The sequence below is a fragment of the Streptomyces sp. NPDC033178 genome (assembly GCF_055577685.1).
Map to the genome: position 1 here is coordinate 573,048 of NZ_JBVIPT010000001.1, position 57,671 is coordinate 630,718.

General features: G+C 70.4%; 48 protein-coding genes (1 of these 48 only partly in view). 27 read left to right on the plus strand and 21 right to left on the minus strand.

Annotation, left to right across the window (positions count from 1 at the left end; all coding sequences use genetic code 11):
* Positions 1 to 141 precede the first annotated feature (141 nt).
* From ACZ5VQ_RS02835 to ACZ5VQ_RS02850, 4 genes are all read right to left on the minus strand, one after another.
* A complete protein-coding gene (locus tag ACZ5VQ_RS02835) occupies positions 142 to 2,943 on the minus strand; it encodes a M4 family metallopeptidase (RefSeq protein ID WP_469103349.1) in 2,802 nt (933 codons plus the stop codon).
* Between the two features lie 232 nt (positions 2,944 to 3,175).
* Entirely contained in the window at positions 3,176 to 3,934 is a 759-nt protein-coding gene (locus ACZ5VQ_RS02840) for an SDR family NAD(P)-dependent oxidoreductase (protein WP_469103350.1), read from the minus strand.
* Positions 3,935 to 4,099: 165 nt separating this feature from the next.
* Positions 4,100 to 5,005: an AraC family transcriptional regulator gene (locus ACZ5VQ_RS02845; RefSeq protein WP_469103351.1), complete on the minus strand. Its 906-nt coding sequence runs from the start codon at positions 5,003 to 5,005 to the stop codon at positions 4,100 to 4,102.
* Positions 5,006 to 5,088: 83 nt separating this feature from the next.
* A complete protein-coding gene (locus ACZ5VQ_RS02850; RefSeq protein WP_469103352.1) occupies positions 5,089 to 5,745 on the minus strand; it encodes a maleylpyruvate isomerase N-terminal domain-containing protein in 657 nt (218 codons plus the stop codon).
* Between the two features lie 153 nt (positions 5,746 to 5,898).
* Here ACZ5VQ_RS02850 and ACZ5VQ_RS02855 point away from each other — a divergent pair, with 153 nt between their 5' ends.
* Together ACZ5VQ_RS02855 and ACZ5VQ_RS02860 are read left to right on the plus strand one after the other, a co-directional pair.
* Complete coding sequence (locus tag ACZ5VQ_RS02855; protein ID WP_469103353.1) at positions 5,899 to 6,441, plus strand: AAA family ATPase; 543 nt, start codon at positions 5,899 to 5,901, stop codon at positions 6,439 to 6,441.
* A 442-nt stretch (positions 6,442 to 6,883) separates the two neighbouring features.
* The gene (locus ACZ5VQ_RS02860) at positions 6,884 to 7,459 is read left to right on the plus strand and encodes a hypothetical protein (protein ID WP_469103354.1); all 576 of its coding nucleotides are present in this window, start codon (positions 6,884 to 6,886) and stop codon (positions 7,457 to 7,459) included.
* A gap of 14 nt (positions 7,460 to 7,473) precedes the next feature.
* Here ACZ5VQ_RS02860 and ACZ5VQ_RS02865 read toward each other — a convergent pair whose 3' ends face one another.
* Complete coding sequence (locus ACZ5VQ_RS02865) at positions 7,474 to 9,039, minus strand: long-chain-fatty-acid--CoA ligase (protein WP_469103355.1); 1,566 nt, start codon at positions 9,037 to 9,039, stop codon at positions 7,474 to 7,476.
* 177 nt (positions 9,040 to 9,216) lie between these two features.
* Here ACZ5VQ_RS02865 and hemA point away from each other — a divergent pair, with 177 nt between their 5' ends.
* The gene (gene hemA / locus ACZ5VQ_RS02870) at positions 9,217 to 10,434 is read left to right on the plus strand and encodes a 5-aminolevulinate synthase (protein ID WP_469103356.1); all 1,218 of its coding nucleotides are present in this window, start codon (positions 9,217 to 9,219) and stop codon (positions 10,432 to 10,434) included.
* Positions 10,435 to 10,561: 127 nt separating this feature from the next.
* Here the strand turns inward: hemA and ACZ5VQ_RS02875 are convergent, their stop codons facing one another.
* Together ACZ5VQ_RS02875 and ACZ5VQ_RS02880 are read right to left on the minus strand one after the other, a co-directional pair.
* Positions 10,562 to 12,286: an ATP-binding cassette domain-containing protein gene (locus ACZ5VQ_RS02875; RefSeq protein ID WP_469103357.1), complete on the minus strand. Its 1,725-nt coding sequence runs from the start codon at positions 12,284 to 12,286 to the stop codon at positions 10,562 to 10,564.
* Between the two features lie 12 nt (positions 12,287 to 12,298).
* Positions 12,299 to 14,026, minus strand: coding sequence for an ABC transporter ATP-binding protein (locus ACZ5VQ_RS02880; RefSeq protein ID WP_469103358.1), 1,728 nt, complete (start codon positions 14,024 to 14,026; stop codon positions 12,299 to 12,301).
* Between the two features lie 405 nt (positions 14,027 to 14,431).
* On the opposite strand from ACZ5VQ_RS02880, the gene ACZ5VQ_RS02885 reads away from it, so the two are divergent.
* From ACZ5VQ_RS02885 to ACZ5VQ_RS02915, 7 genes are read left to right on the plus strand one after another with little or no spacing between them, the layout of a single operon-like run.
* Complete coding sequence (locus tag ACZ5VQ_RS02885) at positions 14,432 to 15,454, plus strand: NAD-dependent epimerase/dehydratase family protein (protein ID WP_469103359.1); 1,023 nt, start codon at positions 14,432 to 14,434, stop codon at positions 15,452 to 15,454.
* A 17-nt stretch (positions 15,455 to 15,471) separates the two neighbouring features.
* Positions 15,472 to 17,427 (plus strand): asparagine synthase (glutamine-hydrolyzing), encoded by a 1,956-nt coding sequence (asnB, locus tag ACZ5VQ_RS02890; RefSeq protein ID WP_469103360.1) that lies wholly within the window; start codon positions 15,472 to 15,474, stop codon positions 17,425 to 17,427.
* Positions 17,417 to 18,628 carry a glycosyltransferase family protein gene (locus ACZ5VQ_RS02895; protein WP_469103361.1) on the plus strand — a complete coding sequence of 404 codons (1,212 nt, stop codon included), beginning with the start codon at positions 17,417 to 17,419 and terminating at the stop codon, positions 18,626 to 18,628. The genes asnB and ACZ5VQ_RS02895 overlap by 11 nt, the downstream gene beginning before the upstream one ends.
* Positions 18,625 to 20,133: an asparagine synthetase B family protein gene (locus ACZ5VQ_RS02900; protein ID WP_469103362.1), complete on the plus strand. Its 1,509-nt coding sequence runs from the start codon at positions 18,625 to 18,627 to the stop codon at positions 20,131 to 20,133. Before ACZ5VQ_RS02895 ends, ACZ5VQ_RS02900 begins: the two co-directional genes overlap by 4 nt.
* A gap of 47 nt (positions 20,134 to 20,180) precedes the next feature.
* Positions 20,181 to 21,698, plus strand: coding sequence for a B12-binding domain-containing radical SAM protein (locus ACZ5VQ_RS02905; protein ID WP_362070904.1), 1,518 nt, complete (start codon positions 20,181 to 20,183; stop codon positions 21,696 to 21,698).
* Positions 21,688 to 22,953, plus strand: a complete 1,266-nt coding sequence (locus tag ACZ5VQ_RS02910) for a glycosyltransferase family protein (RefSeq protein WP_469103363.1) — start codon at positions 21,688 to 21,690, stop codon at positions 22,951 to 22,953. Before ACZ5VQ_RS02905 ends, ACZ5VQ_RS02910 begins: the two co-directional genes overlap by 11 nt.
* The gene (locus ACZ5VQ_RS02915) at positions 22,953 to 24,545 is read left to right on the plus strand and encodes a carbamoyltransferase C-terminal domain-containing protein (RefSeq protein ID WP_469103364.1); all 1,593 of its coding nucleotides are present in this window, start codon (positions 22,953 to 22,955) and stop codon (positions 24,543 to 24,545) included. Before ACZ5VQ_RS02910 ends, ACZ5VQ_RS02915 begins: the two co-directional genes overlap by 1 nt.
* A gap of 15 nt (positions 24,546 to 24,560) precedes the next feature.
* Here ACZ5VQ_RS02915 and ACZ5VQ_RS02920 read toward each other — a convergent pair whose 3' ends face one another.
* From ACZ5VQ_RS02920 to ACZ5VQ_RS02940, 5 genes are all read right to left on the minus strand, one after another.
* Positions 24,561 to 25,379 carry a Moenomycin biosynthesis protein MoeN5 gene (locus ACZ5VQ_RS02920; RefSeq protein ID WP_469103365.1) on the minus strand — a complete coding sequence of 273 codons (819 nt, stop codon included), beginning with the start codon at positions 25,377 to 25,379 and terminating at the stop codon, positions 24,561 to 24,563.
* On the minus strand, positions 25,376 to 26,191 hold the full coding sequence (locus ACZ5VQ_RS02925) for a geranylgeranylglyceryl/heptaprenylglyceryl phosphate synthase (RefSeq protein WP_469103366.1): 816 nt from the start codon (positions 26,189 to 26,191) through the stop codon (positions 25,376 to 25,378). The genes ACZ5VQ_RS02920 and ACZ5VQ_RS02925 overlap by 4 nt, the downstream gene beginning before the upstream one ends.
* A 43-nt stretch (positions 26,192 to 26,234) precedes the next feature.
* Complete coding sequence (locus ACZ5VQ_RS02930; RefSeq protein ID WP_469103367.1) at positions 26,235 to 27,128, minus strand: hypothetical protein; 894 nt, start codon at positions 27,126 to 27,128, stop codon at positions 26,235 to 26,237.
* 345 nt (positions 27,129 to 27,473) lie between these two features.
* Positions 27,474 to 28,154 (minus strand): ABC transporter permease, encoded by a 681-nt coding sequence (locus ACZ5VQ_RS02935; RefSeq protein WP_362070915.1) that lies wholly within the window; start codon positions 28,152 to 28,154, stop codon positions 27,474 to 27,476.
* Positions 28,151 to 28,825, minus strand: a complete 675-nt coding sequence (locus ACZ5VQ_RS02940; RefSeq protein ID WP_362070917.1) for an ABC transporter ATP-binding protein — start codon at positions 28,823 to 28,825, stop codon at positions 28,151 to 28,153. The genes ACZ5VQ_RS02935 and ACZ5VQ_RS02940 overlap by 4 nt, the downstream gene beginning before the upstream one ends.
* 499 nt (positions 28,826 to 29,324) lie before the next feature.
* Here ACZ5VQ_RS02940 and ACZ5VQ_RS02945 point away from each other — a divergent pair, with 499 nt between their 5' ends.
* The 6 genes from ACZ5VQ_RS02945 to ACZ5VQ_RS02970 all read left to right on the plus strand — a co-directional run bounded on the left by ACZ5VQ_RS02945 (position 29,325) and on the right by ACZ5VQ_RS02970 (position 36,714).
* Positions 29,325 to 30,452: a glycosyltransferase family 2 protein gene (locus ACZ5VQ_RS02945; protein ID WP_469103368.1), complete on the plus strand. Its 1,128-nt coding sequence runs from the start codon at positions 29,325 to 29,327 to the stop codon at positions 30,450 to 30,452.
* 90 nt (positions 30,453 to 30,542) lie between these two features.
* The gene (locus ACZ5VQ_RS02950) at positions 30,543 to 31,361 is read left to right on the plus strand and encodes a glycosyltransferase family 2 protein (protein ID WP_469103369.1); all 819 of its coding nucleotides are present in this window, start codon (positions 30,543 to 30,545) and stop codon (positions 31,359 to 31,361) included.
* Between the two features lie 3 nt (positions 31,362 to 31,364).
* Positions 31,365 to 32,822: a glycosyltransferase family 2 protein gene (locus tag ACZ5VQ_RS02955; RefSeq protein WP_469103370.1), complete on the plus strand. Its 1,458-nt coding sequence runs from the start codon at positions 31,365 to 31,367 to the stop codon at positions 32,820 to 32,822.
* 66 nt (positions 32,823 to 32,888) lie between these two features.
* Complete coding sequence (gene argG, locus ACZ5VQ_RS02960) at positions 32,889 to 34,343, plus strand: argininosuccinate synthase (RefSeq protein ID WP_469103371.1); 1,455 nt, start codon at positions 32,889 to 32,891, stop codon at positions 34,341 to 34,343.
* 297 nt (positions 34,344 to 34,640) lie between these two features.
* Positions 34,641 to 35,267, plus strand: coding sequence for a BlaI/MecI/CopY family transcriptional regulator (locus ACZ5VQ_RS02965; protein ID WP_469103372.1), 627 nt, complete (start codon positions 34,641 to 34,643; stop codon positions 35,265 to 35,267).
* Between the two features lie 502 nt (positions 35,268 to 35,769).
* A complete protein-coding gene (locus ACZ5VQ_RS02970) occupies positions 35,770 to 36,714 on the plus strand; it encodes a TauD/TfdA dioxygenase family protein (protein ID WP_469103373.1) in 945 nt (314 codons plus the stop codon).
* A gap of 75 nt (positions 36,715 to 36,789) precedes the next feature.
* Here ACZ5VQ_RS02970 and ACZ5VQ_RS02975 read toward each other — a convergent pair whose 3' ends face one another.
* Entirely contained in the window at positions 36,790 to 38,841 is a 2,052-nt protein-coding gene (locus tag ACZ5VQ_RS02975; RefSeq protein ID WP_469103374.1) for an NAD(+) synthase, read from the minus strand.
* 78 nt (positions 38,842 to 38,919) lie between these two features.
* Entirely contained in the window at positions 38,920 to 39,357 is a 438-nt protein-coding gene (locus tag ACZ5VQ_RS02980; RefSeq protein ID WP_469103568.1) for an Lrp/AsnC family transcriptional regulator, read from the minus strand.
* A gap of 131 nt (positions 39,358 to 39,488) precedes the next feature.
* Between ACZ5VQ_RS02980 and ACZ5VQ_RS02985 the strand changes: the two genes are divergently transcribed.
* Positions 39,489 to 40,406 (plus strand): SMP-30/gluconolactonase/LRE family protein, encoded by a 918-nt coding sequence (locus ACZ5VQ_RS02985; RefSeq protein WP_469103375.1) that lies wholly within the window; start codon positions 39,489 to 39,491, stop codon positions 40,404 to 40,406.
* A gap of 186 nt (positions 40,407 to 40,592) precedes the next feature.
* A complete protein-coding gene (locus tag ACZ5VQ_RS02990; RefSeq protein WP_469103376.1) occupies positions 40,593 to 41,684 on the plus strand; it encodes a hypothetical protein in 1,092 nt (363 codons plus the stop codon).
* A gap of 22 nt (positions 41,685 to 41,706) precedes the next feature.
* Here ACZ5VQ_RS02990 and ACZ5VQ_RS02995 read toward each other — a convergent pair whose 3' ends face one another.
* The 3 genes from ACZ5VQ_RS02995 to ACZ5VQ_RS03005 form a co-directional block, all read right to left on the minus strand.
* Positions 41,707 to 42,522, minus strand: coding sequence for an SAM-dependent methyltransferase (locus ACZ5VQ_RS02995; protein ID WP_469103377.1), 816 nt, complete (start codon positions 42,520 to 42,522; stop codon positions 41,707 to 41,709).
* 151 nt (positions 42,523 to 42,673) lie between these two features.
* Positions 42,674 to 43,903 (minus strand): NAD(P)/FAD-dependent oxidoreductase, encoded by a 1,230-nt coding sequence (locus tag ACZ5VQ_RS03000; RefSeq protein ID WP_469103378.1) that lies wholly within the window; start codon positions 43,901 to 43,903, stop codon positions 42,674 to 42,676.
* Between the two features lie 118 nt (positions 43,904 to 44,021).
* On the minus strand, positions 44,022 to 44,402 hold the full coding sequence (locus ACZ5VQ_RS03005) for a winged helix-turn-helix transcriptional regulator (RefSeq protein ID WP_469103379.1): 381 nt from the start codon (positions 44,400 to 44,402) through the stop codon (positions 44,022 to 44,024).
* 143 nt (positions 44,403 to 44,545) lie between these two features.
* Between ACZ5VQ_RS03005 and ACZ5VQ_RS03010 the strand changes: the two genes are divergently transcribed.
* Positions 44,546 to 44,953, plus strand: a complete 408-nt coding sequence (locus tag ACZ5VQ_RS03010; RefSeq protein ID WP_469103380.1) for a RidA family protein — start codon at positions 44,546 to 44,548, stop codon at positions 44,951 to 44,953.
* Between the two features lie 52 nt (positions 44,954 to 45,005).
* Here ACZ5VQ_RS03010 and ACZ5VQ_RS03015 read toward each other — a convergent pair whose 3' ends face one another.
* Entirely contained in the window at positions 45,006 to 45,620 is a 615-nt protein-coding gene (locus ACZ5VQ_RS03015) for an NUDIX hydrolase (RefSeq protein WP_469103381.1), read from the minus strand.
* 81 nt (positions 45,621 to 45,701) lie between these two features.
* Between ACZ5VQ_RS03015 and ACZ5VQ_RS03020 the strand changes: the two genes are divergently transcribed.
* Complete coding sequence (locus ACZ5VQ_RS03020) at positions 45,702 to 46,079, plus strand: metalloregulator ArsR/SmtB family transcription factor (RefSeq protein WP_469103382.1); 378 nt, start codon at positions 45,702 to 45,704, stop codon at positions 46,077 to 46,079.
* Positions 46,076 to 46,582, plus strand: a complete 507-nt coding sequence (locus ACZ5VQ_RS03025) for an SRPBCC family protein (protein ID WP_469103383.1) — start codon at positions 46,076 to 46,078, stop codon at positions 46,580 to 46,582. The genes ACZ5VQ_RS03020 and ACZ5VQ_RS03025 overlap by 4 nt, the downstream gene beginning before the upstream one ends.
* A gap of 57 nt (positions 46,583 to 46,639) precedes the next feature.
* On the opposite strand, the gene ACZ5VQ_RS03030 is transcribed toward ACZ5VQ_RS03025, so the two are convergent.
* Entirely contained in the window at positions 46,640 to 48,355 is a 1,716-nt protein-coding gene (locus ACZ5VQ_RS03030; protein WP_469103384.1) for a dihydroxy-acid dehydratase, read from the minus strand.
* A 47-nt stretch (positions 48,356 to 48,402) separates the two neighbouring features.
* On the opposite strand from ACZ5VQ_RS03030, the gene ACZ5VQ_RS03035 reads away from it, so the two are divergent.
* From ACZ5VQ_RS03035 to ACZ5VQ_RS03055, 5 genes are all read left to right on the plus strand, one after another.
* Positions 48,403 to 49,257, plus strand: a complete 855-nt coding sequence (locus ACZ5VQ_RS03035) for an IclR family transcriptional regulator (protein ID WP_469103385.1) — start codon at positions 48,403 to 48,405, stop codon at positions 49,255 to 49,257.
* Positions 49,258 to 49,268: 11 nt separating this feature from the next.
* Entirely contained in the window at positions 49,269 to 50,285 is a 1,017-nt protein-coding gene (locus ACZ5VQ_RS03040) for a zinc-dependent alcohol dehydrogenase (protein WP_469103386.1), read from the plus strand.
* Positions 50,286 to 50,717: 432 nt separating this feature from the next.
* On the plus strand, positions 50,718 to 52,145 hold the full coding sequence (locus ACZ5VQ_RS03045) for a family 2B encapsulin nanocompartment shell protein (protein ID WP_469103387.1): 1,428 nt from the start codon (positions 50,718 to 50,720) through the stop codon (positions 52,143 to 52,145).
* Positions 52,142 to 53,194, plus strand: coding sequence for a family 2 encapsulin nanocompartment cargo protein terpene cyclase (locus tag ACZ5VQ_RS03050; RefSeq protein WP_469103388.1), 1,053 nt, complete (start codon positions 52,142 to 52,144; stop codon positions 53,192 to 53,194). Before ACZ5VQ_RS03045 ends, ACZ5VQ_RS03050 begins: the two co-directional genes overlap by 4 nt.
* Positions 53,195 to 53,244: 50 nt before the next feature.
* Positions 53,245 to 54,123 (plus strand): geranyl diphosphate 2-C-methyltransferase, encoded by an 879-nt coding sequence (locus ACZ5VQ_RS03055; protein ID WP_469103389.1) that lies wholly within the window; start codon positions 53,245 to 53,247, stop codon positions 54,121 to 54,123.
* Positions 54,124 to 54,235: 112 nt separating this feature from the next.
* On the opposite strand, the gene ACZ5VQ_RS03060 is transcribed toward ACZ5VQ_RS03055, so the two are convergent.
* Positions 54,236 to 55,879, minus strand: a complete 1,644-nt coding sequence (locus tag ACZ5VQ_RS03060) for an ABC-F family ATP-binding cassette domain-containing protein (RefSeq protein WP_469103390.1) — start codon at positions 55,877 to 55,879, stop codon at positions 54,236 to 54,238.
* Between the two features lie 353 nt (positions 55,880 to 56,232).
* Between ACZ5VQ_RS03060 and ACZ5VQ_RS03065 the strand changes: the two genes are divergently transcribed.
* A complete protein-coding gene (locus ACZ5VQ_RS03065) occupies positions 56,233 to 56,556 on the plus strand; it encodes a hypothetical protein (RefSeq protein ID WP_469103391.1) in 324 nt (107 codons plus the stop codon).
* Positions 56,557 to 56,865: 309 nt separating this feature from the next.
* Here ACZ5VQ_RS03065 and ACZ5VQ_RS03070 read toward each other — a convergent pair whose 3' ends face one another.
* Positions 56,866 to 57,671, minus strand: the 3' portion of a protein-coding gene (locus ACZ5VQ_RS03070; RefSeq protein WP_469103392.1) for a 2-hydroxyacid dehydrogenase. 232 nt of this gene lie beyond the right edge of the window; only the last 806 of its 1,038 coding nucleotides appear in the window; its start codon lies off the right edge, out of view; its stop codon occupies positions 56,866 to 56,868.

Here is a 57,671-nt window from a genome sequence, read left to right on the forward strand (position 1 = left end):
CTTGGAGTAGTTTCTGTTAGTGGTTACGGGTCGCGCGGTAGGCGGAGGGGTGGCGGGGGGGGGCCCGTCCGGTTTCTTTCTTGTCCTCCTCTCCCCCCCCCCCCCCCCCCCCCACCGCCCGCTGTCAGTCGCTCCGTGCGGTCAGCCGCATCGGCCCGTCGGGCGGGTGCGGGTCACCAGGTCGGTGACGCCGGTCGTCGCGTCCAGCCACACCACCTGGCTGCCCGCCACCGCTGCGGCCGACGCCTGCTCGCCGCGGTTGCAGGAGACGCGGCCCTTGCGCGTGCCGGGGTCCTCGGGCGAGCCGCCCGCCGTGAACTGGTAGAGCTTGGGAACCGACTCGTTGCGGATCTCGGTGCCGGGGAGGTAGGTGCCGACCGTCACCGCGTCCTCGGACACGGTCACGTCGTACGCGTTCAGCGCGTCGGGCCCGGTCTGCGGACTGAGGTCCACCACGCCGGAACCGTCGAGCGCCGCGCGGCGCAGGGCCGTTCTGCCCTCGGCCGTGCCCTCGTCGAGAAGCCAGAAGACGTATGAGCCGTTGATGGCCGTCGGGCCGAGGCTCGTGCCGCCCGGGGCCGTCTGGATCTGCTTCCTCTCACCGGTCGCGACATCGACGACGACCGTGTTCAGCGCGTATTCGGCACGCACCCGTCGCCGCTCCTGGTAGGCGACCCTGCCGTTGCTCACCGACGAGGAGTACGCCCGGTGGTAGGTCCCTCCGCCGGTCGTCACCTTGTTCGTCGGGTCCTTCAGACTCAGATACGCCACGCCCTGACGCCCGCCGTGGTTCTGGTAGTCGAAGGCCACCACGTCACCGTCGACGTCCACCGAACTGCCCACGGCCCTGCCGTGCCACAGCACCTTCACGGGACCGCCCGCGAGGGGCCTGGCCAGGATGTCGACGCCGTCGGAGCCGTGCGCCTGCCACACCACCGTCCTGCCGTCGGTCGCCGGATTGACGTGGTAGCGGCCGTCGTTGGGGCTCATCAGCTTGAGCTGCCCCTCGCCGTCGGCGCGTCCGGCCCACACCGAGTACGGTTCCGAGCCCTCCTCGTTGGACTTGGACGACGCCCACCAGCCGCCGCCCGCACCCAGGTTCGTACGGGTGGTGTTGATCCGGTCGAGGAGGGGGTCTGAGTCCACTCCGAGGGCCAGCTCCCAGCCGGGGACGATTCCGTGGGCGGTGAAGGCGCGTTGCAGCGCCTTCTGGCCGGCCGCCGGGACGCCCAGGTCCTGGGCCGCCGCGAGCACGGCGGCCCGTCCTTCGGTGAAGCCGTCGAGCGGCGTCAGGTACTCCGTCAGTGCCTTGTAGACGATCCGGTCGGTGACCTCGGCGCCCAGGTCCTCGCGGGCGTCCCACAGCGCCCCGCCGAAGATGGTCGAGTTGAGGTGGACGCCACCGTTGTCGGTGGCGAAGCCGACTCCGAGGAAGGACTTGGCCGTGTTCCGCCCGTCGTTGAGGTCGCGCAGCGCACACTCCCGGGGGGTCTTCGTACGGCAGAGCCGTTCACCGAGGAGACCCGCGTCGGGGTCCGTCACCGGGACGTCGTACACGTCGGTCTCGATCGCGTTGCCGAAGTAGTCCGCGATCGCCTCGTTCATGGCGCCGGACTGGCCCGCGTAGACGAGGTTCGCGGAGTGCTCGATCACGCCGTGCGTCATCTCGTGGCCTACGACGTCCACGCTCGCGGAGAGCGGGCGGTACTCGGCGTCGCCGGTGCCGTACACCATCTTCCGGCCGTCCCAGAAGGCGTTGACGTACGGCTGCCCGTAGTCGGTGATGCCCACCAGGGAGTTGATGGTCATGCCGCGGCCGTCGAGGCTGTTCCGGCCGTGCTTGTCCTTGAAGTAGTCGTAGACCTGCCCGGCGGCCCAGTGCGCGTCGACGGCTCCCGATTCGGTGGCCCCGGTGCCGAACCCGGGGGTCGGCGAGCCGAACTCCTGGATCCCGTCAGGCCATTGCCCGCCCACGTCACTGGCCCACTTGCCGCGCGCGTCCCAGGTGGACAGGACGTTGTCGGCGAACTCGTCGCCGGGTATTCGGGTGCGGTCGCGCAGGACGTACTCGCCACGGTTCTCGTCGAGTTCCACGTCGAGGGCGACGGTCGTGCCGTCGAGCCGGACGCCCGATCCCTTCTCCGCGGCCCGAGCCCGCTTCGGCGCGGTGTCCGCGGCCGGCTTCCCGGCTGCCTGGCCGGGTGCGCCGAACGTCTTGATACCGCTGTACTGGAGGACCGGATATCCGGCGCGGGCGTCGATGTAGACCTCACGCTGTACGGGTTCACCGCTCGCCGGGTCGGTGCCGCGCACGGTGACCCGCTGGGTGAGGACGCCTGCCCCGGTGGGCAGGACGACGAGCCCGCGGGCGGTGCCCGTGAGCGGGGACTCGTCCTCGTCACCCTCACGCGGCAGCCGCGCGGCGAAGTGCTTCGCGTCGAGGTCGGCGAGGACGGCGTCGACGGCACGCTCGACGGCGAGTTCCTCGCCGACCTCGGGCGTCGTGGCGGTGCGCAGTTCGGTGAAGTACTTGCCCGAGGTGCCGGTGACGACCCGCTCCCCGTCCTTCTTCTCCATGCGGACGATGTACTGGCCACCCAGGACGGGCACGCCCCGGTGCCTCTGCTGGAGCCGGACCGTCTCCCGGCCGCCCGCGGCGGTGGTCCCGGCGGGTACGAGATCGCGCTGCGCGTCCGCGATGCGGTACCGGCTCCGCCTGTCGTCCAGGTAGGTGCGGGCCGCGCCCGCCGCGCTGCCGGTCGACGGCGCCTGCTCTCGGATGTCCCGTACGAGCGCCGGTGTGAGCGTCTCCTGGCCCGGTATCACCTCGCCCGGGCTCGGCGGTTGCGGTGCTGATCCCGCTGTCGCCGCGTCGGCAGGAACCGCCGGGACGACGAGCGCGGCGACACCGAACAGCGCCGCCGCACCCGATAATCCGATCAACCGTGCTCTGGAACCGCCTCTGCGTCCTCTGACATTTCTGGAGTGCTGCACGCTCCCCCAACCCCCTCGCCGGCCATGCCGGTGGCCGAGCGCCGCCCGGCAGAGGCCATCGAAGCCGCGATACGCCACCCCATCAATGGGGCAGGGGTGTCCACAGGTGACTTCCGGCCGGTGGTCGACGCGGGGTGCCGAGGAGGCTCCGTGGGCAAGGGCCGAAGCCGGTGACCGTCGGCTAGAGGTTGTAGCCGCCGGACACCTCGATGTTCTGCGCAGTGATCCAGCGGCTCTCCTCGGAGAGCAGCGAGGCGATCACCGAGCCGATGTCGTCGGGTTCGCCCACCCTGCCGAGTGCCGTCTTCGCCGCGAGGGCCGGGATCACCTCGGGGAACCGCTCGAAGGCGTCGTCGGAGATCCGGGTGCGGGTGGAACCCGGTGCGACCGCGTTGACGCGGATGCCCCGCGTGCTGAACTCCTTGGCCATGTAGCGGGTCAGTACGATCAGGCCGCCCTTCATCGACGCGTAGGCCGAGTAGCCGGGCTCCAGACCGGACGTCATCGCCGAGTTGCTGGTCGTGTTGACGACGGCCCCGCCGTCGGCCATCAACGGCAGCAGCGTCTGGGTCAGGAAGTACGGGCCCTTGAGCAGGACCCGCGTGAACCGGTCGAAGAGTTCCTCGGTGGTGTCCTCGAACATCGCCATCTGCCCGAAGCCGGCGTTGTTGACGAGATGGTCGAAGCTGTCGCGCCCCCAGGTGTCACGCAGTACGTCGGCCACGGACGTGCGGAAGGCCGGGAAGCTGCCGCTCTCGCCGACGTCCAGCGGCAGCGCGACAGCCGTACCGCCCTCCTTCTCGATCGCCGCCACGGTGTCCAGGCCTCCTTGGCGGTTGCCGCCGAAGGTCACCATCACTCCGACCCCCCGCTTGGCGATCTGTATTGCCGCGCTCTGGCCGATACCGGAACTGGCACCGGTGACAATGGCGACCTTCATGACGTGCCTCCTGCACATGAGTGGATTCACATTTGCCCGCCGGCGAATCCGTTGGACAATCCACTGGGGAATCCGACTCATTCATGGAAGCACTCCGGAACCGGGAAAAAGAACAACGATTCTCCCGCCTCCTTGCACAATCCTCTTCTGTCGAGTTGTGCCCTGTCAGGGCAGCGCGGCCGCGGGCGTGCGCACGGAGCGGCGCAGGCCGGCGGCGTCCTGGCTGGGTGGCGCGCCGAACTGGCGGCGGTATTCCCGGCTGAACTGTGACGGGTTGTCGTAGCCGACGCGCCGGCCGACGCCGGTGATGTCGTTGGGGTGGGTGGCCAGCAGCAGCCGGGCCTCCTGGAGGCGGATCTGCTTCTGGAACTGGATGGGGCTCATCGCGGTCACCGTCTGGAAGTTGCGGTGGAAGGCGGAGACGCTCATGCCGGACAGCTGAGCCACGTCCTCGACCCTGAACGGCTGCGCGTAGTGGTCCCGGATCCATCGCACCGCCCGCGCGATGTGGCTGAGGCTGCTGTCGGCCAGGCCCAACTGGCGCACGATGCCGCCTTGTTCGCCGGTGATCAGCCGCCAGAGGATCTCGCGTTTGACCAGCGGCGCGAGCACCGCTCGGTCGCGGGGCTCGTCCAGCAGGCGCAACAGCCTGACCACGGCGTCGAGCAACGGCTCGGGAGCGTCGCTGACCGCGATGCCCGGCGGCGCGCTGCCTCCCGAGCGGGGGATGCCCTCCGCCCCCGCCTGCAACAGCAGCTCGGCGACGGCGGACGGCTCCAGCGTGAGCCCGAAACCCAGCGCCGGGTGCTCCGGAGTGGCTTCGGTGAAGTGTCCGGTGACCGGCAGATCGACCGAGGTGACGAGGTACTGCCCGGCGCCGTACTCGTAGACCCGCTCACCCAGTGCGAGGCGCTTCGCGCCCTGGGCGATGACCGCGAGCACCGTGCCGGACATCGACAGGTACGGCGGATCGGAGCGGTCGACCTTCGAAATCAGTACGCCGTCGATGGCGGTGGTCCAGTCCGGCCGCGCGTGCCGGACCAACAGGGCGCGGAACTCGTCGAGGTCCATACCTCAAATCTATCGTTTCGCGGGTCACGACGATTGAATGGAATCAGGATGATTGAATGGAATTGACGGATTTCGTGGAACGGTCAGCCGAGGACGATCGGGAGTTTCGCGGCCAGTTCGCCCAGTTCGGTGTTCTCCGCGTCGGTCGGGGCACGCCGTCCGGTGCCGACCAGCAGTGCGTCCTTGTCGGAGAACGACGCGGGGAACGCGGACCCGGCGATCTCCTCCAGCATCCCGCGGGACCTTGCGAGCCCGTCCGCGGGCGGTTCCGCCACGTCCTGGAGGTGTGCGACCAGGTCGAGGTGGTGCAGCGTCCACTCGAGGACGTACGCGGAGAGGTAGTCGCCCGTGGTGAGGACCTGGTCGCGGGTGCCCACCCGCAGGCCCTGGTCGGCGAGTTCGGCGGCGCGGCCGGCGGCCGAACCGACGTCGTCCAGGTGGAACTTGAGCAGCCATGGCTCCCCGTACGCGGCGGCCAGCCGGACGGTCAGCGCGTCGAGCGGGTCCTCGCCGGTCGGCGGCGTTTCGGCGACGTCCCAGTAGGTCACCGCGTCGCGGGTCGGTTCGGCTTCGGCGGGGGTCACGAGGGTGATCAGGACGTCCTGAGCGTCGATGACCAGATGGCAGACCAGGTCCCGTACGAGCCAGCCGGTACAGCCGGACGGCCGGGCGAAGTCCTCGTCCGACAGCTCGGCGACCGCCGCGCGCAACGCCGTCCAGGAGCGTGAGAAGAGATCCACCCCGGCAAGGTAGTGCGGTATCGCGAAGACGGACAAACACATTTGGGCGGCGGCTCGCGCTCCCGGCGGAGACGTTGCCAGTACGCCGTCGCCCTGCGCCTGTACGCCCTCGCCCTGCCAGTGAGCGGGGGCGCCATCGGTAGGGTGATCGCGATGACGACCATCTCCTCCCCCGCACAACTGGTCGTGCTGCGCGGCAACAGCGCGAGCGGCAAGAGTTCGGTGGCCGCGGGCTTGCGTGAGCGATATGGGCGGGGTCTCGCCCTGGTGAGCCAGGACACCCTCCGCCGCGAGGTTCTGCGCGAGCGCGACATCCCCGGCGGCGCGAACATCGGCCTGATCGACCTGACCGTCCGGCACGCTCTGGAACACGGCTTCCACACCGTACTGGAAGGCATTCTGTACGTCGCGCACTACGGCGAGATGCTGGCCCGGCTCCTGGCCGACCACTCCCACCGCACCCACTGCTTCTACCTGGACGTCCCCTTCGAGGAGACCCTCGCCCGGCACGCCACCAAACCGATCGCCCACACGGTCGGCGAGAGCGAACTGCGGGACTGGTACCGGCCGCTGGACCTCCTGCCGGGTGACATCGAGACCGTGATTCCCGCAGGCAGTTCCCTCACCGAAACCGTGGATCAGGTCATGCACCGCTCCGGCCTGGCGGCACTGGCGGAGGCACAGGACACGCCCTGAGCGCCCGGGCGGATGCGCTCTCGGCGAGGCGCTCGCCGAGCTCGGCGCGCCCTTGAGTGCCCCAACTCACAAGGCGCCCGGCCCCCCTCACGGAACAAGCGGGGACTTCCGGCCGTTCATCCGTATGTGGCTGCGGAGGGGACAGTGTCCCCGGGCCTCACCTCAAGCCCATGGGGACGATCGTTCGGCTGAAGCCCCATGGAGCACTCCGCCGAGAGGCGACCGCCCTCCGCACGCCACGGCCTACGGCCCCGGCTGGTCTCCCCCGTCCAGTCGGGGCTTTCCCCTGCGTGCGGTGCGCCCGTCTCACGGCGGTGGCGGCGGCAGCGCGACGTTGTCGACGCAGCGACCGTGACGGCCCTGTCCACGGCCGCTGGCGGCCGGGCGGCTGCCGTGACAGGGTCGGCGTGCTCGTGAACAGGTCGTTGGTAAGGGGAAGTTCGTGGACACGCAGATCTGGGACACGCTGGTCGAGTCGATGAAGAACGCGTACACCGCGGGTCTGAGCGAAGGGGGCGTGCCCCGCCCGGTCATCATGCCGCTGGTGCGCGGCGAACTCGTCGGTCTGATCCGGGTACGCCCCACCGCCGCCGGCAGGGACGCGCAAACCGGCATCGCCCAGCTCTCGAACATCGCGGCGGCGGCCGGCGCGGACGAAGTCGTTCTCGTCTGGGAGACCCAGGACGTCGCCACGGCCTGTCAGCTGCCGGTCACCGGTCCGGCACCCTGTCTGAACATGGTGCACGCCACGAAGGACGGCGGCCACGTTCTCCACCAGCTCCCCTACACCGAACAGCCTTCACCCCCCTCTCCCGAGGGCCAGGCGGCGGCCGCGCCCCACTGGCTTCCCGCGCCCGAGCCGCAGCAGGGCGGCGACCTGGTCCCGCCGATCCGGGCCGCCGTCGACTTCTCCTTCACTCCGCTGGAGATGGATCACCCGTCCCCCTTCGGCGTCACCGTCGTCCTGATGGAAGAGGACGGCTACGACATCCGTCTGACGGACACGTTCGTGCCCTGAGGGCCACGGCACACTCATGATCCATTGCTCGGTCCCGCTCCGATCAGGGCGACGAGTTCCCGTTTGAGGACCTTCCCGCTCGGGCCCAGCGGGAGTGCGGCGGCGAACTCCACGCGGCGCGGGTACTTGTAGGAGGCGATGCGCCGACGGGTCCAGGCGATGATGCCCTCCGCGAGAGACTCGTCCGTCGCGGCGCCGGGGCGGGGGACGATCACCGCGCATATCTCCTGGCCGTAGCGCGCGTCGGGGACGCCGATCACCGCAACCTGGGCGACGGACGGGTGGCGGGACAGGATCTCCTCGACCTCGCGCGGGTACACGTTGTACCCGCCGCGCACGATCATGTCCTTCTTGCGGTCGACGATCGTCAGATAGCCCTCGGCGTCCTTCACTCCGAGGTCGCCCGAGCGGAACCAGCCGTCCACGAGCGCGGCTTCGGTGGCCGCGGGGTCGTCGAGATAGCCGCTCATGACGTTGTGGCCGCGGACCACGATCTCGCCGACCTCGCCCGGTGGAAGCAGCACGATCCTGTCCTCGGTACCGGCCCGGGCTATCTCCGCCTCCACGCCCCGGATCGGCTTGCCCACGGTGCCCGGCCGCCGGGGCCAGGCGCTCTGGTTGTAGGCGACACAGGGGGAGGTCTCGGTCAGGCCGTAGCCCTCGTGGACGGGGCAGCCGAAGGTCGTCTCGAAGTTCTGGAGCACCCGTACCGGCAGTGCCGAGCCCCCGGAGTACGCCCGTGCGAGCGGCGGACGGCGGGCGTCCCGGGCCGCGGCCTCCAGCAGCGCGATGTACATCGTCGGCACTCCCATGAGAACCGTGCATCCCTCGCGCACCATCACGTCGAGCGCCCCGTCCGGTGTGAAGCGGGACATCAGGACGAGGGTCGCGCCGACGCGGAAGCACGTCCCCATGCCGCAGACCTGGCCGAAGGTGTGGAACAGGGGCAGGCAGCCCAGGAGGACATCGCCGGAGTCCATGGCGAAGGGCGAGAGCACCGTCGTGTCGATGTTCATGACCAGGTTGAGGTGGCTGAGCATGACGCCCTTGGGGCGGCCCGTGGTGCCCGAGGTGTAGAGGATCAGCGCGATGTCGTCCGGCGCGCAGGGCACCGGGGCCTCGATCGGCACGGCCAGGGCCGCGAGCTCGTCCAGCGCCCTCCCGCTGCCGTCGTCGTCCGCCTCCACAGTCAGCAGCGGCACCTCCGCGCGCTTCGCCGCCCGCTCCCCCTCCCCGAGGAGCGATCCCGCGCACAGCACGGCCCGGGCCCCCGAGTGCCTGAGGATGTACGCGATCTCCTCCGCCTTCAGCAGTGCGTTCACCGGTACGACGGTCGCGCCGAGAGCGAGGGCACCGAAGTAGGCCGCCGGGAAGGCCGGTGTGTTGGGCAGCAGCAGCGCAACCCGGTCGCCGGGGCCGATGCCCCGGTCGCGCAGCGCCGCCGCGTACCGGCACGCGGTCAGCCAGAGGTCGCCGTAGGAGATGCGCCGATCGCCGGCCACCAGCGCCGTGTGGTCGGGCCGACGCGTCGCGGAGTCCGCGAGCACATCCGCCGCCGAGAGCGTGGCACCGCCCCTCATCGGCCCGGTCCGCGCATTCCCGAACGGCCGGAAAGAGCCTTGTGAATCCGCGGGAGAAAGATTTCAAATTCGGTCATCGATACTCCGCTTTCGTGCGAAGGCGCACTGTGCAGGGACCGCGAGGCATCCTACGATGAGGCGCGCCGGAGGGAAAGCGACAGAGAGCGAGTATGAGACATGTCCGAGTACATGGATTTCTTCGCACGCCTTGGGCAAGAGACGTCCGAGCGGAAAAGGGAGTTCCTGGAGCTCGGCCGTATCGCGGGCCGCTTCCCGGCGGCCGGTACGGCACACCATGGCGAGATCTCGATCTGGTGCAGCAACGACTACTTAGGTATGGGTCAGCACCCGGATGTTCTGGCAGCGATGAAGAGCGCCGTCGACGAATGCGGGGCCGGCTCCGGCGGTTCGCGCAACATAGGCGGGACGAACCATTATCACGTCGCGTTGGAGGCGGAACTGGCCGCGCTGCACGGAAAGGAGGACGCGGTGCTGTTCACCTCCGGATATTCGGCCAACGAGGGCGCGCTCTCCGTGCTCGCCGGGCGCATCGACGACTGTGCCGTGTTCTCCGACCAGTTGAACCACGCGTCCATCATCGACGGTTTGCGGCACAGCGGAGCCCAGAAGTTCATCTACCGGCACAACGACTGCGCGCATCTTGAGAAACTGCTGTCCGGTGTGGATCCGCAGCGGCCCAAACTCGTCGTGACGGAGTCCGTGCACTCCATGCGCGGCGATATCGCGCCACTCGCGGAGATCGCCGACATCGCCAAGCGGTACGGGGCGGTGACGTTCGTGGACGAGGTGCACGCCGTCGGCATGTACGGCCCCGAGGGTGCCGGCATCGCGGCGCAGGAGGGCCTCGCCCCCGCGTTCACCGTGGTCATGGGGACGCTGGCCAAGGGCTTCGGGATGACCGGCGGCTATGTCGCCGGGCCGGCCATCCTGATGGACGCGGTCCGGGCGTTCGCCCGCTCGTTCATCTTCACCACGGCACTGCCGCCCGCGGTGGCCGCCGGTGCGCTCGCCGCCGTAAGGCATCTGCGCGGCTCCCAGCGGGAACGAGAGCGGCTCACGGCCAACGCCACCCTGATGCACGGGCTGTTGCGGGACAGGGGCATCCCCTTCCTGTCCGATCAGACCCACATCGTGTCGGTCCTCGTCGGTGAGGACCGCCTCTGCAAGGAGATGTCGGCGCTGCTGCTTGAGCGGCACGGCGCCTATGTGCAGGCCATCAACGCGCCGAGCGTGCCGACGGGCGAGGAGATCCTCCGGATCGCCCCCTCCGCGGTTCACGAGGCGGCCGACGTCCGGTGGTTCGTCGACGCGCTGGACGGCATCTGGACCGAACTCGGCGCGTCGCGCGAAGGCGCGCCGGTGTCGGCACCCTAGGCATGCCGGACCCCGCGACGCCCGCGTGATCCGCCGGACCGGACCAGGAGTGTTGTACGGGGACGTCGGTGACGTTGTACGGGGACATCGGTGAGTTGTCCGGGGACGTCGGTGACGGTTCACACTCCTAGTCCGCCTGCGACGAGATGCGTCGCATCTCCGCGGACTCGGCCAGCACCTCCTCCCAGGTCCCCGCCGCGTCCACGCGCCCGTCCTTCAGGACCACCACGCGGGCCGCCGCGCGCAGCAGCGCGGGCCGGTGCGACACCGCGAGGACGGTGACCGAGCCGTCCAGCAGCCGGCTCCACAGGAGTTGCTCGGTCGCGGGGTCCAGGGCGCTGGACACGTCGTCCATGACCAGGAGTTCGGGGTGTCGGGCCAGCATCCGGGCGATCGCCGTCCGCTGGAGCTGGCCGCCGGACAGCCTGAGGCCCCGCGGGCCCACGACGGTGTCGGCACCGTCCTGCATCGCTGCCACGTCGGGGGCCAGGACGGCGGTGTGCGCGACGTCCTCGAAGATCCTCCCGTCGTCGTCACCGAGGCCCAGCAGGACGTTGTCCCGCAGCGATCCGCTGAACAGGCGCGGGTCCTGGGGGGTGTAGCCGCAGCGCGGAGGCACCAGGAAGTTCGCGGGGTCGACGATCGGTTCCCCGTTCCACAGCACGGTGCCCCGCTCGTGCGGCAGCAGTCCGAGGACGGCCCGTATCAGTGTCGACTTGCCCGAGCCGACGCCGCCCGTGACCACGGTGACGGAGTGGCGTACGACGGTCAGGTCGACGTCCTCGATACCGCGCTCCGAGCCGGGATACCGGGCGGTCAGCCCGCGGACGGTCAACTCCCGGAGCTCGGTTGCCCGTTCAGGCACGGGCGCCGGTTCCTCGGCCGGTGTCCGGGGCCGTCGTCCGAGGAAGTCCGCGATCCGGCCGAGCGCCACCGAGACCCGCTGTAGTCGCACCGAGAGGATCCCGATCGAGGCCAGCGCCTCGGCGAGGATCTGCAGATAGAAGGTGAACAGCGCCAGGTCGCCGACGCTGAACGTCCCGCTGTGTGCCCGGCCCGCCGTCAGCAGCAGTACGACGCCGATACCGAGGGGGGCCGCGTTGCCGATCACGGTCCGCTGCACGCCCGCGAACAGTTCCTCGCGCACCGCCGCCTTCGCCCGGGCCTCGTTCAACCGGTCGATGTGCGCCGCCACATGGTCCTCGGCTGCCGCCGCCTGCACCGCCTTCACGGCCCCGACCGCCTCCCGCAGGGCGCCCGCGACCTCGGCCGACGCGCCACGGGTGGCGCGCCGGTAGCGGAGGAAGTGGCCGTGGACCGCCGCCGTGACCAGCGCGACCAGGACCAGCAGTGCCAGCAGCGCGCTCGTGACCACCGCGTCGATCCGCATCATGACGGTTACGGAGGCGAAGACGAACAGCCAGTGCGCGAGGTTGGTGGGCGCCCAGGCCACGAAGAAGCCCGTCTCGTCGACGTCCTCGCCCACCACGCGCAGCCCCTCCCCCGAGGTGGTACGGGCCGCGGCTCCCCGACCGCGCAGGGCGGAACCCAGCAGTTCCCGCCGCATCCGGATCGTCGTGCCGTACTGGACCCGCGGCTCCAGCCGGTTGATCATGACGCCGAACTGCAGGCACAGCCGTGCCCCCTCGATCGCGGCCACCCAGGCGATGAGCAGCCAGACCCCGCCGCCGGCGCCGATCTGGTCGAACAGCCGCTGGAACAGCAGCCCCACCGCCAGGGTCCCCGCCCTCAACAGCACCCACAGCCCGGTCAGCGTCCAGTACGCGCCCGTCGAACCGCGCAGCACGGCCCCGAGCTGCCGGAACGTGCCCCGTGCGTCGATGTCGGCCACTCTCCCGTCCCGTCAGCCGGCGCGTAGCAGTTCGTGGAAGCGTGAGGTCGGGTCGGCGGCGAGCACGGTCTGCTCCCCGTCCTCGACCACCGTCCCCGCGTCGAGGACGAGAATGCGGTCCACGTGGCGCAGCGCGTGCGGCCGGTGCTGGACGACGACGGCGGTCCGCCCTTCGAGCAGCCGCTCCATCGCGGGCATGAGCAGCCGCTCGGTGTGCGGGTCCAGCCGGGCCGTCGGCTCGTCCATCAGGACCACGGCCGGGTCCCGCAGGAACACCCGGGCCAGCGCGAGCAGTTGCTCCTCCCCCGCGGACATTCCCCGCGCTCCTGTGCCCAGCACGGTGTCCAGACCGTCGGGCAGTTCGCGCCACCAGTCCGTGAGCCCGGCCTCTTCCAGCGCGGCGCACACCCGGTGATCGTCGACGGAGTGGTCGAAGAACGTGAGGTTGTCGCGGAGCGTGGCGTGGAAGACCTGCACCTCCTGGGTGACCAGGGCGACCCGGCCGCGCAGTACCCGGGTGTCGAGTCCGGCCACGTCCTGGCCGCCGACGCTGACGCCGCCGCTCACCGGGTGGTGCAGTCCGAACAGCAGCCGTACGACGGTCGACTTGCCGCTTCCGGTACGGCCGACGATGCCGAGCCGTTCCCCCGGGCGCAGCAGGAAGGAGACGTCACGCAGCACCGGTTCACCGGGGTCGTACCAGAAGGACACGCGGTCGAGCCGGGCGCCCAGGGGTCCCGCGGGCAGGTGGCGGGTGCCGGTGCGCCCGGCGTCGTCGTCCTGCCGCAGCAGTTCCTGGAGGCGCTGGACGCTGACCGCGGCCCCTTCCAGATCGTGGAAGCGGGTGGTGACGGCCAGCAGCGGGCGGCGCAGCAGCATGGCGTACGACAGGCAGGCGAAGGCTGTGCCGGTGGAGAGCTGTCCGCGGCCGTGCAGCCACACACTGACGGCCAGGGCGAGGACCACGCTGACGGTGGACAGGCCCTGGACCGTGGCGGGCCAGCGCACGGAGACCCGCGCCGCGCGGCGCGCCTTCCGGTACAGGTCGGCCTGCCGGGTCTCCAGGGCTCGCAGGGTGTGGGCGGAGGCTCCGTTGGTCCTCAGGTCCTCGGCTCCGGCGAGACGTTCCTCCAGGAAGCCCAGGAGTTCCGCGGACGCGGTCTGCCGGGCGGCGACGAAGGGCATGGCCTTCCCCACGAGCCGGCGCAGCAGCAGGAGAGTTCCCAGGGCGAACGGCGCGAAGACCAGGGCCAGTCGCCAGTCGAGCTGGAAGAGTGCGCCGAGGATTCCGACGACCAGCAGCATCTGCGCGAGGACTTCCAGGAGCAGGGCGGACATCACCGCGGCGAGTCTGGTGACGTCGCCGTCGACGCGGTCGACGAGTTCGCCGGGCGGGTACCGCTGGTAGAAGCGGGAGGGCCGGCGCAGACAGTGGGCCACCAGGTCGGCGCGCAGCCGGTTGGTGGTGCGCCAGGCGAGCCGCGCGGCCACGGCGTCGCAGCCGATGGTCACCACGAGCAGCCCGAGGGCCGCCGCCAAGTACCAGGCGGCGACCGCGAGCAACAGGTCGGAGGGGCTCCGGGACAGCGTGTGGTCTATGAACCGGCGCAGCATCTGGGGTGCCACCAACTGGAGCCCGATGCCCAGCGGAACGAGCACCGCGAGGAGGAGGACGGACGGCCGTTCCCCGCGCAGATAGCGGAACAGCACGGAGAGCTGCCGTAACGGGCTGCCTGCCAACGCGTTCCTCCCCGGGCGGCGGAAGGCCTCAGCATAAAGTCCGTTCCCGGGCGTTGGGAATGACGCGCACACCGGTGAACTCGTCATAGGGAGTCCCTGTGCCGGGGAGGGCGAATGGGCCGCCCACATGCGGAATGTGATCCGCCGTTTAATGTCGGGCTAATGCCGTCCAGGACGCCGTTGCCGCCGATTCATCTCGCTGTTAGACTCCACGGGTCTTCTGGGCAATTCGCCTTGCACGCCGTCGTGCGTACTAACCATTCTCGGCCATGTTCTGCCGGCACCCGTGTACGTCCGGGTCGGCCGAGTTCGCGCACCCGCATTTGGACCGACGCCCGGAGACAGCACCAGCACGGAGCACCGCCTTGAACGACCGGAAGTCAACGGAACCAAGGGGGATTCTCAATGTCGGCTGACGTGCACAACGGGGTCGAATCCGCAGGAAGAGCAGTGGTCACCGGTGCCGCGGGTTTCATCGGATCCCATCTCGTCGAGGCATTGCGGCGCAGCGGCACAAACGTGGTGGGCATCGACCGGAAATCGAGTTGGGCCACCGGTGAAATCCCGCCGTCCGCCGAGCTGGGATCCCTGCACGCGATCCGTGCAGACCTCGTCTCCACGGATCTGTCGGCCTGTCTGGAAAATGCCTCCACGGTCTTCCACTTAGCGGCATTGCCGGGTGTGCGCCCGTCCTGGACACAATTCCCGGAGTATCTCCACTGCAACGTATTGGCCACCCAACGCCTCATGGACGCCTGTGTCCGGGCCTCGGTGCCCCGCGTGGTCATGGCCTCGTCCTCAAGCGTCTACGGCGGCGCGGAGGGCACGATGAGCGAGGAAGACCTCCCTCGCCCGCTGTCCCCCTACGGGGTCACCAAACTCGCCGCGGAACGGCTCGCCCTCGCCTTCGCGGCCCGCCGCGACGCCGCCCTGTCGGTGAGCGCCCTGCGGTTCTTCACCGTCTACGGCCCCGGCCAGCGCCCGGACATGTTCATCGGCCGGGTCATCCGCGCCACCCTGGAGAACAAGCCGATCGAGGTGTACGGCGACGGCACCCAGATCCGCGACTTCGTCCACGTGTCGGACATCGTGCGCGCGCTGATGCTCGCCGCGACGACACCCGACAAGGGCAGCAGTGTCCTGAACATCGGCACGGGACGGGTTGCGTCGATGAACGAAGTCCTGGCTCTGACAGGCGAGTTGACCGGCAGGACGCCCGACGCGCGGTACGGTCCTGCGCGCATCGGCGACGTACGGGCCACGACGGCCGACGTCGGGCGGGCGCACCGCCGCCTCGGCTTCACCGCGCGGACGGAACTGCGCGCCGGGCTGGCCACGCAGATCGAGTGGGCCAGGCAGTCGCTCGCCCGGACCTCTCCGCACGAAACCGCCTCGTCGGCCCAGATGGCGCCCACCCACCGGTCGTAGGCGGCATGTGCGGCTTCGTGGGATTCAGCGACCTCAGCGGTGGCCAGGAGGCCGCCCGCGCCACGGCGGACCGGATGCTGGCCGCGGTGGCGCACCGCGGCCCCGACGGCAGCAACTGGTGCCACCACCGGGGCGTGACGTTCGCACACTGTGCCCTGACCTTCGTCGACCCCGACCGGGGCCGGCAGCCGTTCGTCTCCGCGAGCGGTGCCACCGCGCTCGTCCTCAACGGGGAGATCTACAACCACGAGGAGCTTCGCCGCGAACTGCGGGCCGCGGGAGTCCGGTTGCGCACGGCCGGCGACACCGAGGTACTCGTGGAGCTGTACGAGCGGCACGGCATGAAGGTACTGGAGCGGGTGCGCGGCATGTACGCCTTCGTGCTGCACGACGCGCGCACGGCGACGACCGTGCTGGCCCGCGACCCGATGGGCAAGAAGCCGCTCTACTACACGCGTGTCCCCGGCGGGATCGCCTTCGCCTCCGAGCTCACCGCACTGCTGCGGCATCCCGACGCGCCGCGCACCCCGGACATCCGGGCCCTCGCCGGCTATCTCACGCTCCAGGCGTTCTGCGCGCCGGGATCGGCGGTGACAGACGTGTACAAGGTCCGCCCCGGCAGCTACCTGGAGCACTCCGGCGGCCGGCTGCGCGAAGTGGAGTTCTGGCGGCCCCGGTTGGCGACGGCCGCGCGGACGCCGGGCGGACGGACGCCGAGCGCGCGGGAGGCTGCCGCACGCTTCGAGGAGCTGTTCCGGGCCGCGGTGGCCCGCCGGGTCATGAGCACGGAGCGCCGGCTCGGGGTGCTGCTGAGCGGGGGCCTCGACTCCAGCGCGGTGGCCGCCGTCGCCCAGCAACTCTCCCCGCAGCGGCCGGTGTTGACCTTCAGTGCGGGGTTCGAGCAGCCCGACTTCGACGAGAGCGCCCACGCCCGCTCGGTCGCCCGGCACCTGGGCACCGAGCACCACGTCGTCCGTATCGGCGGACGCGAACTCGCCGACGTGGTGGAGTCGGAGTACGCCCGGGCCGACGAACCCCTCGCCGACCCCTCCCTGCTGCCCACCCGCATCGTCTGCCGGACGGCACGGCAGCACGTCCGCGGGGTGCTCACCGGGGACGGCGCCGACGAACTGCTCCTGGGCTACCGGTACTTCCAGGCCGAGCGGGCCATCGAGATGTTGCTGCGGCTGATGCCGGCCCCCCGGCTGGAAGCCCTGGTGCGAACCCTCGTCCGCAGGCTGCCCGCGCGGTCCGGCAACCTGCCCGCCGCCGCGGCCCTCGGCCTGCTGGCGCGCGGGCTGCGCGCGGCGCCCGAGCACCGCTTCTACCTGTCCACGGCCCCCTTCGGCCCTGCCGAACTCCCCGGCCTGCTGCGCCCGGACGCCCACGCGGCCCTGGCCGGGCACGACCCCTTCGCCGAGGTGTCCCGGCTCCTGGACGACCAGCCGGGCCTCACCGGCGTGCAGCGCAGCCAACTCGCCGTCGTCGCCCACTTCCTGCGCGACGTGATCCTCACCAAGACCGACCGCGGCGGCATGCGCAGCGCCCTGGAACTGCGCTCCCCCTTCCTCGACCTGGACCTCGTCGAGTACGGCAACGCGCTGCCCACCGCGCTGAAGCTGCGCCGCTTCACCGGTAAGTACCTGTTGCGCCGGGTCGCCGCCGACTGGCTGCCGACCGACATCGTGCGGCGCACCAAGCTCGGCTTCCGCGCCCCGCTGGCCGCCCTGCTGCGGCACGAGTTGCGTCCACTGCTGCTCGACACGCTCTCCGCGTCCGCGCTGGACCGCGGCGGGCTTTTCGACAGCCGTGCCGTTCGGCTCCTGACCGACGACCACCTCAGCGGCCGCCGAGACACCTCGCGCAAGCTGTGGGCACTCCTGACGTACCAGCTCTGGTACCAGGCGCTGCCCACGCACACCCCGTCCCCTGCATGCCTCGATCTCACCGAGGAGCCCCACCGTGCGCCCTGACCGTCCGCTCATACAGGTGCTGTCGCCCCGGACCTGGGGGGAGTTCGGCAACTACCTCGCCGCCACCCGGTTCTCCCGGGTGCTGCGCGGCGCCGTCGACGCGGAAGTGACCCTCCTGGAAGCAGAACCGATCCTCCCCTGGCTCGGCGAGGCCGGTGCCGAGATCCGCACGATCTCGCTGGAGAGCCCGGACGCGACCGTCCGCACCCGGCGCTACATGGCCCTGATGGCCCGTCTCCAGGAACGTTTCCCCAGCGGTTTCGAGGCCGACCCCACCCATGAGCAGATCACCGAACTGGCGCCGCTCACCAAGCACTTGCGCTCCACCGCCCCGGACGTGGTGGTCGGCACGAAGGGCTTCGTGGCACGGCTGTGCGTGGCCGCCGTACGGCTGGCGGGACTGCGCACCCGGGTGGTCAGCCATGTCACCAACCCGGGGCTCCTCCAGCTGCCGCTGCACCGCAGTCCGCATCCCGACCTTACGCTGGTGGGTTTCGCCTGGGCGAAGGACCACCTGCTCGCGCAGACGGGCGGCGATCCGGACCGGGTGCGGGTGGTGGGACCGCTGGTCGCCCAGCACGACCTGCGCGACTTCATGACCAGCGAGTCCGCCGCTCCGGCGGCCGGCCCCTGGGGCGGGGACGCCGACTCCGGCCGCCCCCGGCTGATCGTCTTCTGCAACCGCGGCGGAGACGTCTACCTGGAGCTGGTGCACCACATCGCCGCACACCATCCGGACACCGACCTGGTGTTCGTCGGCTACGACGACCCCGACCTCGCCCGCCGCGCCGCCGCCGGAGCGCAGCGCCTCACGCACTGGCGGTTCCACAGCCGGCTCACCCAGGCCGAGTACTTCGACTACATCGACCGCGCGTCCAGATCGCCGTACGGGCTGCTCGTCTCGAAGGCGGGCCCCAACACCACGCTGGAGGCGGCCTACTTCGGGATCCCGGTGCTCATGCTGGAGTCGGGGCTGCCGATGGAGCGGTGGGTGCCGGGACTGATCCACGACAACCATCTCGGCCGGGCCTGCGCCGCGCCCGACGACCTGTTCCGCACCGTCGACGACTGGCTGACCCACCCGTCGGCGATCGAGGAGCACAAGAAGGCCGCGATCGGCTTCGCCGAGTCCGTGCTCGACCAGGAAGCGGTGGCCCGCCGGATCGGGGCCGCCGTACGGCCCCTGCTGGACGCCCGGTGAAGCCCCGCATCCGGCTCGTCGCCACGCCCGACGGGGTCCGGGCCGAGGGCGACAAGGAGGCACGGCTCGGACACGCCCTCGACGGGGACCCCCTGGCCGACGGACCGCCGCCCGAGGGCGTCTTCGCCGCCTGGGAGTGGGACGGCGAACGCCTCCTCGTCCGCAACGACCGCTACGGCATGCACCCGCTGTACTACCGCGCCGACGCCGGCTCCCTGACACTCTCCCCCGATCCGCTCGCCCTCCTCCTGCCCGGCGAGAGGGCCGAACTCGACGACGACGCACTGGCCGTCTTCATCCGGCTGGGCTTCTTCCTCGGTGAGGACACCGCGTTCGCCGCGATCCGTGCGCTGCCCCCCGCCGCCACACTGACCTGGACCCCCGACGGGCCCGAAATCCGTTCGCCCGCACTCCCCGTGCCGGGTCCCGCGGCCCTCACGCAGTCCGCTGCAGTGGACGGCTTCGTCGAGTTGTTCCGCGCCGCCGTGGCCCGTCGGCTGCCCGCGGAGCCGTACGTCCTTCCGCTGAGCGGTGGCCGGGACTCCCGGCACATCCTGCTGGAGCTCTGCCGTCAGGGCGCCCAGCCCCGGCTGTGCGTCAGCGGCGCGAAGTTCCCGCCCGACCCGGGTGCCGACGCCCGCGTCGCCGCCCACCTCGCCGAACGCCTCGGCCTGCCGCACCGTACCGTCGCCCGGCCGCGCTCGCAGTTCGGCGCGGAACGCACGGCCAACCCGGCACAGGGCATGGGCACCCTGGACGGCGCCTGGACCCTGTCCCTGCTGGCCTTCCTGCGCCGCCACAGCGGCCTCTGGTACGACGGGCTCGGCGGTGGCGAGCTCGCGCAGAACCCCAGCATCGCGCTGATCAGGAAGAACCCGTACGACGTGACGGACCTGCCGGGGCTCGCGGACCGGCTGCTGGCCGCCGGCCGCACCGGAGCGCACGTCGAGCACCTCCTGGGACCCCGGACCCGCCTCGCGTGGAGCCGGGAACGGGCCCGCGCCCGGCTCGTGCGGGAACTGGCCCGGCACGCCGACGCCGCCTTCCCGCTCGGCTCGTTCTTCTTCTGGAACCGGACCCGGCGGTCCATCGCCCTCGCCCCTTTCACCCTGGGCGACGACCACGCGGTGATCCACACCCCCTACCTCGACCACGCGCTCGTCGACCATCTCGCCTCGGTGCCGCACCGCTTCCTGATCGACGGCACCTTCCACGACCAGGCGCTGCACAAGGCGTTCCCCGAACACGCCGGCCTTGGTTTCGCCTCGGCCGTTCCGCAGCGCCACGGGCCCGTCCTGGTCGGGCACCGGCTGGCGTACCTCACCCGGCTGCTCGGCCACACCCTGCACAGCGAACGGGACTGGTGGCGCAGCCCCGACCGGATCCTGCAACGGCTGCTGGCCGCGGGCCGCGGCCCGGGGGCTCCGCAGCGCGTCAGCCGGCTCCAGCCGCTGGCCCTCCACCTGCTCCAGCTGGAGTCCCTCGCGGCCGGGAGAACCGCCTGAGTCCGGACGACAACACCGCCCGAACGACCCCAGAAGGAGGGGACATCATGCGGAAGACACTGCCCGTCATCAGTACCGGTGCGGCGGCGGGGACCGCGTCGGGCGGCTGCTCGACGGCCGTCGCCAAGACACCGGCCCGCCCCGGCCTGCCGCGCTGGCGCAAGCGGAACCTGCGGATCGCGCTGGTCCGTCACCACGACCTGTGCCTCAACACCCGGCAGATCACCCAGATCCAGAAGAGGGCAGGCGTCCTGCCGCACCTCGGACTGGGCTACATCCACACCGCGCTGAAGTCGGCCGGCTTCCACAACGTCATCCAGGTCGACACCCCCGCCCTCGGCCTGGACAGCGAGGGACTGCGCAAACTGCTCGCGGACTTCGAACCGGACCTGGTCGGCGTCAGCACCACCACGCCCGGGCTGCCCGGGGCCGTCGAGGCCTGCCAGGCGGCCAAGAGCACCGGTGCCAAGGTCATCCTCGGCGGCCCGCACAGTGAGGTCTACGCGCGCGAGAACCTCTTCCACGACTGCATCGACTACGTCGGCGTCGGCGAAGGCATCACGATCATGCCGGAGCTGGCCGAGGCCATGGAGCAGGGCGACAAACCGGAGGGCATCCGCGGCCTGGTGACCCGCGAACACGACGGCGGCGCCGCGCCCATGGTGAACCTGGAGGAGGTCGGCTGGCCCTCCCGCGACGGCCTGCCGATGAACAGCTACTACTCGATCATGGCTCCCCGGCCGTTCGCGACGATGATCTCCAGCCGGGGCTGCCCCTTCAAGTGCAGCTTCTGCTTCAAGCAGGCCGTCGACAAGAAGTCGATGTACCGCTCCCCCGAGGACGTCGTCGGCGAGATGACGGAGCTGAAGGACCGGTGGGGGGTGAAGGAGATCATGTTCTACGACGACGTGTTCACCCTGCACCGCGGCCGGGTCCGGGAGATCTGCGCGCTGATCGGCGAACAGGGTCTGAAGGTGCGCTGGGAGGCGCCGACCCGCGTCGACCTGGTGCCGGAACCGCTGCTGAAGGCGATGGCCGGGGCGGGCTGCGTACGGCTGCGGTTCGGCATCGAGCACGGCGACTCGGAGATACTCAAGCGGATGCGCAAGGAGAGCGACATCGAGAAGATCGAACGGGCCGTCACCTCCGCGCACGAGGCGGGCATCAAGGGCTTCGGCTACTTCATCGTCGGCTGGCTCGGCGAGACCCCGGAGCAGTTCCGCGCCACCGTCGACCTCGCCTGCCGCATCCCGCTGGACTACGCGAGCTTCTACACCGCGACCCCGCTGCCGGGCACCCCGCTGCACACCGAGTCCGTGGCCGCGGGGCAGATACCCGCCGACTACTGGGACCGGTTCGTGCAGGGCGAGTTCGACGCGCGGATCGGCTATCTGGTGCCCGACGCCCAGCGCCGCGCCCAGGCCGCCTACCGCGCGTTCTTCCTGCGCCGCTCCATGGCGAAGCCGCTGCTGTCCCACATGGCCTCGACCGGGCAGTGGCGCAACACCCTGGACGGTCTGCGCAGCCTGGCCCGGTCGACCTCGAACACCGACCGTGACTTCTGAGACCGCCCGCCCGGCCGCGTCCGTGCGACCGGGCCCTCCCGTCCGCCTCAACGCGCCACTGCCGGCCCGCGGCCGGCGGCGGCGCGGCGAACCGTTCCTGACCCACCACGTCCGCAAGACCATGGCCCGCGGCTTCCGTCCGCCGCCGTCCTGGTCGGTGGCGGTGCGCTACGTCCTGCCAGATGGGCCGTCCGGCGAAGCTCCGCTGCTCTCCCATGCCCGGGCCGCCGCCGACGCCCTGCGTCCCGGCTCCCCCGTCCTCGCCCTGATCGCCCCGACCTACGTCTCCCGCGGCCCCCTCGCCGAGCAGGCGGAGCGCCTGGACGCCCTGCTCGACCGTGTCGCCGAGCTGACCGAGGACCACCCGAACGCCCCCGCCGTGCTGTTCGTGGGCATGCAGTGGTCCTCGGCCGAGGAGGAGAACGAGTCCGTACGGCGGCTGCGGGCGCTGCTGCTGCGGGCCCGCACCCGACTGCCGCAGGTGCCCGTGTGCGGCCTGTCCCTGCCCGGTCCCGGCAAGCCCCGCACCCTCAACGCCGCGATAGAGGTGGCCGAACTGCTCGGCTGTGCGGGCGTCGGCTGGGTCGACGACGACGTGACCCTGGACCCGGGCTGTCTGTCGCGGCTGGTGCGGGACTTCCTGGCGGCCGGCTGCCGGGGAGCGGTGGGCGCCACGAAGATCCCGCACACCAAGGAGTTCGCCACCTCGCGCCTGCTGGCCCGCGCCAAGGCGATCGCGGCGCCCGCGACCAACTACCCGCACGGCTGCTGCATCCTGGTGGCCACCGACGTCCTGTCCGGCGGCATGCCCGGCCGCTACGTCTCCGACGACGGCTACGTCTGCTTCCGGCTCCTCGATCCCGCCCTGCCGGATCCACTCACCCGGCTGCGCCTCGTACCGGACGCCCGCTGCCACTACTACGTCGCCGGTCCCGCGGGCGAGACCCGCCGCAGGATCCGCAGGCTCCTCCTCAACCACCTCGTCGATCTCGCCGACTGGCCCCTGCCCATGGTCCGGCACTACTTCCGCCACATCCTGTTCGCCGGCCTGTGGCCACTGACCGGCTTCGACGGCGCCGGCGGACGGCGCCTCGGCATCCAGAAGGCGCTGATCAAGTGGCTCTACTTCGCCTGGTTCGCGGGGGTGGGGACGGAGCTGTACCTGCGCGGGCTGACCGGTCGGCCGCTGCACGCCGTCGAGTGGGCCCCGTATTCGGCCGTACCCACCCTCACACCCGCTGACCAGGAGCGCTGATGAAGGTACTGTCTCTCCATTCCGCCGGTCACGACACCGGCGTCGGCTACTTCGAGGACGGGCGGCTGGTCTTCGCCGTCGAGACCGAACGGCTCACCCGCGTCAAGCACGACCACCGTTCCGACATCGCGCTCCAGCACGTGCTGTCCCAGGAGTGCGTGGACACCGACGGGATCGACCTGGTGGCGGTCAGCACCCCGGTCCGCAGCGCCCTGCTGCGGATCCCGGACCTGGACCGCGCGATGGAACGGATCAACGCCGGCGCGCCCCACCACCGGACCACCTGCGACCTGCTCGGCCGGCGGGTGGACTGCGTGGTCGTCACCCACGAGCTCTCGCACGCCGCGCTCGCCGCCCACTACGCGGGCCACGAGGACGGCACCCTCGTGCTGGTCAACGAGGGCCGCGGACAGCTCACCCGCAGTTCCCTGTTCCGGGTCGAGGAGGACCGCCTGGAGTGGATCGCGAAGGACCCGCTGCCCTGGTACGGCAACGGCTTCGGCTGGACCGCGATCGGCCATCTCCTGGGCTTCGGCAAGAGCCCCAGCGTCGCAGGCAAGGTGATGGCCCTCGGCGGCTACGGGCAGCCGGACGCCCGCATACGCGAGCAGTTGCAGGCCGTGGATCCGCAGGTGATGCACGATCTGGAGCTGGCCGAGCGGGTTCGCGCCGAACTCGCCGAACGCCCCGAGTTCCACCCCGAGTTCGAGACAGCGGCACACGTCGTCGCCACCTTCCAGGAGCTGTTCACCGAAGCCGTGCACGACGTGCTCGACCGGCACGTCACCCGCACGGCCACGGGGGTGGGGCCCATCGCCCTCGGCGGCGGCTGTGCGCTGAACATCGTCGCCAACTCGGCGCTGCGCGAGGCCTTCGGCCGCGACATCGCCGTCCCGCCGGCCTGCGGCGACGCCGGGCACCTGGCGGGCGCCGGCATCTACGCCCTCACCTACGTGCTGGGCCAGAAGCCCGAACCGCTCAGCGTGTACGGCAACGGCACCGGTGAGCCACCCGCCGAGGTCCTGGCCGCCCTGGACACGTCAGGCCTGAAGGCCGTTCCGTACGACGCCCACGCGGTCGCCCGGCTGCTCGGGGACGGCGGTGTCGTGGCCCTGACGGAGGGGGCGGCCGAACTCGGACCGCGGGCACTCGGGCACCGTTCGCTGCTGGGCAGCCCGGCCGCGTCCGGGATGCGCAAGCGGATGAGCGAGAAGCTCAAGCAGCGGGAGTGGTACCGCCCGCTGGGAGCCGTGATGCGCGACGAGCGTTTCGCCGAGCTCTACCCGGCCGGCCGGCCGTCCCCGTACATGCTCTTCGAGTACCAGCTGCCGGAGGGCACCGCCCCGGAGGCCCGGCACATCAACGGGACCTGCCGGATCCAGACCCTGGGTGCCGACCAGCCGCGGCTGCACGGGCTGCTCGCCTCCTTCGAGGCGCAGACCGGTGTCCCGGCCCTGATCAACACCTCGCTCAACGGCCCCGGCCGTGCCATCGCGCACACCGCCCGGCACGTACTGGACGACTTCGCGCACAGCGACGTCGACCTGTTCGTCTTCGACGACGTGATGGCCTACCGGAGCGAGCCCCGGTAGGCCGTCGGCCGACGGTCAGTGCACGAGGTGCCGCGGCAGCAGCCGGTCCAGTACGTCGTCGGTGTACAGGCCGACGACGGGGACCAGCCCCGAAGAGGCCGGCTGCTCCCGGACCGCGTCGAGCGCCTGGGCACGCAACCGCTCCAGCAGCGCCTCGACGTCCCGTGCGGGCACGGCCCCGGTGCGCATCAGATGACCGAGGTTTCCCTCCCGCTCGCCGTTGCGGTCGTAGTCCGTCAGGTCGTCGGCGATCGTGATGATCGTGCCGAACGCCTCGGCGAACCTCCTCGCGGGGTCGACGGACCTTTCCTCCCGGCCGCAGATCGCGGAGAGCGTGCCGTAGCAGCCGAGGAAGGTGGCGCCGTAGGTGCTGGCGTTGGCGCACCACTCGTCGAGGTTCTCCGCACGGTGGCTCTTGGTGCGGATCTGGCCGGTGCAGACCGCGGTGAAGTCGTGTTCGAGCACGTCGGTCACGGCGCGGGCGTCCGCGGCGAGCGCGCACATCTCGTGCAGCGCTGTCAGGTGCAGGTGCAGGCACAGACAGGCGAGTTCGACGCGGTCGAGCCCGGTGTCGTCGTCCATGAGGTCGTCGAGCAGCTTCATGGCCACGATGTCCATGGCCAGCGCCCGGGCCACCGCGGTGCGCCGCCCCGGTTCGGTGACCCACTCGGTGAGGAAGTGCGGCACCCTCAGGTACAGGCGCAACGCCGCGGTGTGGGCCACGAGTTCGGGGGAGCCGCCGTTGCGGGCGACGAAGTCGGTGACGTGGTCGCGGTTCGCGGCCTCGGTGACCAGCATGGACGTGGTGTAGGCCTCGGGCAGTACCGCGGTCACGGCCGGTCCGCCGTGATCTCGGCGAGCGTCGACCGCCAGTCGACGTGCTCCAGCGCCCCGGCGAAGCCCACGTAGTCGGCGCCCGCCTCCAGGTACGCGGTGACGTGCTCCCGTCGGCGGACGTTGCCACTGACGAACAGGATCTGGTCGGGATGGAGCTGCCGCCGGAAGTGGCTGACCACGTCGACGGGGACCTGGGCGTAGCGGGAGTACAGGTACACCATGTGGAAGCCGAAGCTACGGGTGACCGCTATGTACCGGTCGATCTGTTCGGAGCTCGTGGTGGCCACCGGCACCGTGCCGAGCAGGTCCCCCGTCCTGTGGTCCTCGCCGAAGGTGAGGGCGACGGTGAGCAGGAGTTCGGGCCAGTCCTCGCGGTCGACCCGGCCGGGCAGGTTGACCAGGGTCTCCAGGTAGCTCTTCCACACGTAGTAGTCGTCGCGTGAGCCGAGCAGCGCGGGCAGGATGACGGCGTCGGCGCCGCGGGCCAGCGGAAAGCCAAGGCCCTTCCGCGGCGGGAAGTGCAGCAGCACCGGCAGCGAGCTGACCTCTTTGATCGCCGCCACGTACGGGTCCATGCGGGACTCGAACGACTCGTAGTCGGTGCTGGCTAGGATGAGGGCGGGACAGCCGAGGTCGTCGAGCATCTTCGCCTTCTCCACGGCCTCGGCCTGGGGCACCTTGAACGGGTCGATGATGTGGACGGGCCCCCGCTCGTGGCCCCGCAGCCGCCCGAGGACGGCTCCTGGTCCCAGCAGGGGTGGTACGGCCGGGACTTCCGTGCGCTGGACCAACTGCGGTGACGTGTTCACCAGCGTTCCCCCTCGTTGTCCGGTCGTGGCGCGCTGCGCGCCGTCATGCGAGGTCCGCGCGGCTCGGCGCGGCCGTCGCCGAGGACACCGCCGCGGTGCTCGCCTTGGCCAGCGCGGCCACGACGGACGCGGTGGTGTAGAGCGCTTTCGTGTCCAGGACGACGGAGCCAAGCGCGGCCTTGCCGCGCCGTCCGCGTTCCCAGTGCTCACGTGCGTCGGGGTCGAACTCCATGGGGCCTGGCACCCGGCACCATGCGGACGGCCGCCAACTGCCGTCCTTCTCCTGGGAGTCGGTCAAACAGGAGACCGCCCGGCGGACGGCATCACGACCCTCGGGCAGCTCGCCGGCCAGCACGGCCCGGATGGCGAAGGCGGTGGCGAAGGCGGAGCCCTCCGGCTCCCACTCGGTGCGCACGGCACCGTCCGCACCGATCCTGTCGGCGGCCCAGCGGGCGGCCGCCAGCGCCTCGGGACGGTCCCCGGCCGGGCAGCCCGCGGTGAGCGCCTCGGCCGCCAGCGCCGTGGGGTACTCACGATCCGGCCACCAGTAGGCGGGCCACGACCCGTCCGGCCGCTGGATCTCCCGGAGGCGGGCCAACAGCCGCTCGTGCACGGGCAGTTGGAGCAGTCCGGCGGCTGCCGAGGTGACACACACATGACTGGCGTACCAGGCGTCCCAACGGGGGGCCACCCGGTCGAGGAAGGGAGCGGCGATCTGGGGCAGATAGCTGGAGATGCCGCCGTCCTCCTGAAGGTGCGCCGCGACGAAGCGGTATCCCTCGTCCGCACGGAGGTCGTCCTCGGCACCCAGTGCCTCGGCCAGTCGCAGTACCCAGGAAGTGATGTCGGCGTCACCGGGAACCTGCGGGCAGTAGCCCCAGCCGTCGGACGGGCCACGGGCCTGTCTCAGCAGCTCCCAGGCGGACTCCGCAGCCAATCGCCCGGGGCCCTCGGTCAATTCCGCGAGTGAGGCACCGACAAAGGCAGTGGCCCAGAACTGGCCTGGGCCACGGACTTCGTAGTCGTTCCACCAACCGTCCGCATCACGTGCGGTCCGGAGGAATTCCGTTGCCCTCGAAAGGGCTTGTTCGGCTGATTCACCGAGGGGTAATCGCTGTGCTCCGTTCACGAATCTCTCCTTTCTGGGGAGAGGCGACGAGCCGGGCCACCGTACCGATGCGTGGACACCGCACCGGCAGGACGATTCCCCAACCCTACACGCGTTCGTATCGGCGAGACAGAGTCACTTTCCCCCGACTCGCCGCACGGACTCGCGGCGGATTCACACGAATTGCATGTGGGTACGCCGCCGCAATCGCACCGACATGACGCCGCCGCTCGCCAGAACCAGCAGCGCGGTCACCACGACGGCATGCGTCGCGCCCGAGACGAGGGAACCGCTGCCGGCGCCGTCGACGGCGTACGTGATGATCTCCCGGGTCGACCAGAAAGGCAGTACCTTGGCGGCGTCCTTGGCCGGGTCGATCACCATCTGGGCGCCGATGACGGAGATCAGCAGCAGGCTGCCCTCCAGGTCCCGGGGCACGGCGAGGCCGAGCAGCAGCCCGAGCGGGACGGCGACCAGCGAGGTCAGCGCCAGTTCCAGGGCGACCGCCTGCGGGTTCGCCACGTCCTGGTCCACGATCACGACCACGGCGTACAGCGCAGAGATCAGCAGCCCGGCCGTGAGGAGGGCGATCATGCGGCCCAGGTACAGATGCCGGGGCCGGAAGCCGGACAGGGTGAGCCGGGACTCGATCTCCCGGCCGCCGACGGCCGAGAAGAGGGCGGCAGTGCTCACCGCGAACCCCACGCCCAGGCTGACGAACCGGATGGCCTGGCCGGGCTGGTCGTGCCGACCGAGATAGAACACCAGCGGCACGAGGAGGAGCAGGCCCAGCACGCCGCGCCGGCGCAGCAGTTCGCGCAGTGTCATCTCGGCCATGCGCAGGGTCCGGCTCATCGGCCCGCCCCCTGCTTGTCGGGGCTGAGGTCCAGCACATGGTCGACCTGGTCGAGTTGGTTGAGCATGTGGGTCACGACGACGATCGCCTTGCCCTGGTCGCGCCAGCCCCAGACGTTCTGCCAGAAGTCCACGTAGGACCCCCGGTCGAAGCCCTGGTAGGGCTCGTCGAGCAGCAGGACGTCCGGCTCGCCGAGGGCGGAGAGGACGACGTTCAGCTTCTGCCGGGTACCGCCCGACAGGTCCTTGGCCAGGGTGTTGCGAGCAACCGACCAGTCAAGTTTGGAGGCGAGTTCGCGCCCCCTGCGGTCGGCGTCCCGGCCACCCATGCCCCGGCCCGTGCCGAACAGCGTGAAGTGCTCGCGCGGCGTGAGGAAGCCCATGACGCCTGCGTTCTGCGGGCAGTAGCCGAGGCGTCCGGAGATGGTCACCCGGCCCTTGTCCGGGGCGAGGAGCCCGGCGCAGATCTTGAGCATGCTGGACTTGCCGGCTCCGTTGCTGCCCACGATCGCCGCGACCTCGCCCGCGCGCACGACGAGGTCGACGCCGTCCAGGACGCGGCGGCGGCCGTAGCTCTTCACGATGCCGTGCGCGTGCAGCAGGACGTCACGCCCGGACGGCGGCCCGGACGTCCCGCCCAACTGCTGTTCCGCACGTGCGGAATACCTCATGTGTGACACCTTCTTCCTTCCGCCGCCCGCGACGAATGGCGCGGAATGCTGTGCGGTCAGCCTGCCACAGAGCAGCGAGCGGGCCGCACACACCGCCGACACACAGGGTGGAGTGAAAGAATTCGGCCGACTAGTTTCGGCCGTTTCACGCATACCCTTCGAGGGTAACTCCGCGCGACGGCAGTGGAATTCGGCCAGGCCACCATCCGATTCCCGTGCGCCTGCCCGGATGATTCACCGAACCGGTGCAACCGGAACGCAGGGATTTCGGCCATCGACCCGAAACAGGACGACCGTCTTGTGATCACTTCAAGGCGCCGGTTAGAGTACGCCCCGTCGAAATCAGCACACTTCGCACATTGCGCGGCGCGCACATCGACCGCGCACATCGACGGTGAATTCCCCTTCGTCCCGGATATCCGACGAAGGGCCGGAACGGGTGGTGCACGGGTCGGCCGGCGAAGGGACGCGGATGCTCGGGGGCACCGGAAGCGGGCGCATGTGGTGGCAACGCGCCGTGGCCCGCGGCTTCGACCCCCTGCCCCCGTCACACACTCCGGTGACTCTGGTCAGGTCGGGAGAGGTCCAGCAGGACCCGGCGGACCTGGAGACCGGACGGCCCTCCGGTGGACTCGGGGTGCTGCTGCCCACGTACGTGGCGCGCTGCGACCTGACGGCCCATGAGACCGCTCTCCGTCATCTCCTCGACGCTCTCGCCGACGTACGGGAAACGCGTCCCGGACTGCCGCTGACGATCTGGCTCGGCATGCAGTACGGCCGCGGCGAACAGGCGGAGGCCGTCGACCGGCTGCGCAGGCTGACCAGGGCCAGGGCCTCCGCGATACCCGTCGTCGGATTCGCACTGCCGGGCCGGGGGAAACTCCGGACGGTCAACACGGCGCTCGGACTGTCCCGGCGGCTCGGCCACACCGGCTGGCTGTGGACCGACGACGACGTCGAGTTCGCCCCCGGCTGTCTCGCCCGGCTCGTCGACCGCTTCCATGAACGCGGCTGCGCAGGCGCGGTCGGCGCCCACCTCGTGGCCCTGCCCCGTACGTCGGCCGCGTCGCGGACGATGGACCGTATTTCCGGCGTCACCGTGCCACCGGGCTCCTACCCGGCGGCGGCCTGCATGCTCGTCGCGGCCGACGTCGTCGCCGACGGCATCCCGGCCCGTCGCCTGGCCGACGACGGCTACGTGCTCTTCGAACTCCTCGACCCCGACGCGGCCGACCCGCTGCACGACCTCGAAGTACTGCCGGACGCCCGGGGCAGCTTCTACCGGGTCACCCGGACCCACGACACGCTGAGCCGGCTGCGTCGTTCCCTCTACAGCCATGTGACCTGTACGGCCGACTACCCGTGGGCGACCGCGCGGACGTACCTCACCGGCACCCTGTTCCACGGCCTGTGGCCGCTGGCAGCCTGGGACGGCAGCGGCGGCCCGGTACGGGGACTGAAGCGCTGGACCGTCAAGGCCGTACACCTGACCTGGTTCTGCTCGGTCGCCGCGAGCCTCGCCGTACGCGGCGCGGCGGGCCGCCCGCTGCGGCACGTGCCGTGGGGCGACGACGGCGACTTCATGAGCCCGGCCGCCGAGGGGCGGCCCGCGGCGGCACGCACCTGACGCTGACACGGGACGGCCGCCCGGCACGGCGGCCGTCCGCACGCCGACACAGGCGGCTGCCCGCTGCGGCGGCCCCGGAAGGGAGACGCCGTGCGGACATCGGCGCACAAGGAGGCGGCGGTCACCGTCGTCCTGCCTCACTACGACTGCGCGGACTACCTGGGCGTCGCGGCGGCCTCGGTCCTCGCTCAGGACCGGACCGACCTCCGCCTGGTCGTGGTCGACGACTGCTCCCCCGACGAGACCTGGACCGCCGCACTGCGTCCGCACGCCGACGACCCGCGTCTGACCGTGCTGCGCACTTCCGAGAACGTCGGCCATCTGCGCATCAAGAACAAGGTCCTGGAGCGCGTGGACACCCCGTACGTCGCCTTCCAGGACGCCGACGACATCAGCCTGCAGGGCCGGCTGCGCCACCAACTCGCCCTGCTGGAACGGGACAAGGCCGACCTGGTGGGCTGCGCCTACGAGTACATCGACGCCGCGGGCGACAGCACGGGCCGCCGCCGGATGCCCCGCAACGGCAACCTGTGGATGCGCCTGGGCCGTTCGACGGTGGTGCTGCACCCGTCGTCGGTCGTGCGCCGCGAGGTGCTGGAGCGGCTGGGCGGCTTCGACGGCACGGTTCGGCTGGGCGCGGACACCGACTTCCACCTCCGGGCGGCCCGGCTGTACCGGCTGCGCAGTGTGCGCCACGTGCTGTACCGCTACCGGATCTGGCCCCAGTCGCTGACCCAGGCGCCCGAGACGGGCTTCGGGTCGGCGGAACGCCGCTCCTACACACAGGTCATGAACGCCCAGGAACGCCGCCGCCGCGAGGCGACGACCCGTGAGGAGCTGCTGCCCCTGCTGGTCGCGCCGCCCAACGACATCGACTTCACGCTGGACCCGGTCGCGGTGGGCGGGTGACGGGTGACCAGCGTGGAACCGCCCCTGCCCGAGATCGCCGTGGTCGTCGCGGCACCCGAGGGTGAGTGGGAACCCGCGGTGCGCAGCCTGCTTCGCCAGTCCCTGCCGCCCGCCGCGATCACGGTGGTCACCCCGGCAGACCCACCGCCGGACCCACGGCCGGCCTTCATGCGCTGCGCGTCCGAAACCGCTGCCGAGGTCTGCGTCGAGGCCGCGCGCGCCGCCCGCACTCCCTACGTCGCCTTCCTCCACGGCCGCGACGAGGCCCTCCCGGACTGGCTGCACCACCTGGCCCGGGCGGCCCGGGACGATGCGGGCCTCGTCCAGTGCGGCACGCTCCGGCTGCGGGCCGACGCGTTGGTCGAGGGCATCACCCTGACGCCCGGTCTCGACGGTGCCGCGTACGCCGTACGCCGCGATCTGCTGCACACGAGCGGCCGTCAGGCCGTGTGGGTCATGGTGCCGCGACTGCTGGTGCGACGCCGGACCGACGACACCGCCGCCACCGCGTCCGCCGCCCTGGCCGCGGGGACCTGTCTCGTACGGGACACCCACCTCGTCCCCTCCGCACACGCGCCCTCCACGGACGCGTCCGTACGCAGACAAGCCCCGGACCTCGTCTCCGTCGTGATCCCCGTCCGTGACGGCGCGCTCACGCTCCCGGCACAGCTGCGTGCGCTCGCGTCCCAGACCTACACCGCCCCGTGGGAGGTCCTCGTCGTCGACAACGGCTCGACCGACTCGACGTGCGAGGTGGCGGAGAAGGCGCGCCCCGACCTGCCCGGCCTGCGGATCGTCGACGCCCACGAGCGCCCCGGCGAGAGCTACGCCCGCAACCGCGGAATCGCCGACGCCCGCGGTGACTTCATCGCCTTCTGCGACGCGGACGACGTCGCCGACCCCGGCTGGCTCGCCGCGCTGGCCGCGGCCGCCCCGGACGCCGACCTCATCGGCGGCAGCCTGGACAGCAGTGTGCTCAGCCCCATGTACGCCGACGAGCAGCCGGCGCCGATGACCGAGCAGACGGACTTCCTGCCCTTCGCGCGGGGCGCCAACTGCGCCGCCTGGAAAGACGTGTTGACGACGATCGGTGGCTGGGACGAGAGCTACCGCGGCGGCGGCGAGGACATGGACCTGTCCTGGCGGGCCCATCTGTGCGGCTACCGGGTCGGCTATGCGCACGACGCCCGCATGCACTACCGGCTGCGCGCCGAACTCTCCGGTCTGGCCCGGCAGAAGTGGAACTACGGCAGGTCCGGCGCCCGGCTGTACGCCGCCTACCGGCACGCCGGCTTCGAACGCCGCGACAACCGGACGGTCCTCATGAACTGGTCCTGGCTGCTCCTGCACACCTCCGACCTCGCCCGTTCCCCGAACCTGCGCCGCCGCTGGATCCGCTACGGGGCCCGGCTCTCCGGCTTCCTGGCCGGCAGCACGGAGCGGGGGGTCAGATACCTCTGACGCCCCGCGCGGTACGCGGCCCGCAGGCGCTTTGCATGATCATGCGGAATGATGCATACTCTTCCCATGTCTAAGGTCCTCACCTCCCTGCCCACCGGCGAGCGTGTCGGTATCGCCTTCTCGGGCGGACTCGACACCTCGGTCGCGGTCGCCTGGATGCGCGACAAGGGCGCCGTCCCGTGCACGTACACCGCCGACATCGGCCAGTACGACGAGCCCGACATCGCCTCGGTGCCCGGCCGTGCGCAGACCTACGGTGCGGAGATCGCGCGCCTGGTCGACTGCCGGGCCGCACTGGTCGAGGAGGGCCTGGCCGCGCTCACCTGCGGCGCGTTCCACATCCGCTCGGGCGGGCGCGCGTACTTCAACACGACCCCCCTCGGCCGTGCCGTCACCGGCACGCTGCTGGTGCGGGCGATGCTGGAGGACGACGTACAGATCTGGGGCGACGGCTCGACCTTCAAGGGCAACGACATCGAGCGGTTCTACCGCTACGGCCTGCTCGCCAACCCGCACCTGCGGATCTACAAGCCCTGGCTGGACGCGGACTTCGTGACCGAGCTCGGCGGCCGCAAGGAAATGTCGGAGTGGCTGCTCGCCCACGGCCTGCCCTACCGGGACAGCACGGAGAAGGCGTACTCCACCGACGCCAACATCTGGGGTGCCACCCACGAGGCCAAGACGCTGGAGCACCTGGACACCGGCGTGGAGACCGTCGAGCCGATCATGGGTGTGCGGTTCTGGGACCCCGAGGTCGAGATCCTCACCGAGGACGTGACGATCGGCTTCGACCAGGGCCGACCGATGACGATCAACGGCAAGGAGTTCGACTCCGCCGTGGACCTGGTCATGGAGGCCAACGCCATCGGCGGCCGGCACGGCCTCGGCATGTCCGACCAGATCGAGAACCGCATCATCGAGGCCAAGAGCCGGGGCATCTACGAGGCCCCCGGCATGGCCCTCCTGCACGCGGCGTACGAGCGTCTCGTCAACGCCATCCACAACGAGGACACCCTCGCCCAGTACTACAACGAGGGCCGGCGCCTCGGCCGGCTGATGTACGAGGGCCGCTGGCTGGACCCGCAGGCACTGATGGTGCGCGAGTCACTTCAGCGCTGGGTCGGCGCGGCCGTCACCGGCGAGGTGACACTGCGGCTGCGGCGCGGTGAGGACTACTCGCTCCTCGACACCACGGGCCCCGCGTTCAGCTACCACCCGGACAAGCTGTCCATGGAGCGCACCGAGGACTCGGCGTTCGGCCCGGTGGACCGGATCGGCCAGCTCACCATGCGCAACCTCGACATCGCCGACTCGCGCGCCAAGCTGGAGCAGTACGTCGGCCTCGGCCTGATCGGCACCGGCAGCCCCGCGATCGGCGCCTCCCAGGCCGCCGCGACCGGCCTCATCGGCACCATGCCTGAGATGCCGGAGGGCGGCGCCGAGGCCATCGCCTCCCGCGGCGAGGTCTCCGAGGAGGACGCGCTGCTGGACCGTGCCGCGATGGAGTCCGGCACGGACTGACCGTCCATGGAGGTGCAACACACCACGGCGAGGGGCCGGTTCGACGCAGTTGGCGTCGAACCGGCCCCTCTCCTTTCCTGCTTCGCGTTCACCTTGAAGGTTGAAATTGAGACAGCACGTGATGGAGGTGCTGACGCCACCTGAGAGCACTCTTCCCCAGGCATATGCAGCCCAAGGCAGTTGTGTCCCGGTGGTGGATCCGCGGGACAAGCCTGGTCAGAGTGAGGATCATGGCGTGGATGATGCGAGTACCATCCGGCGTCAGCACCACACAATGCAGGAGGAGAGGTAGCTGCCATGTCCGAAGTCGAGTCAGCGACCACGGAACTCAAGACGCAGTACGCCGCTCAGGTGGCTGCGGACCTTGAGCGCAACACCAAGGAACAGGAACGTATCGGCGCCGAAGTGGCCGCGCTTCAGGAGCAGTTGAGTGCCCTGGAGCACGACCAGGCCCTGCTGGTGAACCTGCAGCGGACGCTGGGCGCCGAGAGCCTCGAACAAGCCGGTTCGAGCAAGGAGGAGAGTGTCACGGCAGCCAAGCCCTCGCTGCCGCGACAGGCCTCGGCCGAGACCAAGTCGGGCAGGCGCAAGAGGTCAACTGCCTCGAAGCCGAAGAAGGCGGCAGCCAAGACCCCCGAGGCGAAGGCGTCCGCACCCGCGGCGAAGCTGCCCACCCTCGTGGAGCTGATCCACAGCCACCTCGGCCGGCAGTCCGAACCGCGGTCCTCCGCGGAGATCAGCACCGCACTCGCCCAGGCCCACCCCGACCGCGACATCAAGCCCAAGGTCGTGCGCACCACGGTGGAGGGGCTCGTCGCCAAGGGCCATGTCCAGCGCAGCAAGCAGGGCTCGTCCGTCTTCTACACGGCGGCCGAGACTCCTGCTGCTGACAACTCCGCGGAGCAGGAGCCGGTCACCGCCTGACCACTGCCTCGTCGGGGTGACACGGTCGGGGTGACACGTCTCACCCCACCGTGGGGTGCGGGCAGGTGGCACAGCGGCGGCCGTACGCGGCCGCCGCCCGGCGGACACCACAACTCCCCCGGCCACCACACCGGGGCGGACAACGAGCCGACGCGTGAGGCCATGTTGACAGTACCCGGCGGAACTCACACACTCATCGGTATGACCGGACACTGGTTCGACACGACGGGGCCGCTGCGCGTCCCGGATCGGACCGGGTGCGAGCGCTCAGGCCGCTAGCCGGGCAGCTGCCGAGCCCTTCGCTCGCCGCGCCCCCGCCCTGACAGTGCCGGTCTTCCTTCCTCACGGTACGGATCGACTCCCACTTCCTCATGGCCCGGACGACTCCCGGTGCACGTTCGCACCGCGCCGCTGAACTCCTCCGTTGGCGGCGGGCGAGGGCACGTCTCCCGAGCAATCTGCCGTCTGCCACCGGAAGTACACACATGAGGAGTTGGAAGCCATGACCGTCATGAGCGCCGGACCACAGCCCACCACACTGCGCGAGGCCCGCGTACCCGAGGGCGGGATGTACGAGGGTGCACGTGTCCTGCGCCGCCTGCCCGAGGGGTGGGAGGAGCGCCCGTACGAACACTTCGAGGTGGTGCCCCAGGGGCGCACGATCGGGGCGGAGATACGGGGCCTCAGTCTCGCGCGGCCGTTGGGAGCCGCGCTGCGCGAGGAGGTGAACCGGGCGCTGCTGGAGTGGAAGGTGCTGTTCTTCCGGGGCCAGCGGCTGACATCCGCGCAGCAGCGTGACTTCGCCCTGCAGTGGGGGGAGTTGGAGACCAACCCGCTGCTCGCCCAGGGGTCAAGCGAGGATGTCGTCCGCTTCGACAAGGGCAGTGGATCCACCCCCACCTTCGAGAACGTCTGGCATGCCGATGTGACCTTCCGGGAGCGGCCCGCGCTCGGCGCCGTGCTTCAACTGCACGAGGTCCCGCCGCTCGGCGGGGACACCATGTGGGCCGACATGGCCGCCGCCTACGACAATCTGCCGCAGGAGGTGAAGGACCGCGTCGACGGGGCCACCGCCGTGCACGACTTCATCCCCGGCTTCGCCCGCTTCTACCCGCCCGAGCGGCTCGTACCGCTCCAGGACGCCTTTCCGCCCGTGGAGCATCCGGTGGTGCGCACCCACCCGGAGACGGGACGGCGACTGCTCTTCGTCAACACCTCGTTCACCACCCGGATCACCGGCATGGACCGCGAGGAGAGCGACCGCCTGCTGCGCTACCTCACACAGCAGGCCCATGTCCCGGAGTACCAGGTGCGGTTCCAGTGGCAGCCGGGCGACGTCGCCTTCTGGGACAACCGCGCGACCCAGCACTACGCCGTGAACGACTACGCGCCGCACCCCCGGGTCGCGGAACGGGTCGCCATCGCGGGCGACCGGCCGTACGCATAGCCTCGCCGGTGCCGCGCCCGCTCCATGGACCATGACGTCGCCCTGCTGAGCCCGGTCCGCGGTCAGGAGGTTCGCCTACTCCCCTTCCTGTTCCCGCAACGCGTCCCAGCGGGCCAGATCCCTGAGCCAGACTGCCGCTGTGCTGTCCGACGGGGCGCGCCAGTCACCGCGAGGGGAGAGGGAACCGCCGGCCAGGACCTTCGGACCGTTCGGCATGGCTGAGCGCTTGAACTGCGCGAACCCGAAGAAGCGGCGGCAGAAGGTCTCCAGCCAGTGCCTGATCTCGGGCAGGTCGTACGCCGTCCGCTTGGCCTCGGGGAACCCCGGCGGCCACACACCGGCGCCCTGTTCGTGCCAGGCGTGCCAGGCGAGGAAGCCGATCTTCGACGGCCGGAAGCCGTGGCGCAGGATGTGGAAGAGGGTGAAGTCGTGCAGTGCGTACGGGCCGATCTTGGACTCGGTGGACTGCAGTTCCTCCCCCGGCACGAGCTCCGGGCTGATCTCCGTGTCGAGGATCGCGGCCAGCGTCTCGTTGGTCCCCTCTTCGAACTGGCCGCTGCTGATGACCCATCGGATCAGGTGCTGGATGAGTGTCTTCGGGACACCGGAGTTGACGTTGTAGTGACTCATCTGGTCGCCCACGCCGTAGGTGCACCAGCCGAGCGCCAGCTCGGACAGGTCACCCGTGCCGAGCACGATGCCCCCGCGCTGGTTGGCCAGCCGGAACAGGTAGTCGGTACGCAGCCCGGCCTGCACGTTCTCGAAGGTCACGTCGTACACCGGCTCACCGGAGGAGAACGGGTGCTCGATCTCCTGGAGCATGAGCCGGGCCGTCGGTGTGATGTCCAGTTCGGCGGCGGTGACTCCGAGGGAACGCATCAGCTTGTGCGCGTTGCCCTTGGTGCCCTCGCTCGTCGCGAAACCGGGCAGCGTGAAGGCCAGGATGTCGCTGCGCGGGCGCCCCGCGCGGTCCATGGCCCGGGCGGCGACGATCAGCGCGTGCGTGGAGTCGAGGCCACCCGACACTCCGATGACGACCTTCGGGCCGCCGATGGCCGCCAGTCGCTGCTGCAGACCCGTGACCTGGATGTTGTACGCCTCGTAGCAGTCCTGGGCGAGGCGGCTGGGGTCGGCCGGCACGAACGGGAAGCGCTCGACCCGGCGGCGCAGTCCGAGGTCGGTCGCCGGCGGGTCGAGCCGGAACGACACGGACCGGAAGCCGCTGGTGCGCGCGGCGTGGGTGCGGCGGTTGTCGTCGAACGTGCCCATCCGGTGGCGGGCCTGGCGCAGCAGGTCGAGGTCGATGTCGGCCACCGCGTACTGGTCGTCGAGCGGGAACCGGTCGGTCTCGGCCAGCAGTTCGCCGTTCTCGTAGATCATGGTCTGGCCGTCCCAGGACAGGTCGGTGGTCGACTCTCCCAGTCCGGCCGCCGCGTAGACGTAGGCGGCGAGACAGCGGGCGGACGCGGCGCGGCACAGCAGCCGCCGGTCCTCGGCCCGACCGACCGTGATGGGGCTGCCCGAGAGGTTGAGGAGAACGGTCGCTCCGGCCAGCGCCGCCTCCGCGCTCGGCGGCACCGGTACCCACATGTCCTCGCAGATCTCGGCGTGCAGCACCAGGCCGGGGACGTCCTCGGCCGCGAAGAGCAGGTCCGTGCCGAACGGCACGTTCTCGCCGCCGATCCGGATCGTCCCGCCGCGCTCGTCGTCGCCCGCGGCGATCTGCCGCTTCTCGTAGAACTCGCGGTAGTTGGGCAGGTATGACTTGGGCGCGACACCGAGGATCCGCCCGCGGTGCACCATCACCGCGCAGTTGTAGATGCGGTGGCGATGGCGCAGCGGGGCGCCGACGACGAGCACCGTCAGCAGATCCGCCGACCCGGCGACCACGGTCTGCAGCGCCTCCTCGACCTCGTCGAGCAGCGCGTCCTGCAGCAGCAGGTCCTCGATCGAGTAGCCGGACAGGCAGAGTTCGGGGAACACGGCGACGGCGACCCCCTCCTGCGCACATCGGCGGCCCTGTCGCAGGACCGCCTCCGCGTTGGCGGGCGGGTCGGCGATGGCCGCATGACCGGTGCACGCGGCGATCCGCGCGAAGCCATGCTGGTAGATCGACCAGAGATTCACGATTTCGAAGTGCCCTTTCCAGCAAGCAGTTTCACGATGGGTGCCTCCCGGCACCCGACAAGCATCGGCCCACCGCCGTCAGTCGGCACGGACCGGCCGTTCGAAGAACGTCTCCAGCACGACCGTGGCCTGCGTCCCGTTCACGCCCTCGATCTCGTAGAGCCGCCGCAGGACGTCCTGCAACTGCTCCGTGGTGGCCGTGCGCACCTTCACGAGGACGGACGCCGTACCCGCGATGACGTGGGCTTCCTGGATCTCGGGGATGGCGGCGAACGATTCGGACGCCTCCCCCATCCAGGCCGACGAGTCGACCATGACGAAGGCGAGCACGCCCCGCCCGAGGGCGGCCGGGTCGACCTCCACGGTCGTGCGGCGGATCACTCCGCGTTCACGGAGCTTACGTACGCGATCGTGGGCCGCGCCGGCCGACAGGCCGACCGCCTTGCCGAGCAACGCGTACGCCTGCGCGGCATCGCGCTGCAGCTCCGCGATCAGCGCCCTGTCGACGTCGTCCACGATCCCGTTGCCCATCCTCACACCCTCACCATATCCGGTTCGGCCATATTATGATCACAGCGAATGGCGTTCGGACTCACATGCCGTTCAGATCAGTATGACGTTCAGATCCGCACGGAGAGAGGTTGGCCATGTCCGGCGAGATTCTCAACAATCTGTACGAGGTCCTGGATGAACGCTTTCGCACCGGGCGGTGCGCGAACGGCGACGCGCGTCTGGAGAAGTTGCACTCCGACTGCCGCTGGGCCGAGGGGCCGCTCTATCTGCCCGCCTGGCGACAGCTGATCTGGAGCGACATTCCCAACGACCGTCTGCTGCGCTGGGACGAGACGACGGGCGCGATCGGGGTCTTCCGTTCCCCGGCCGGCCACGTCAACGGCAACACTCTCGACCGCGAGGGCCGGCTGGTGAGCTGCGAGCAGGGCAACCGCCGGGTCACCCGCACCGAGCACGACGGCCGCGTCACCGTGCTCGCCGACCGCTTCGAGGGCAAGCGGTTCAACAGCCCGAACGACGCGGTCGTACGCTCCGACGGCTCCGTCTGGTTCACGGACCCGGACTTCGGGATCACCAGCGACTACGAGGGGTTCCGCGCCGAGAGCGAGATCGGCAGCTGCGACGTCTATCGGATCGACCCCGTGACCGGTGGGATCCAGCGGGTTGCCGACGGTTTCGGCGGACCGAACGGCCTGGTCTTCTCGGCGGACGAAAGGCAGCTGTACGTCGCCGACACGAGAGCCGGACAGATCCGCGTCTTCGACGTGCACGAGGATCGCACCCTCTCGGACGGCAAGGTTTTCGCCCAGCACACGGAGGGCGGCTTCGACAACATCCGCTTCGACGACGAAGGGCGGCTGTGGGCCGCCGCGTTCGACGAGGGCGTGCACTGCTACGACCCCGACGGCACCCTCATCGGACGACTGCGCGTGCCCGAGCCGGTCTCCAACATCGCCTTCGGCGGCCCGAAGAACAACCGGCTCTTCATCACGGCCACGACCTCGCTCTACTCACTCATGATGTCCGTGACCGGCCTGCCCCGGGTGCGGTGAGGGCCGTACGGCTTCACGGCACCCTCGCTCCAGGGCGTCGGCCGGGGTGTTTCGGCCGATTCCCGACGGGCCGCGAGATGCTCACCTCCGTGCATTGACCTCTTCGGCGTACTGCCCAACGGTGGATCCTCCCTACTCGGCACAAGAAGGGAAGTTCCCGCGCGAAGACGGCACTTCGTCAGTGGATTGATCGGCACCGCGGCAGGGTTCGGGCTGACCACGGCGGCCGGGCCTTTCGCGGCCGCCCGCAGCGCCACCGCCGCGTTTCCCCCGGGCTGGCAGCCCGTGCCCGTGCCGAACGGGCAGGAGGCCGCGCAGCTCCTCGACGTGGCGGCCGCCGGGTCCGGTCTCGCGTGGGCCGTGGGCGAAGAGGGCCGCAACGGCTCCACACGGGGCAGGCCTCTGGCGATGGCCTGGGACGGTACGGCGTGGACGCGGACCGGCCTGAACCATCTGGCGTTCTCCGGACAACTGCATTCCGTCGCCGGCGGCTCGGCCGACGCGGCGTGGGCCGTCGGCACCGACACCTCCGGCCACGGGCACCTTCTGGCCTGGGACGGAGTCACCTGGCAGGAGGTGGCGTACCCGGGGAGCGAGGACACCGGGACCGAACTCACCGGCGTGACGGTGGCCCCCGACGGGCGCGCCTGGGTCTCCGGCCGCAACAGTGACGGGCAGGGGCTGCTGCACTGGAACAAGCAGGAGTGGCGCTGGTGCGCGCTACTGCCGAGCACGGTGACCGAGGCGCCGTCAGGCGTCCACCGCACACCGGATGGCGAGATCTGGGTGTACGGAACCGGTGTCGTCGCTCGCTGGGACGGAGCCTGGACCGAACTGCCGCCGCCCACAGGGCTCCGCTTCGGTGTCACCGGGCTTCTCCCCCGCGCCGACAACGACGTCTGGCTCACCGGCTACGACTACGGAGTCGGCGGACCGCCCGGAAAGCCCCCGAGCTGTGTCCTGCGGCACTGGGACGGCACCTATTGGAGCTACGTCACCCCGCCCTTCACCGTCGGTCTGCTCAGCGGCATCACCGGCGACGACCAGGGCCGGCCGGACCGTATCGCCGGCTGGGACTTCTGGGACCAGACACGGGCGCACTACCTGCGCTGGGACGGCACGGCCTGGGTGAGCGAACGCGGGCCGGTCTCGACGACACCGGTCGTGCTCAACGCACTTGCCCGGATTCCCGAGACCGGCGAGTACTGGTCCGTGGGCACGACCTCTTCCTCCCCCTACCCGCCCGCCCAGGCACGTATGGAGCACTTCGGCCCCTGAAGCACGCCCGTACGGCCGGCGGTCAGGGCTTGCGGGCGAGGCCGCCGTGCTCGCCGACGGGTCCGGGGGTGACGGAGGTGGGGTCCGGGCGCCAGAGGGGGACCGAGACGACCCCGGGCTCTATGAGGTCCAGGCCGTCGAAGTACGCCGTGATCTCGTCGACGGTGCGCAGGTTGTACGGGACTGCGCCGCTCTCGTTGTAGGCGTCCTGGGCCTGCTCGAAGACCGGATCGACGCCTCGCGAACCGTCGTTGATGGACAGATGACTGCCGGACGGCAGCGCCTCCATCAGGCGGGTGACGATGGAGCATGCCTGGTCATGGTCGGCGACGTGGCCCAGGATGTTGCTCAGGACAAGGGCGGTGGGGCGGGTGAGGTCCAGCGTCTCGGCGGCGGCCGCCAGGATGCGCTCCGGGTCCAGCACGTCGGCGTCGACGAAGGCGGTCGCCCCCTCCGGGGTGGAGTGGAGCAGGTCGCGGGCGTGAGCGATGACCAGCGGGTCGTTGTCGACGTAGACGATCCTGGACTCCGGCGCGATGCGCTGGGCGACCTCATGGGTGTTGTCAGCGGTCGGCAGACCGGTTCCGACGTCCAGGAACTGCCGGATGCCCGCCTCGGCGACCAGGTACGTGATGTTGCGGCGCAGAAAGGCGCGACTGCTCCGGGCGATGGTCACGATCCCGGGGAAGACGGCGGTGTACGCGTCACCGGCCTCCTTGTCCACGGGGTAGTTGTCCTTGCCGCCCAGCCAGTAGTTCCAGATCCGCGCCGAGTGCGGCACCGAAGTGTCGATCTCCTGGTGCGCCTCGGGTCCGGGCGTCGTCGCGTGGTCGGTCATGAGTGCAGCCCGTCTCTCGGCCGAGGCATGGATGGTCCAACGCACAACGTACGTCCCAACTGGCCTGGTGCGCAGAGCAGTTCACGTATCCCACGGGTTCGGGCAGTGGGTTTCGCGGAGTGGCCGGGCGGAGCTCGGAACACCCCGCCTTCTAGGCAAGGCCTTTGAGCATCCCGTGCCAGTACAGGGCCGGCAGGCCGTAACGCTTGAGCAGCCACATGTCCCGGCGTTCCCTGGTGGTGTCGACCAGGGGGATGCTGGGGGCGGGGCGCAGGTCGTAGTCGAACTCGGCGAGCAGCATCCTGTCGCGGGCCGTGACCAACGGGCAGGAGGTGTAGCCGTAGTAGCGGTGCGGTTCACTGCGCTCACCCTTGGCCTCGGCCAGCAGGTTGGCGACCACTACGGGGGCCTGCTTGCGGACGGCGGCACCGGTCTTCGAGGTGGGCAGGTTCGCGACGTCACCCAGGGCGAAGACATTGCGGTGGCGCGGGTGTTGAAGGGTGTACTTGTCGACCTCCACATAGCCGTACGGACTCGTGGCATCGGCGAGCGGACCGCGCTTGACCCAGTCGGGAGCGCTCTGCGGCGGGACGGCGTGGAGCAGATCGAAGCTGAGGGTCTCCTCGTCGCCCGTGGAGTGATCGGTCACGGTCAGCCGGCGGGCAGCGCCATCCACAGCCGTCATCTCCGAGCTCAGCCGCACCTCGATGCCGTAGCGCTCGGCGACCCGCTCCAGGGCCCGGCTCCACACCGGCACGCCGAACATCGAGTCCGCGGGCAGGACGAGAACCACTCGGATACGGTCCAGAACTCCCTGCCTGCGCCAGTGGTCGGCGGCCAGATAGGCGATCTTCTGCGGGGCGCCGCCGCACTTGACCGGCCCGGTCGGCTGGGTGAACACCGCGGTGCCCGAGCACAGGCCACGAATCAGCTCCCAGGTGTACGGGGCATGCTCGAAAGAGTAGTTGCTGGAGACAGCCCCGCGTCCGACAGCGGTGTCCAGGCCGGGGACCGCGCCCCAGTCCAGCTGGAGACCGGGAGCCAGCACCAGGTGGTCGTACCCGATGGTGCGGTGCCCGGTGGTGGTGACCGTCCGCGCCTCGGGGTCGACGGATGCGGCGGCCTCGCGGATCCAGCACACCCGCCTCGGCATCACGGAGGCTTCGGGGCGGCGGGTGATGTCCAGCGGGGCCTGACCGCCGCCGACCAGGGTCCACAGCGGCTGGTACCAGTGGGTGCTCGCCGGTTCGAGCACCGCGACGTCGGTGACACCGGCTCGACGCAAGCGGGCAGCGACGGTGATACCGGCGGTTCCGCCTCCGACGATCAGCACCCGGTGGCGCCTCCGAGCGGAACGGCGGGTGGAGGACATGGATGACATGAAGGACTCCTCACGATCTCCACGTTATACCCCCGTAGGTATTTTCGAGAGTAGGCGAACTTGGCCGCCAGGGCCAATGCCGGGTAGCCAAATCGCCTCACGGACAAGGCAGTTGGCGTCAGCCGTCGAAGCTGCGGCGGGAGGCCTCGATGTGGCCGAAGTAGCGGTGGGTCCAGTCACACATTCCGTCCACCGTCGCCCGTAGGCCCTGGCCCGGCTCGGTGAGGGTGTACTCGACTCGCGGCGGCACGGTGGGGTGCACCTTCCGGCCGACCAGGCCGTTGCGCTCCAGCATGCGCAGGTTCTGCGTGAGCATCTTGTGGCTGATGCCCTCGACCTCGTCCCGCAGTTCGCTGAAGCGCAAGGTGCGCTCACCGAGGGCTTCGATGATCAGGAACGCCCACTTGTTGGCCACGTCCGAGAAGATCTCCCGCGCCAGAGAGTCCGCGCGCGTCAGGTCCGCTTCGTCGGGCGAGCCGCTGAACTGCTTGGTCACCATGAGGTTCCCCAGTCACTGAAAAGTGCGTTCTTCCATGTCAGCGCACACTCTCCTACGGTTTCCCAGTAACCACAAGAGACCACGAGAGTCGTGGTTCGACGGAAACGAGCCCTCAGCGCAAGGGCTGTGAACAAGGAGTCAGCATGGCCATCACCCTGGTGAACCCCGAAGGACTGGCGAAGGTCGACCTCTACCGGCAGGTGTCGGTAGCCACCGGGTCGAGGCTGGTCTTCCTCGCCGGGCAGGTCGCCTGGGACGCCGACGGGGTCACCGTCGGCGAGGGTGACTTCGCCGCACAGGTCGAGCAGTGCTACCTCAACGTCGGCACGGCCCTGGCCGAGGCCGGCGCCTCCTTCGACGACGTGGTGAAACTGACCGTCTACCTCGTCGACTGGACCCCCGACAAGATGCCCCTGTTCGCGGAGGGCGTCGCTCGCGCCGCCGCGAAGCTGGGAGTCACCCCTGCCGCACCGCTCACCGGAGTGGGAGTCGCCGCTCTGGCCGCGCCCGACCTCCTGGTCGAGGTAGAGGCCACGGCGATCACCGACTGAAATCAACTCAACGGGCGTTCCACCGGTGTGTTTCGGCTCCCCGGACGACAGGTCAGGAGCGACCGCAGGCGGCCACGAGCTTGCGGGTGAACCTGTGCATGTGGGGGTCAAGAGTGTCCTCGGGTTCGGCGAGGACCTGTGACGGCGACAGCCACCTGATCGCCTCGAATTCATCCTCGTCGAAGCTGGTGACACTGCCGGCATCCGCCTGGAGGACGTACCAGAGCGACACATCGGTGTGACGGCCCGCCCCGCGGGTTTGCGTGATGGTCAGGAAGAACGGCTCACCACCGGCGACCGCCGACGGGACGGCCTCAATGTGCAGTTCCTCGCGGCACTCACGCACCACCGTGTCCCACGGGTCCTCCATCGGCTCGACGTGACCACCACTGGGAAGCCACAGACCGGCCTTCCGGTGGGCGACCAGCAGGAGTTCGCCGCGCTCCTCGTCCAGGACCACGAAGTAGCTGACCAGATGGACCACCGGCACATCGGGTTTCCGCACCCGATACAGCGGAGCTCCGCCGGCAACCCACTCCACCGCCTCGGCGAGATGGGCACGCTCCTGCTCGTCCCAGGGACGAACCCCCTCCATCAGACTCGTCAGCCGCGCACGAAGATGCTGGTCAACCTCGTCTGCAGCACCGGTCGTATTCACCGTGCTCATGATGCCAAGTGGCTCTGACATCCCGGCCTTACTCCGGAGCGGCCCCCCGCAAACCCGTAACCAATGAGTTACGCTTCCAGCATGGACGCCGTGGCCCACGCGATAGCGGATCCCGTGCGCAGGGAGATCCTTCTCATGTTGCGTGGGGCCACGCTCACGGTGGGGGAGATTGCGCGTTGCTTCAGCATCAGTCGGCCGGCGGTCAGTCGGCATCTGCGGGTGTTGCGGGAGTGCGGGCTGGTTCACGATGAGCTCGTGGGGCGGCGGCGGATGTACAGGCTCGATGCGAGGCCGTTGGCGGAGGTCGCCGAGTGGGTCGCTGTGATTCGCGCGCCGGGCGACTGGGATCAGCGCCTGGACGCCCTTGAGACAGAGGTTCGTCGCACCCGCCGTGAGAGGTCCATGCGTCGCACGGCAGCACATGGAGAACGTGGAGAACATACGGAGGACACCGCATGAAACCAGTACCCAGCGGCCGGCTCATGCCCACCGCCGACGGCAACGACCTGATCGTGACCCGTACCTTCCGGGCGCCCATCGACGACGTCTGGGCGAGCGTCACCGAATCGGAGCGCACGGCACGGTGGTTCGGTCCCTGGGAAGGGGACGCGGCGCCGGGTCGTACCATCCGGGTCCGGATGGCGTTCGAGGAAGGCGAGGCCTGGACCGAGGTGCGCATCGACGCATGCGAGCCGCCGCGGCGCCTCGCCGTCTCCACGTCCGACGAAGCGGGCGACTGGCGCATGGAACTGCGGCTGTCCGAATCGGCCGGGACGACGGAACTCCAGTTCGTCCACCACCTCACGACCACGAAGGGACTCGGCGAGATCGGTCCGGGCTGGGAGTACTACCTCGACATGCTTGTCGCCTCGCGCGACGGCACTCCGGCACCGAGCTTCGACGACTACTACCCCTCGCAACAGGCTTACTTCGAGTCCCTGGCCGATCAACGGCCTTCGTGAGGGTTCGCAGGTTCCCGGCTGTCAGTAGGCCGTCCTGCCACCGGAGGCGGATGTCGGTCAGTGCGATTCGCGGCTCACCTCCGAGCCGCTGGAGCCGACGAGGAAGTCCAGGTCGGCGCCAGTGTCGGCCTGCAGGACGTGGTCGACGTAGAGACGTTCCCAGCCGCGCCGGGGGCTCGCGAAACCCGTGACGGTGGCCTTGTCGGGGGTCCTGCGGGCCAGTTCGTCCGCCGATACGTCGAGGTCGATACGGCGGGCCGGGACGTCGAGGATGATGTGGTCCCCCGTGCGTGCGAGGGCTAGCGGGCCGCCGGCCGCGGCCTCAGGGGCCACGTGCAGGACGACGGTGCCGTACGCCGTGCCGCTCATGCGGCCGTCGCAGACGCGGACCATGTCGCGGACGCCCTGTTCGAGGAGCTTCTTCGGGAGCGGCATGTTGGCGACCTCGGGCATGCCCGGGTAGCCCTTGGGGCCGCAGCCGCGCAGTACGAGGACCGAGTCGGCGTCGACGTCGAGATCGGGGTCGTCGATGCGGGCGTGGAAGTCCTCGATCGAGTCGAAGACCACCGCCCGGCCGCGATGGCGCAGCAGGTGCGCGGAGGCCGCGGCGGGCTTGATGAGCGCGCCGTCCGGGGCGAGCTTGCCGCGGAGCACGGCGATGCCGCCCTCGGCGACCAGCGGCTCGGCGCGGGTGCGGATGACCTCGCCGTCCCAGATCGGCGCGTCGTCGAGATGGGCCACCAGCGGTTCGCCGGTGACCGTGAGCGCGTCCGGGTCGAGCAGGTCGCGTACCTCGCGCAGGACGGCGGACAGGCCTCCGGCGCGGTGGAAGTCCTCCATGAGGAAGCGCCCGGCCGGCTGGAGGTCCACCAGGACCGGCACCCTGGAGCCGATGCGGTCGAAGTCGTCGAGCGACAGGTCTATCCCCAACCGCCCCGCGATCGCCAGGAGATGGACGACCGCGTTGGTCGAGCCGCCGATCGCGGCCAGCGCGACGATGGCGTTGTGGAAGGACGCCTTGGTCAGGAAGGTCCCCGGCCGCCGGTCGACGGCGACCATGTCCACCGCCAGCCGGCCGGTGCCGTGCGCGGCCTCCAGCAGTCGGCTGTCGGGGGCGGGGGTACCGGCCACACCCGGCACGACCGTGCCGAGGGCCTCGGCCACCAACGCCATGGTGGAGGCCGTTCCCATGGTGTTGCAGTGCCCCCGGCTGCGGATCATCGCCGACTCGGACCGGGCGAACTGCTCCTGGGAGAGCGTGCCGGCCCGCACCTCCTCCGACAGCCGCCACACGTCGGTGCCGCACCCCAGCGGCGTACCGCGGAAGGTGCCGGTGAGCATCGGGCCGCCGGGCACGACGACGGCGGGCAGGTCCACGGAGGCGGCGGCCATCAGCAGCGACGGGATGGTCTTGTCGCACCCTCCCAACAGGACGACGCCGTCGATGGGATTGGCCCGCAGCATCTCCTCCGTGGCCATCGCCGCCATGTTGCGCCAGAGCATCGCCGTGGGCCGCACCTGTGTCTCGCCCAGCGACACCACGGGCAGGTCCAGCGGAATGCCGCCCGCCTCGTAGACGCCGTTGCGGACCGAGGCCGCCACCTCGTTCAGATGCGCGTTGCAGGGGGTCAGGTCCGAGGCGGTGTTGGCGATGGCGATCTGCGGGCGGTCGGCGAAGGCATCACCGGGCACGCCACGGCGCATCCACGCCCGGTGGATGTACGCGTTGCGGTCCTGACCCGCGTACCACTGGGCGCTGCGGAGCGTCACCATTGAGCTCCTTCCAATAATCGACACAGGGGTCTAATCTTTGGAACGCCATGAAGCATACGCAGGCGTTCGAAGGATCGACAGACCTCGGCGCGGACGGCTCAACAGGCGCCGACAGCAGCCGACTTGTGGGATCGGACCGGGTGCTCGCCGTCCTCAAGGAACTCGCCCGGTATCCCGACGGGGTGGGTCTTGAGGAGCTGACGCGAGCGATCGGCAGCCCCAAGCCGACCGTGCACCGGGCGCTCGGTGCGCTGCGCCGGGCCGGTCTGGCCGACCAGGACGTCCGCGGCCGCTATGTGCTCGGCGACGAGCTCCTCCGGATGGCCTTCGCCCACCACGAGGCCCGCCCCGAGCACGTGCGTATCCGTCCCGCACTGGAAGCGCTGGCCCACCGGTTCGGCGAGACCTCGCACTACGCGGTCCTCGACGGGCGCGAGGTTGTCTACCGCGCCAAGGTCGACCCGCCCACCGGGGCCGTCCGGCTGACCTCGACGGTGGGCGGCCGCAACCCCACGCACACGACCGCCGTCGGAAAGCTGTTGCTCGCCCAGCAGTTGGACACACTCGACGACGTAGAGGCATGGATCGGCTCGACACCCCTGGTACGCCGCACTCCGCGGACCCTGTGCGCGGCCACCGCCCTGCACGGCGAACTGCGGATCACGCGCGAGCGGGGCTACGGCCTCGACGACCAGGAGAACGAGACCGGCGTCAACTGCCTCTCCCTGCCCGTGTACGCGACCTCGCCGACCACTCCCTCCGGCGCACTGAGCATCAGCGCACTGGCGTACCGGACACCCCTGGACACCCTGGTCGGCGCCCTCGACGAGATCCGTGCCGTACTCGGGCCGCTGGGAGAACCGCTCGGCACCCAGCGCCAGCACCTGCTCGGGCCGCGGTGAACTCCCGCCTGATGCGTGCCTTCGTACTGACCGCGCCCGGGAAGTACGCGGTCCAGGAGGTTCCGGTGCCGGTGGCCGTTCCCGGCGAGGTCGTCGTCGATGTCGAGCGGGTCGGCGTGTGCGGCACCGACGTCGAGTTCTTCACGGGCGCGATGGCCTACCTCCACCAGGGCCACTCCACCTACCCGACACGGATCGGCCACGAGTGGGCCGGTCGCGTGGCCGCTGTCGGTGACGGCGTCGATCCCGCCTGGATCGGCAGGCGGGTCATGGGCGACACCATGCTCGGCTGCGGCCTCTGCCGCCGTTGCCGCCGGGGTCACCAGCATGTGTGCGAGAAGCGGCAGGAGGTCGGCATACGCGGGCAGCGGCCGGGCGCCCTGGCAGAGCAACTCGCGGTACCGGCCTCCTCGTTGCACGCGCTGCCCGACTCCGTCGGTCCCCTGCTCGGCGCGCTGGTGGAGCCGGGCGGAAACGCCCTGCGCGCCGCACAGGCCGCCGAACTGCGGTCCGGCGACCGGGCGTTGGTGCTGGGTCCGGGGACCATAGGACTGCTGGTCGCGATGTTCGCCCACGCCGCCGGAGCGGAGGTTCATCTGATGGGCCGCACCGAAGAGTCGCTCGCCTTCGCCCGCACGCTGGGCTTCGCACACGTCTGGACGGAGGACTCCGTCCCGGAGCTGCCGTTCGACGCGGTGATCGACGCCTCCAACGCCGTCCATCTGCCCGGCCTGGCCCTGGAGTTGGTCGAGCCAGCCGGCCGTGTCGTGTACGTGGGACTGGCCGGTGAGCCGAGCCGGATCGACACCCGCGCCCTCGCCCTCAAGGACGTCACGGCGGTCGGCATCCTCTCCGCCTCCCCCGGCCTCGACGCCACCATCCGCGCCTACGCCGACGGATCCGTCGACCCCGGCCCCCTCGTCGCCGCGACCGTCGGCCTGGATCAGGTCGGTGACGTCCTGGCCGGCGTCCGCCCGGCCCACGCCGGGCCCGGTCCCAAGATCCATGTCGATCCTCGACTCGCCTGAGCCGGGCCAGGCCCGCTACGACGAAGACACCACCCACGGTGACGCGGAGCCCCTGTAGGGGCTTCGAGGCGTTCGTGCGCCCTTCGCGCCGGTGGGAGGGGGCACTCGACCGGCGTGGGAGTGCGCGCTCGTCGAGGGGCTGCCTCGGGCCGTGGCGTGGCGTCGTCGGGGCGTGAACACGCCCCTTTCGCGCGGTTCCCGAGTGGCGGCCGGGGCTGTTTGGCTTTGACATGCAGCGCGTGCTGCCAAGTTGCCCGGACCATGACGAGGGTGCCGTCCGGGCGTTCCCCCCACCCCCCCACCCGGCCTCCCTGACCGAGGGTCAGGTCCGAGCCGCCCGCACCCTTCCCGAGTCCCGATGTCCCCGACACCACCCTGTTCAGCCATGTTCGTGCGCGTCCCCTCACGTCCGCTCATGCCTTGGGAGGAAATGTGTCTGCCCCGGAAAGCTCGCCCGAAAGCGCCGCCGGGCCCACCGACGAGCAACGCTTCACCAGCCTCAGTACACAGGCGGCGCGTCAGCTCGCCACCACCACCAAGTCCGAACCGCAGATGCAGGCCATCACCTCGCGTTGGCTGCTCAAGATGCTGCCGTGGGTGGACATCAAGGGCGGCACCTACCGGGTGAACCGGCGACTCCAGCTGCGCGTCGGCCGGGGCCGGGTGCAGTTCGAGCAGAACGGCGCCGACGACATCAAGGTCATCCCCCAGACGCTGACCGAACTGCCCGCCCTGCGCGGCTACTCCGACATCGCGGCCCTCAAGGAGATCTCCTCCCGATTCCGGGTGCGGGAGGTGCGCGCCGGCCAGATCATCTTCGACGCCGGGCAGCCCGTCACCGAGGCCTACCTGGTCGTCCACGGCCGGTTCACCCGCTACACCACCGGAAAGTACGGCGAGGAGGAGGTCACCGGCGTCATCACGGACGGCGACGGAATGGGGGACGAGGCGATCGGCCAGGCCGACCCCCTGTGGCTCAGCTCGGTGCGGGCCGAGACCGCGGGCGTGGTCCTCTCCCTCAACTGGGACACCCTGATGCAGTTCGTGGACCGCACTCCGTCCCTCGCCGCCCAGTTGGCCGCGTTCGCCGAGCGGCAGAGCAAACCCATGAACCGCAAGGGCGAGGCCGAAGTCCCCGTACAGGCGGGCCATGTGGGCGAGCCGGTCCTCGCCGGCGGCTTCGTCGACTACGACCTCGTCCCTCGCGAGTACGAGCTGTCCCTCACCCAGACCGTGCTGCGGGTCCACACCAGGGTCGCCGACCTCTACAACCACCCGATGGACCAGACCGAGCAGCAACTGCGCCTGACCGTCGAGGAGATCCGCGAGCGCCAGGAGTGGGAGCTGGTCAACAACCGCGAGTTCGGTCTGCTGCACAACGTCGACTACGGCCAGCGCGTCAGCACGTACTCCGGTGCCCCCACACCCGACGACCTCGACGAGCTGCTGTCGATGCGCCGCAAGACCCGGCTGTTCCTGGCCCATCCGAAGGCGATCTCCGCCTTCTTCCGGCAGTGCAACCGGCGCGGCCTGGTGCCCGGCACGGTGAACGTCGAGGGCCATGAAGTGCCCTCCTGGCGGGGTGTTCCGTTCTTTCCGTGCGGCAAGATCCCGATCACTCCGCAGCACACCAGCAGCATCATCGCGCTGCGCACCGGAGAGAAGGACCAGGGGGTCGTCGGGCTGCACCAGACCGGCATTCCCGAGGAGTTCGAGCCCGGTCTGAACGTGCGGTTCATGGGCATCGACACCACCGCGATCATGAGCTACCTCGTCACCGCCTACTACTCGATGGCCATCCTCGTGCCCGACGCCGCGGGGATCCTGGAGAACGTCCAGGTCGGGCGGACCGCGGAATGAGCGCACCGTCGGCCTCCGGTTCGCAGTCGCGGCTGCCCGGTCCGCCGAGCCTCGCCCGCAAGCCCCGGCGGGGCGGGGCGATCCCCGGGCTGCGGTACCGGCCCGTCGCCCCCGCCGACCCGGGCAAGGCGGCCGAGGTCGACCGCAGGCTGGAGGAGTGGGCGCATGGGCTGGACCTGTTCCCGGCGGCGTGGACGGGGGACTTCTCGGGCTTCCAGTTCGGCCGGGCCGTCGTCCTTCAGCATCCCCGCGCGGCCGACCTCGAACGGCTCGTCTCCGCAGGCAAGTTGCTCCTCGCCGAGAACCTCGTCGACAACCTCTACTGCGAGGAGGACGAGGGCAAGGGCGGCTCACCACGCGGGCTGGGCGGCCGGCTGATCATGGCCCAGGCGGCGCTCGATCCGTACCACGGCACTCCCGAGCTGGAGGAGGAGTGGCGCCGCGGGGTACGGGCCGACGGGCCGCTGCGCTCGTACCACTTCGCGCTGCGGGACTACGCCGTCCTCGCCACTCCCAGTCAGACCGACAGGTTCGTACATGACATCGCCCGGCTGCACCTCGGCTACCTCGGCGAGGCCGCCTGGTCGGAGATCCGGTACGTGCCCAAAGTGTGGGAGTACCTGGTGATGCGGCAGTTCAACAACTTCCGGCCCTGTCTGTCGATCGTCGACGCCGTGGACGGCTACGAACTCCCCGAAGCCGTGTACGCACGGCCCGAGATCCAGCGGATCACCGCTCTCGCGTGCAACGCCACCACGATCGTCAACGACCTGTACTCCTTCACCAAGGAGCTGGCCAGCGATCCCACACATCTGAATCTGCCCCAGGTCATCGCCGCGAACGAGCGGCGCGGTCTGAAGGCCGCCTATCTCAAGGCGGTCGAGATCCACAACAGGATCATGGCGGCGTTCGAGGAGGAGTCGGCGCTCCTGTCCGCCACCTCACCCCTGGTCGAGCGGTACGCACAGGGACTGTCCGACTGGGTGGCCGGCAACCACGAGTGGCACGCCACCAACACCCACCGCTACCACTTGCCCAACTACTGGTGAAGCGCGCGGTACTGACACATCGTCACACGCACCATCACGAGGAGTCACCGTTGACCACCGCCCCCCACGCACGCACCACGACAGCTCCGGTGCCGACCCAGTCCACGTACCAGACCCGCGTCGCGGACTACTGGAACGCCGAGGAGAACCCGGTCAACCTCGAACTCGGCAGGATCGACGACCTCTACCACCATCACTACGGCATCGGCGCCGCCGACCGGTCCGTGCTCGACGAGACCGACCCGGACCTGCGCAGGGAGCGGCTCACCGCCGAACTGCACCGTCTGGAGCAGGAACAGGCCGTGCTCCTCTCCACCCACCTCGGCCCTCTCTCCCCCGACGACCGCGTCTTCGACGCCGGCTGCGGACGCGGCGGCGGCAGCGTCGTGGCGAACCTGCGGTACGACTGCCACGCGGACGGAGTCACCATCTCCGCGAAGCAGGCCGAGTTCGCCAACGCGCAGGCCCGCAAGCGGGGCATCGACGGCAAGGTCGCCTATCACCACCGGAACATGCTGGACACCGGCTTCCGGTCCGGCGCGTACGCGGCGTCCTGGAACAACGAGTCCACCATGTACGTGGAACTGGACCTGCTCTTCGCCGAGCACGCCCGGTTGCTGCGCCGCGGCGGACGCTACGTGACGATCACCGGCTGCTACAACGACGCCTACGGACGGGCCTCCCGCGAGGTGTCCCTCATCAACGCCCACTACATCTGCGACATCCACCCGCGGTCGGAGTACTTCCGCGCGATGGCCCGGAACCGGCTGGTGCCCGTACACGTACAGGACCTGACCGCCGACGCCCTCCCCTACTGGGAACTCCGCAAGCAGGCCGATCACCTGGTCACGGGCATCGAGGACACGTTCCTCACCGCGTACAAGAACGGCAGCTTCCAGTACCTGCTGATCGCGGCCGACCGCGTCTGACATACCACCGAAGCAGTCGGCGCAGACCGGTCGCGAAACCCGGTCTGCGCCGTGCCGTTGCCTGCGCACGGGCGAGCTGTCCTGAGACACCTCCTTCCGATCTTCCGGTGACTCAGCGAACAGCCCCGGCGGGGAGCGGCAGCGACAGGTGCGGCCAGGCGTGGATGTCGCGTTGCATCTGACGGTCGTGAGTGGCCAGGACGACGGCCGCTTCGGTGGTGTGGAGAGCGTCGGTGAGTTCGTCGACCAGGGCGATGGACAGGTGGTTGGTGGGCTCGTCCAACAGCAGGACGTGCGGGCGGGCGGCGAGAGCCAGGGCCAGGTCGAGACGGCGCTGCTGCCCCATGGACAACTCGGCCACGGCCTTGTTGGCATCGCGTGAGCTGAGCAGGCCCAGCGCGCCGAGCCCTGTCACCTCGCCCTCCTTGAGGACACCGGTGCTGACCAGTCGCGCGGTGTGCTGGTGGTAGAGGTCATGGGCCCGCCGGTGCGTCGCTCGCGGCGACTCCTGTCCGAGCAGGTGCAGACGCAGCTTGCGCGAGCGGTGCAACCTGCCTGTGGTGGGGGCGAGTTGACCGGCCAGGACGGACAGGAGCGTCGACTTGCCCGCCCCGTTCGGGCCGGTGACCGCCAGCCGGTCGCCGGATGTCACCGTCAGGCCGGTCGGCCGATGCAGCCGCCCGTCGACGGTCACCTCCTCCGCGCGCAGCAGGACGACGCCGGGCCGGGCGGGCAGCTCGGGCAGCCGGAAGCGCTGCGGAGGGACGGGCGCCGTCACCTTGTGCTGCTCCAGGTCCTCCTGGCGCCGGTGGACGGAGCGGACCAGCGCACCGGCGCGGGCGGCCCGCTGGTGCTTGCCGGTGCCCTTGTCCGGGCGCCAGCCGGTGATCAGCCGGTTCTGCGATTCGGACAGGGCCTGCTTGAGACGGGCGTGTTCGGCCTGCTGCAGCTCGTACTCCGCCTCCCACCGGACCAGTTCGGCCTCGCGTCCCTCGCGGTAGCCGGTGTACCCGCCGCCGTAGACGCGTGGGCTGCCGTCACGGGTGGGATCGAGGTCGAGGATCGTGGTGGCCACGTCCGACAGGAGCGCCCGGTCGTGGCTGACCACGACGACACCGCCGGAGTGGGCGCGCAGCCTGGCGGTGAGGTACTCGAGACCCGCCAGGTCGAGGTGGTTGGTCGGCTCGTCCAGCAGCAGGAGGTCGTACTCGGCACCCAGCAGACAGGCCAGCCGGATCCGGTAGCGCTGTCCTACGGAGAGGGTGGCGAGGTGACGGGTGCGGTCGCTGACTGCGCCGAGCCCCGCGAGGGCGACATCGACCCGGCGGTCGGCGTCCCAGGCGTCCAGCGTCTGCGCCGCTTCCAGAGCGTCGGCGTAGTCCTGTTCTGCGCCGGGCCGCGCTTCGGCGAGGTCCGTCGCTGCGGTGTCGAGCTGTCGGAGGGCGGCGCGGGCGTCGGCGAGGTGCTCGTCGACGATGTCGCCGACCGTACGCTCGTCCTCGGCCGGCATCTCCTGCTCGGCCAGGGCCAGCGTGCCCACGCGGTGCACGGTCCCCTCGTCGGGTGCCAGGGTGCCGGCGAGTACGTGCAGCAGGGTCGACTTGCCGCGTCCGTTCTCGCCGACGACGCCCCAGCGCGAACCCGGGGCGACCTTCATGTCGACCTGGTGCAGGACGGTTCGGCCACCGCGGTCGACGCGGACACCGGTGCAGGTCAGCTGGGCCCGATCGCGGGCAGGCAGATTGAGAGTGGTCACGTTCTTCTTCCTCCGGAAGGAGGCACACGTCACCCCTGTGTCGTCGGGGTGGAAGCGCACCTTCGCTCTGACGGACGGCCAGGCCCAGGACAGGGCGGGCCGCGGGCGCATCACGGCTCCCGGCACCTCAACCGCGGCGTGAGGGGCGGAGCCTGGGGCCCGGTCAGAGGTAGAGGACGTAACTCATGCCTCCACGCTAACAACCCGCCGCACGTATCGCGACGGGTTTTCGGCGCACGAAGATCGGTACGCCGTGGGGCACGTCCGGCCGCAGGGCGGGAGCGGTCCTGCCCCGGGGGCGGCGTGAGCAGTGTCGGTCAGGCAGGCTCGGCCGTCGTGCCGCGTACGACGAGATGCGGCGGGGGCTCACCTTCGACGTCCTGGGCCTCGGCGGCCGGGCCGCGCTCGACCAGCACCGGCCGGCCGCCGAGGCCCTCGACATCCTCAAGGAGAACGGGCCGACCTCGGTGGAGGTCAGCACCCCGCTGCAGGGAGAGGGAGTCGGGCCCAAGCAAGCCGACGACCTGCGCCGCACGATCCGTCTCGCGGGCCTGCTCGGCGTCAGGCAGGTCGTCACCATGTCGGGCACGCCGGGCTCCGACCCCGACCCCAAGTACCCCTCCTGGGTCGTGAACCCGTGGGACGGCGTCTACATGGACGTCCTGGACTACCAGTAGGGCGTGGCCGTCGAGTTCTGGAAGGAGATCGACGCACTGGCCCGGGAGGGCGTGGAAGTTCGTCGCCGTCGGCAACGGCAACGACGTCCCCTTCTGGACCGAGTTCCTGCGTGTCCTCACGGAGATCGACCCGGACATGGCCGTGAACATCGAGCACGAGGACGCGGCCTACTCCCAGACCGAGGGACTCGCGCTGGCGGCCAAGAACCTGCACAGCGCCGCCGCCGCGCTCTGAACCACTCGCGGGCCGTTTTCCGCCCCCGCACGGGCCGTCCTCCGACGCCCCCACGGGCCGAGTTCCGTCCCGCGTCACCTGCCCCCGCGCCCGCCAACCGGGCGCGGGGCTTTGTCCTGTCCCGGGGCCCTGTCCTGTCCGGGGGTGGCCGCGCCGCCCGGGATCGGTGTGCGTGCCGGGTCTCCGGCGAGTACGTCCTGGATGTTGTCCACCGCGAGGTCCACCATCGCGGCCCGTGTGGCCTCGGTGGCGGAACCGATGTGCGGAAGCGCGACCGCATGGGGCTCGGCGACCAGCGGGGAGAGTTCCTGGCCCATGGGTTCACGCTCGTAGACGTCCAGGCCCGCCGAGTGGATGCTCCCGTCGCGCAGCGCCCGCAGCAGTGCGTCCTCGTCCACGACGCCCCCGCGCGAGGTGCTGACGAGGGTGGCGGTGGGCTTCATGGCAGCCAGTTCGGCCGCGCCGATGAGGTGACGCGTCTGCGGGGTGAGGGGGACGTGCAGCGAGACGACATCGGCCTCGGCGAACAGCGTGGGCAGGTCCACCGATGTGGAGAGGGCGTCGTCGGGTGCGTACGGGTCGTGGTGCAGGACCCGCATACCGAAGCCCCGGGAACGGCGCGCCACGGCCCGTCCGATCTGGCCGTAGCCGATCAGACCGAGCGTGGCGCCGTGCACGTCCAGGCCCAGGTAGTCGTCCATCCGGAACAGCCCCCACTGACCGGCGGCCAGCGAGTCGCGGGCGGCGCCGAGTCGCCTGCGGGCCATGAGGATGAGCGCGAAGGTGAGGTCCGCGGTGGTCTCGGCGAGAACGCCGGGGGTGTGGGTGACCACGACGCCGCGTTCGGCCGCCGCCTCCCGGTCGACCGCGTCGTAGCCCA

What these genes read in the sequence shown, in the direction of transcription:
- ACZ5VQ_RS02970 (WP_469103373.1), top strand. Translation starts at nt 35,770, where the DNA reads ATGACCGTCATGAGCGCCGGACCACAGCCCACCACACTGCGCGAGGCC.
- ACZ5VQ_RS03005 (WP_469103379.1), bottom strand. Translation starts at nt 44,402, where the DNA reads ATGGTGACCAAGCAGTTCAGCGGCTCGCCCGACGAAGCGGACCTGACG.
- ACZ5VQ_RS02965 (WP_469103372.1), top strand. Translation starts at nt 34,641, where the DNA reads ATGTCCGAAGTCGAGTCAGCGACCACGGAACTCAAGACGCAGTACGCC.
- ACZ5VQ_RS03065 (WP_469103391.1), top strand. Translation starts at nt 56,233, where the DNA reads ATGCGGCGGGGGCTCACCTTCGACGTCCTGGGCCTCGGCGGCCGGGCC.
- ACZ5VQ_RS03010 (WP_469103380.1), top strand. Translation starts at nt 44,546, where the DNA reads ATGGCCATCACCCTGGTGAACCCCGAAGGACTGGCGAAGGTCGACCTC.
- ACZ5VQ_RS02935 (WP_362070915.1), bottom strand. Translation starts at nt 28,154, where the DNA reads ATGAGCCGGACCCTGCGCATGGCCGAGATGACACTGCGCGAACTGCTG.
- ACZ5VQ_RS03000 (WP_469103378.1), bottom strand. Translation starts at nt 43,903, where the DNA reads ATGTCATCCATGTCCTCCACCCGCCGTTCCGCTCGGAGGCGCCACCGG.
- ACZ5VQ_RS03040 (WP_469103386.1), top strand. Translation starts at nt 49,269, where the DNA reads ATGCGTGCCTTCGTACTGACCGCGCCCGGGAAGTACGCGGTCCAGGAG.
- ACZ5VQ_RS02985 (WP_469103375.1), top strand. Translation starts at nt 39,489, where the DNA reads ATGTCCGGCGAGATTCTCAACAATCTGTACGAGGTCCTGGATGAACGC.
- ACZ5VQ_RS03015 (WP_469103381.1), bottom strand. Translation starts at nt 45,620, where the DNA reads ATGAGCACGGTGAATACGACCGGTGCTGCAGACGAGGTTGACCAGCAT.
- hemA (WP_469103356.1), top strand. Translation starts at nt 9,217, where the DNA reads ATGTCCGAGTACATGGATTTCTTCGCACGCCTTGGGCAAGAGACGTCC.
- ACZ5VQ_RS02940 (WP_362070917.1), bottom strand. Translation starts at nt 28,825, where the DNA reads ATGAGGTATTCCGCACGTGCGGAACAGCAGTTGGGCGGGACGTCCGGG.
- ACZ5VQ_RS02915 (WP_469103364.1), top strand. Translation starts at nt 22,953, where the DNA reads ATGAAGGTACTGTCTCTCCATTCCGCCGGTCACGACACCGGCGTCGGC.
- ACZ5VQ_RS02840 (WP_469103350.1), bottom strand. Translation starts at nt 3,934, where the DNA reads ATGAAGGTCGCCATTGTCACCGGTGCCAGTTCCGGTATCGGCCAGAGC.
- ACZ5VQ_RS03035 (WP_469103385.1), top strand. Translation starts at nt 48,403, where the DNA reads ATGAAGCATACGCAGGCGTTCGAAGGATCGACAGACCTCGGCGCGGAC.
- ACZ5VQ_RS03050 (WP_469103388.1), top strand. Translation starts at nt 52,142, where the DNA reads ATGAGCGCACCGTCGGCCTCCGGTTCGCAGTCGCGGCTGCCCGGTCCG.
- ACZ5VQ_RS02945 (WP_469103368.1), top strand. Translation starts at nt 29,325, where the DNA reads ATGTGGTGGCAACGCGCCGTGGCCCGCGGCTTCGACCCCCTGCCCCCG.
- ACZ5VQ_RS03020 (WP_469103382.1), top strand. Translation starts at nt 45,702, where the DNA reads ATGGACGCCGTGGCCCACGCGATAGCGGATCCCGTGCGCAGGGAGATC.
- argG (WP_469103371.1), top strand. Translation starts at nt 32,889, where the DNA reads ATGTCTAAGGTCCTCACCTCCCTGCCCACCGGCGAGCGTGTCGGTATC.
- ACZ5VQ_RS02855 (WP_469103353.1), top strand. Translation starts at nt 5,899, where the DNA reads ATGACGACCATCTCCTCCCCCGCACAACTGGTCGTGCTGCGCGGCAAC.
- ACZ5VQ_RS03025 (WP_469103383.1), top strand. Translation starts at nt 46,076, where the DNA reads ATGAAACCAGTACCCAGCGGCCGGCTCATGCCCACCGCCGACGGCAAC.
- ACZ5VQ_RS02905 (WP_362070904.1), top strand. Translation starts at nt 20,181, where the DNA reads ATGCGGAAGACACTGCCCGTCATCAGTACCGGTGCGGCGGCGGGGACC.
- ACZ5VQ_RS02845 (WP_469103351.1), bottom strand. Translation starts at nt 5,005, where the DNA reads ATGGACCTCGACGAGTTCCGCGCCCTGTTGGTCCGGCACGCGCGGCCG.
- ACZ5VQ_RS03030 (WP_469103384.1), bottom strand. Translation starts at nt 48,355, where the DNA reads ATGGTGACGCTCCGCAGCGCCCAGTGGTACGCGGGTCAGGACCGCAAC.
- ACZ5VQ_RS02885 (WP_469103359.1), top strand. Translation starts at nt 14,432, where the DNA reads ATGTCGGCTGACGTGCACAACGGGGTCGAATCCGCAGGAAGAGCAGTG.
- ACZ5VQ_RS02995 (WP_469103377.1), bottom strand. Translation starts at nt 42,522, where the DNA reads ATGACCGACCACGCGACGACGCCCGGACCCGAGGCGCACCAGGAGATC.
- ACZ5VQ_RS02865 (WP_469103355.1), bottom strand. Translation starts at nt 9,039, where the DNA reads ATGAGGGGCGGTGCCACGCTCTCGGCGGCGGATGTGCTCGCGGACTCC.